Below are 55,287 nucleotides of genomic sequence, written 5' to 3'. Positions count from 1 at the left end.
GTGATGTGAAGGGCCATGAGTCCATCCTCTCGCGATCCGATCAGATCGCGAGAGGCTCCTGAATGATCGCGTAGCGCAAGAAGCCAGCGGGACGCACGCTGGGGGGAGGGGCATGAGCTGCTATCCGGTGTCGCTGGTGAACTGCTGCAATACTGACGACCATGGCGCAACCGACCACCAAAGCTATCGAACGCCCTCTCATCCCCGGGATGTCTCCACTGGAGGCGGCGAGCGATCTCCTGCTTTCGTTGGGAGAGGCGCGATCCTATGCGCAGAATCGACGCCGGAGTTGGTCCCGATGGTCGACAGGGGTGAGGCTTCTGATGTTCGCCGTTTCGGCCATGGCGACGATCACTTTGGGCTTGGCGGCTACGGATGCGTGGGGAAAGGTCGGCTTCGTCCTTTCTGCGTTGGTGACGTCGCTGACAGCCCTGGAGCCCTTCTTCAATTGGCGGAGCCGGTGGATCGACGCCGATGATGCGCTTGCCGGCTGGTACGACGTCGAAGAAGAGTTGCGCCGGATGGTGGCTACCTCAACCGAGTCCGGCCTGACGCACGCCGAGGTCGATCGACAGTACAAGCGCTACCGCAAGATCTGGAACGACTGGTCCGCGAGCTGGGTGTCTGCGCGTAAGTCCACCGATTAAGCCGGGTGTCGTGCCCTGAAGCCGTATTCTGCCCAACTGGCTGGTGTGTCCGCGCCAGCGAGGTTCATCGGCGTTGAGCGCCGACCAGCTCATGTTGTCGCTGCGCCGACGTGCTTCGGGTCAACCCCACATCGGGCACACACGGGAGTGACACCAGCGCACGGTCGTCGCCGAGTAGAGTCCGCTACGTGTTCGGGTGGATCCGGTACTAGAACAGCCCCATCCCGTCGACGCCTTCAGCCCAGACGCGGTAGCTGCTGTCCGCCATGCCTCCAGTTTGTCACCGGGAAGGCCAGGTGGTGGCGTCGTCGTCTGCGGCACTAGCCCACCACGCGCAGCCAGTCTCTAACTCGAACCTCCATCCGTTCGACGTCGGCTGCAGTTAGGCGACCAGTGTGTGCCAGTGCTCTCCTCGTGCGGTTCAGCTCCGCGAAGTAATACGTCACCCAGCCTTGATCGCCGAGGAGCGGTTCAAAGTAGACCCATTGGCTCCTGATGATGTCTCCGTACTGCGGGAAATCCACGTACGACAACAATGAGTCGCCTCGCGGGCCGTGCCAACGAGCTTTCTCGTCGTCTTCTTGTCGCTTCTCAGCGCTCCTGCGGATTGACGCATCGACTCCACTGTCCCACCAGCCGGTGCCGTGGGCTTCCTTCAAAGTAGATTCCACGAGTTCACGGATCGAGTTCTCGAGGCAGTAGAGAAGCTCATAAACATCGCCCATCGCGGCCGCTTGAGCTCGAGCTTGTGCTGAAAACCTCGAAATGGTGTCCTCCGCCTTGACCGGAGGGGAGCCCTCTTCCACAGCCAATGCGCGGTTGATTGCCATCGACCTAAACAAGAAGGCTTGCAGGCCAAGATCCGTCGCAGTCATAGCAGGTTCGCCTTGAGTGACTTGAAGATCGCGTCATAGACAGCGACGTCTGTTGAGAGGGGAAGATGCACGTGAACGTCATGCCGCAAGCTGAGTGATCCACCAAAGGCGGGCACCGCGCCTGGCACTGGGGCGTCGCCTTCGCTGGCAGCGTCTCGGGGAGCTATTTGATCATCTGCTAAGCCTGAGGCTGGCGGGTCGGCCTCGAAGTCCGCGAGGGTGGCCAATGCCTTGAAGGTTGATGCCATCTTCTGGGTAACCGATTCGCCTTTGTCTGAAAGGCGCCCGAACATGCCGGCAAGTTGCTGAGACGATTTGGAGTGAGCCTCGGTATCCACGGCATACAAATCGCTGTACCCACGACGGAGGGAGGCCGCCATGACCCGTTTTGATGATGATGGATCCTTATAGTGTCGGTAGGTTTCTGTTGGCCGTCCGCTCTCATCTAGAAAACCGATCGCCTTCATGACCGGAATAATTGGCCGATCAGAAGAGCTGGCAAAGCCGATCTGCTTGAGGAACTCATACGTAAAGGCTTGTGGCACTCCTGCCTTTTGGATTGCTTCGAAGACCTTTGCGGTGTTCTTCGTGCTCGTGAGGTAGGCAGTAGGCACAGTCATGGGCACGACTCTAGGGAGAGCGTGCCGCCCTCAGCAAGGGCGGTCCGGTATCGGGACACGCGGCGTGATCGCCTTCAATGCCTAACGGGCCGGATACTCACGTTTGGCAGCTGGTAACCGTAGTCGAGCGTGTCAGGCGGTGGCGGCGTCCTCCGACGACTCAGCCTCGGGTGCGATGCCGTAGAGCGCGGCCAGTGCCGCGGTGAACTCGTCGGCACGACCCGCCGCGGCGAGCTCGTGAGCGCGCACGGTCGGAGTGTGCAGCAGCACGCCGGAGAGGTGACGCAGGGCCTGTTCGACCTTGCCGTCCTCGTCGCCGCGCGCCCGGGCACGATCGATCTCGCGTTCGAGCAGCTCGAAGATGTGCGAGCGGAAGGCCACGACCGACGGGGTCACGCTCTGACGCGCGCCCACGACATGGAACGTCTCGGCGGCTTCGCGGACGACGCTGCGAGCGGCATCCGTCGCCTGCAGTTCTTCGAGCGGTGCGTGCAGGCGGATGGTCTCGAGGTCGAGCAGTGCGACGCCCTCGAGGGAGGCGACGGCGGGATCGACGTTGCGCGGCATGCCCAGATCGACCACGAGCTGGCTGTGCGCGCCCACGGGGCAGCCTGCTGCGGCGGGACCTGTCGGCAGCTGCAGGTGCTCGGGGCCGAGCACGGGCTCCGTGGCCGTGGTGCAGGTGATGAGCAGGCTCGAGTGTGCGGCGGTACGGGCGTACTCGTCGGCGGTGATCGGACGGATGCCGTGCTTCGCGGCGAAGACCTCGGCGCGGCCGGAGGGCGAGTACACCGAGATGTTCACGGCGCCGCGCTCGCGGAGCGTGGCGAGAGTGACCGCGGCGTAGGCGCCGGTGCCGACCAGAAGCACGCGCTCGGCGGACCAGTCGGCGATGCGGCTGTCGGCGAGTTCGAGCGCGAGGCGCACGAGCGAGCGGCCGGCACGACCGAGGGCGGTGACGTTCTTGACCTTGCGTTGTGCCTGGCTGGCGCGCTGGAAGAGGCGCTCGAGCTCGGGCGAGGTGGTGCCGTCCTTGCGGGCGGACTTGAGGGCGCGGCGCACCTGGCCGGCGATCTCGCCCTCGCCGGAGACGACGGATTCGAGGCCGGAGGCGACGGAGAAGAGGTGCTCGGCAACGCGTCGACCCGAGTGCACGGTGTAGGCGCCGTCGAGGTCGGCGGCGGAGATGCCGGTCGCGGACTCGACCGCCTCGATCACGGCCTCGACGCCGATGGCGCCGGCGGCGGTGACCGGTTCGTCCATTTCCACGTACGCCTCGAACCGGTTGCACGTCGCCAGGACGACCGCACCCTGCACGCACGGCGTCATGCCCACGATGGTGGGAGCGACGTCGTCGGGGGTGCGGCTCAGGCGTTCGAGCAATTCGAAGGAGGCGGTCTTGTGACTCGCCGTCACACACAGCAGCACAGATCGATTGTACCGGAGCGTCTGCGGGCGAGGGTCCGACCCGTCGAACTCGGCGGCTCCATAAGGCGCGGATGGGAGGATGGACGCATGGCCCTCTCCGACGCCCCGCTCCTGCGCGCCCTCGCCGGCGACCGTCCTGCCCACCCTCCGGTGTGGTTCATGCGACAGGCCGGCCGGTCGTTGCCCGAGTACCGCGAGCTGCGCGTCGGAACCAGGATGCTCGATGCCTGCCTCACCCCTGACCTCGCCGCCGAGATCACTCTGCAGCCGGTGCGTCGCCACGGGGTCGATGCGGCCGTGTTCTTCAGCGACATCGTGATCCCGCTGCGCCTCGCCGGCGTCGATGTCGAGATCGAGCCCGGTCGCGGCCCGGTGTTCGCGAACCCGGTGCGTACGGCAGCCGACGTCGAGCGCATCACCGCGATCGACCCGGACGACCTGGACGGCACGGCCATCGCCGAAGCGGTCCGTCTCGTCACGGCGGAATTGGGCGACACCCCGCTGATCGGGTTCGCGGGCGCGCCCTTCACGCTCGCGGCCTATCTCGTCGAGGGCGGTCCCTCCAAGGAGCACCTGCGGGCCAGGGCCATGATGCACTCCGACCCGGACTCGTGGAACCGGCTGGCTGGCTGGCTCGCCAAGGTCTCTCGCCGCTTCCTCGAGACGCAGCGCGACGCCGGAGCCTCGGTCGTCCAGCTCTTCGACAGCTGGGCAGGATCCCTCAGCACCGCCGACTACCGCGCCTTCGTCGCCCCGCATTCGCACGCGGCGCTTGCGGGCATCGGTCTGCCGACGATCCACTTCGGCGTCGGCACCGGCCCGTTCCTCGCCGACATGCGCCTCGACGGTGCGGCCGACGGGGTGGGAGTCGACTGGCGCCAGCCGCTCGACGAAGCGGCCGCGATCCTCGGGCCGGATGTCACGGTGCAGGGCAACATCGACCCGGCGCTCCTCGCAGCCCCGTGGCCGGTGCTCGAGGCCCACGTGCGCGACGTCGTGGAGCGCGGCCGTGCGGCGCGAGCCCACATCCTCAACCTCGGCCACGGCGTTCCTCCGGAGACCGATCCCGACCAGCTCACCCGTATCGTCGAGCTGGCGCACGCGATCTGACCTCAGGCCCTCCGTGCCGGCTGCAGGCGGTGCGTGATCCGCAGGTCGTCGAGGGTGAAGCGTCCCTGCGGAAGTGCTTCGCGGATGCGCGCATCGTCGAACGGGCGTGACGGCCGGATCCCGAGGGGCGCTTCCGGAGCGAACGGCGCGGGTTCGCTCACGCCTTCGGCGAGCATCCGCGCCTGGGCCTTCGCGACGAGCGGCACGACCATGGTCCACTCCGTCACCTGCGCCAGCGCGCGCACCATCCATGTCGGCACGGGGACGAAGGCGGGTCGGCGTCCGGCGACGCGGGCGATGCGGCGGATGGCCTCGCCGAGCGTGATCTCGTCGGCTCCCATGACGGCGATCGTCGGTTCCTCGATGCGGCCCTCGAGAGCGGCGACGAGCACATCGACCGCATCCTCGACCGGTACCGGCCGTGCCGTGCGCTCGCGATATCCGACGGTCCAGAAGAACGGCAGGGTCCGCACCGCCTTGGTCACGTGGTCGATCATGTGGTCGCCGGGGCCGTAGATCATGCCGGACTTGAGGATCGTGTGCGGGATGCCGGAGGCGCGCACGATCTCTTCCGCCTCCCACTTCGACTCGTGATAGCCGGACCCGCAGTCGGGGCGTGCCCGGAGGAAGCTGACGAGGACGATGCGCTGCACCCCCGCGCGGCGAGCGGCCTCCACGACGGCTCTCGTGCCGTCGACGTGCACGCGACGGAAGGTCTGCTCTCCGATCTCGCGGTTGATCCCGGCGCAGTGCGCGACGGCGTCGCACCCCTCGAACGCGGAGGCCAGCGCGTCGACGTCGGTGATGTCGACGCCGTTTCGACGGGAGACGACGACCGCATCGTCGAGACGTTCGGCGAGGTTCCTGCCGACGAAACCGGTACCGCCCGTGATGGCAACTCGCACGATGCCTCTCCTTCGCTCATTAGCTACGCGGCTAAACACTATCTAGCAAAGGTGCTATATTGCAACCATGGCAGACAGCGCGACCGACATCTTCGCAGCGCTGGCGCACCCTACGCGGCGCCAGATCCTGCAGGACCTGAAAGACGGTGAGCTCGCGGCCGGCGAGATCGCGTCGCGCTTCTCCGCGAGCGGCCCGACCATCTCCCGTCATCTGAGCGTGCTCCGCCAGGCCGGACTCATCAGCGAGCGCCGCGACGCCAATCGCATCCTCTACTCCCTCGTCGGCGAGCGCCTGGCTCTCTCGGTCGGCGACTTCCTCTCCACGGTGTGCCCTGAGCAGATCGTGCTGCGCGAGGTGCGCAAGCGCGGGCGCGGTGCGTCGGAGCCCGTCGAGGCGTGAACCGTCCGTCGCCGGGGCCCGACCGGCCCGGTGCGAGAATTGACGCATGAGCCCTGAGCCCTCCGCTGCCGAGCCGTCCGACCTCGCCGCCCGTGCGGCGGACAAGCATGTCGTCGTGGTCGGAGGCGGCATCGGGGGCCTCGTCGCTGCGCGGGAGTGCGCCAAGGTCGGGATGCGCGTCACCGTGCTCGAGGCCGCCGACGATCTGGGTGGCGCGATCCGTCGAGTCGATCTGGATGGCGTGATCGTCGATGCCGGCGCCGAGAGCTACGCGACCAGGGGTGGCCTCGTGCGAGCGCTCGTCGAGGAGCTGGGACTGGCCGACCGCATCGTGGTCCCGCAGGCCGGCGGCGCATGGCTCGCCGGCATTCCCGGAGTGGGCGCGGCACCTCTCCCGGCCGGCGGCATCCTCGGCATCCCCGCCAACCCTTTCCAGCCCGACGTCCGCCGCATCATCGGGTGGTCCGGCGTCTGGCGCGCCTATCTGGATCGCGTGCGGCCGCCACTCACGATCGGCCACCAGCTCAGCCTCGGCAAGCTCGTCGCCTCGCGCATGGGGGCGAAGGTGCGGGATCGCCTCGTCGCTCCCGTGACGACCGGTGTCTACTCCGCCTCTCCCGACGACGTCGACATCGATGTCGCGGCGCCCGGACTCAATGCCGCCCTGACCCGGGTCGGCTCCCTCTCGGGGGCTGTGCAGACGCTCCGTGACGAGGCTGCGGCGAAAGCCTCTCACGCCGCGTCGGGGGCGAAGTCGCCAGCAGCGAAGACCCCCTCTACGACACCGGGAGCCGCCGTGGAGGGACTCTCCGGAGGTATGAGCACCCTCGTCGACGCGCTCGCCGCCGACCTGGTGCGGCTCGACGCCGACGTGCGCACGGGCGTGCGCGTGCGCCGTGTGCGCAAGGTGGGGGCGGCCTGGACTGTCGACGTCGAGGTCGCGCCTACCCGTGAGGTTCCCTCGAGCGTCGACGACGCAGACCCGCTCGTGGTCGAGCTGCAGGCGGCCGTCGAGGATTCCGCGCCGCCCGTGATCGAGGAGCTCGCCGCCGACGCCGTCATCATCGCGACCCCCGAATCCGCAGCGCGGGAACTCCTCGCCTCGGTGGTGCCCGACCTTCTGAAGACAGAGGCCGCAGCCTCTCCCGAGATCGAGATCGTCACCCTCCTCCTCGAAGCGCCGGAACTCGCCACCCCGCCCCGCGGTACCGGCGTGCTCACCGTCCCGGGCAGCCACACCGCCAAGGCGCTCACCCACTCGACGGCGAAGTGGGGCTGGGTGCGCGAGGCCGCAGGTGCTCGGCAGATCGTCCGGGTGTCGTTCGGCGCGCAGGGCGAGCCGGCGGCCACCGCGGGCCTGAGCGACGACGCGGCCGCAGACCTCGCGCGGCGAGAAGCCGCCGCCCTGCTCGGCGTCGCCATCGGCCCTGCGGCCGTCGTCGCCTCGCATCGGGGACGCTTCGTGCAGTCGCAGCCGGCGTCGATCATCGGGTCCGGAGAAAGGCGCACAGCGGCGCGCGCAGCTGTCCAGGCGGTGCCCGGCGTGGCCGCGGTGGGGGCCTGGCTGGCGGGAACGGGGCTCGCTCAGGTGGTCCCGGATGCGCGGGACGAGGCCGACCGTCTGCGACGCGCCCTGTTGTGGGACTGATCGTCGGAGTGGGAGTGCCCTCCGTGTCAACCCTCTGACCCATAGATGCCGAAATCGGCATACGGGGTTACGCTGGGTACCTGGCCGCGGGGTGCGAAAGCCTGCGGCCGGTCCCAACCGGGCGAATCTGGCCGGACTACCGGAACAAGGTGAGGAGACCCCATGAAGGGGAAGATCGGACTCGTCGTCGGGCTCGGCGTGGGCTACGTCCTCGGCACCCGTGCCGGACGTGAGCGCTACGAGCAGATCAAGACGCAGTGGCTCAAGGTGTGGAACCTCGATCCCGTGCAGGAGCAGGTCACCAAGGTCAAGGGCTTCGTCGGCGACAAGGCCGCGGCCGTCCCCGGCGCTCTCTGGAGCGGGGTCGTGAAGGTCGCGAAGTCGGTCAGCGGCAACGGCACGCCCGGTCAGCGGCTCGACTCCGCCATCGCCACCGGACGCGAGGCGGCCGAAGACCTCGCCGAGGCGACGGAAGAGGCGGTCGAAGCCGCGAAGGCCACCGCGTCGTCGAATGCCTCGTCGAGCAAGACGTCGACCAAGACCGCAGCCAAGCCCGCCGCGAAGAAGCCCGCGGCCAAGAAGCCGGCTGCGAAGTCCGCCCCCAAGAAGTCCGGCGCCTGACATGCCCCGCGGATACCGCGATCGCGCCGACGACAGCCTGCTGACTCTCCTCGGAGACCTGCCGGAACTCGTCACGAATCTGGTCAAGGCCGAGATCGACGCCGCGAAGGCGTGGATCTCGCGCACCTCGAAGGACGCCGGCATCGGTTCCGTGTGGTTCCTCGTCGCGCTGTTCTTCCTGTTCTGGGCCGTGCCGGTGATCCTCGTGTTCGCGATCGCCGGGCTGTCCTCCTGGTGGCCCGTGTGGCTCTCCGCGATCGCGGTGTTCGGCATCCTGATCCTCGCCGTGCTGCTGTTCGCGCTGCTCGGGATCCTCAAGTTCCGCAAGGTGCTCGCGCGCCAGAACCCGGCGCAGGCCGTCGCCGAGGACATCCGACTCGTGAAGGAGGCCGGCGATGACGAATTCTGAGTCGCTGCCGCGCACCGCCGTTCCCGGCGGGATCGTCGACCCCGTCGCCTCGGCCCGCGCCGAGCTGAAGGCCGCCCTCGCGGCGATCGAGGTCAAGGGGAACATCCCACGCCGGGTCGAGAAGGCATCGACGCGTGCGGCGGCGAAGGCCCGCGTGTTCGCGGACCGCAACCCGATCGGGGCGATCGCCGCCGCGGTCGGCATCGCCGCGGCGGTGGGGGGCGCGGTCTGGGCGATCGCGCGCTTCCTCTCGCGCTGAGGTGCAGCATTCCAGGATGCCGTGAGCAGCCCTCGCGGGTGATTAGCGGCTCCTGCGCAAACGAGGCAGACTGGGGAGCATGATGTCCGAAGAGCGCGATGAGAACCCGTCCGGCTTCACCCTCTGGGCTGTCTGGCGACGAAACCCCGACGTCCCCGTGACGGAGACCGACTCGACCGAGCTCGAGACGATCGTCTCCTACATCGAGGACTCCGGCGTCACCGTCCGCGGCTTCTACGACGTCTCCGGCCTCAAGGCCGATGCCGACCTCATGGTGTGGCTGCACGGTGACACTGCCGAGGAGCTGCAGAAGGCGCTCCGCCGCCTTCGTCGCACCGAACTCCTGCGTGCGCTGCTCCCGGTGTGGAACGTGATGGGCGTGCACCGCGACGCCGAGTTCAACCGCTCGCACGTTCCGGGCTTCCTCCGCGGGGTCGACCCCAAGGAATGGCTGTGCCTGTACCCGTTCGTGCGCACGCCCGAGTGGTACCTCGCGCCGGAGGAGGAGCGTCGCAAGATGCTCGCCGACCACGGCCGCAAGGGTGCCGCCTTCAAGGGTGTGCTCGCGAACACCGTCGCGTCGTTCGCGCTCGGCGACTACGAGTGGCTGCTTCCGCTCGAGGCCGATGAGCTCACCGACCTCGTCGACATGATGCGCGACCTCCGCTACACCGACGCCCGCATGTATGTGAAGGAGGAGGTGCCCTTCTACACGGGGCGCAGGCTCCGGTTCGACGAGATCGCGGACGTCCTCCAGTAAGCCCATGAGCACCCCCATCCGTCTGGGTACCCGTCGCAGTGCGCTCGCGCAGGCGCAGTCGGGCCATGTCGCCACGGCCCTCGAGAAGCTCTCGGGGCGTCGGGTCGAACTCGTCCCGATCACCAGCGAGGGCGACACGAATCGTGCATCCCTCTCCGAGATCGGCGGCCAGGGCATCTTCGCCACGCGCCTTCGCGAGGCGCTGTTCGCGGGGGAGTGCGATTTCCTCGTGCACTCGCTGAAGGACCTGCCGACGGCGATCCCCGATGGCCTCGTGATCGCCGCGACGCCGAAGCGTGAGGATCCGCGCGATGTGGTCCTCACCCGCGACGGCACCGCACTGCACGAACTGCGCTCCGGCAGCACGGTCGGCACCGGTTCGCCGCGGCGTATCGCGCAGGTGCGTCGTCGGGCGCCGGGCGCCGAGGTGGTCGACATCCGCGGCAACGTCGACTCCCGTCTCGCCCGGGTCGCCTCCGGGGAGCTGGATGCGGTGATCCTCGCGGCGGCGGGCCTCTCGAGACTCGGAGCGAAGTCTCCGCTGCGACGGGAAGAGCTCGGTCTCGCCGAATGGCCGACCGCGCCCGGGCAGGGATCGCTCGCCGTCGAGACCCGTGCCGATGCACCGGAAGAGCTGCTCGCGGCCCTCGCCGGTCTCGACGACGCCGACACCCGTCTGGCCATCACCGTCGAGCGCGCGATCCTGCAGGGACTGGATGCCGGATGCCAGGCGCCGATGGCCGCGCACGCCGTGGTGGACGGCTCCTCGATCCGGGTCAGGACGGTCGTCTACGCCGCTGACGGAGGGCGCCGGATCGGCCTCGACGTCACCGAAGACCTGAACGGGGAGTATATTCGTCGGAACGGCAGTGGCAATGGAGCGGATGCTGCCGATGGTGCAGACCCGATGCACGCAGCGCGCGAGCTCGGGTTCACTGTTGCCCGTCGGCTGCTCGATCAAGGGGCGGCCGGCCTCGTATCCCGAGAGCAATCCTCATGACCACTTCCGAAATCAAGCAGGACCGACCGCTGGACGGCTGGCGAATCCTCGTGCCCCGTGGCGGACCGTGGGGCGACAGCGTCGCCGCGAGTCTGCGCGCGCTGGGCGCCGTGCCCGTCGTCGCGCCGCTCATCAACTTCGCGCCGACGACCGATCAGGCGACGCTCGACTCCGCGCTCGCGCAACTGGCCGCGGGGGAGTTCGACTGGCTGACCGTCACCAGCGCCACCACCGTCGACGTGCTCTTCGCGCACCGAGCCGTCGTGCCGCGTGCGACCAAGATCGCCGCCGTCGGTGAGACGACCGCCGCGGCTCTGCAGGCGGTCGGCTACGAGGTGACGCTGGTTCCCGAGCAGGACAACTCCGCCGAGGGGATGGCGCAGCAGCTCATCGCCCTCGAGAAGGAGCCGCGCCGTATCCTCGCCCTGCGCAGCGAGATCGCGAAGCCGGTGCTGAGCCGGTTGCTCTCCGAGGCTGGTCACGACGTGCACGGCGTCGTCGCCTATCGCACGGTGGGAGTGCCGGTGACGGAGCGCATCCGCCGCGACGTCGAGAACGGACGGATCAACGCGATCCTGATCACCAGTGGGTCGGTCGCCGAGCAGGTGCGCGAGCAGTTCCCGGAGATCCCGGACGAGACGCTGCTCGCCGCGATCGGACCGCGGACCGCGAAGGACGCGCAGCGTGCGGGCCTGCCCGTGTCGGTCGTCGCCGACCGCCAGACCGTCGACGCGCTCATCGATGCGGTCTCGCACTTCACTCTTCCGCACGCGGCCGACGAGTTCGCGCCGTGAGCTTTCCCGACGTTCGACTGAGGCGTCTGCGGCAGTCGCCGGCAGTGCGAGATCTCGTGCGTGAGACCTCGCTGCAGCCTCGACAGCTCGTGCTTCCGCTCTTCGTGCGCGAAGGCATCTCCGAGCCCGTGCAGATCGGCTCGATGCCCGGCGTCGCTCAGCACTCCCTGGATTCACTGCGCGCGGCGGCGGTCCAGGCGGCGGAGACCGGTGTCGGCGGAGTGATGCTGTTCGGCGTGCCCGCCGTCCGCGACGCCGTCGGGTCGGGAGCCGACGATCCGCACGGCATCCTGAACGTCGCGACCGAGGCGCTGGCCGCCGAGGTCGGCGACGCGCTCGTCGTGCAGACCGACCTGTGCCTGGACGAGTTCACCGATCACGGCCACTGCGGCGTTCTGGCCGCCGATGGCTCCGTCGACAACGACGCGACTCTCGAGCGGTACACCTCGATGGCGCTCGCACAGGCGCGCGCAGGTTCTCAGCTGCTGGGGCTCTCCGGGATGATGGACGGCCAGGTCGCGGTGATCCGCCGGGCGCTCGACGCCGAGGGGTTCACCGACACCCTCCTGCTCGCGTATGCCGCGAAGTACGCCAGCGCCTTCTACGGACCCTTCCGCGAGGCTGTCGACTCTCAGCTCACCGGCGATCGTCGCACGTACCAGCTCGACCCGGGCAACCGGCGCGAGGGTGTGCGCGAGGCCGTCGTCGATGAGGCCGAGGGGGCCGACATCGTCATGGTGAAGCCGGCGATGGCCTTCCTCGACGTGCTGCGCGAGGTGCGCGACACCGTGAGTATTCCAGTGTGGGCATATCAGGTCTCCGGCGAGTACGCCATGATCGAGGCCGCCGGTGCGAACGGGTGGATCGACCGTCGCGCGGCCATCCTCGAGTCCCTTCTCTCCATCCGCCGCGCCGGTGCGGATGCGGTGCTCACCTACTGGGCCACCGAAGCGGCCGGCTGGCTGCGCGACTGACTTCTGCGAGGAGCTCTCCTTCATGACCGACCGCAACGACGACCTGTTCTCCGCTGCCCGCGCGGTGATTCCCGGTGGGGTCAACTCTCCGGTGCGCGCCTACGGATCGGTCGGCGGCACGCCGCGGTTCCTCGCCTCGGCGAAGGGCGCGAGGGTCACCGATGCCGCCGGTCGCGAGTACGTCGATCTCGTCGCCTCGTGGGGTCCTGCGCTTCTCGGGCATGCGCACCCGGAGATCGTCGCCGCGGTGCAGGAAGCCGCGTCCCGTGGGCTCTCGTTCGGCGCTCCGACCGAGGGCGAGGTCGAACTCGCCGCGCTGATCGCCGACCGTGTGCGGTTCGGCGAGACCCGACCCATCGAGCGCGTGCGCCTGGTCTCCACGGGCACCGAGGCGACCATGACGGCCATCCGCCTCGCGCGCGGTGCCACCGGTCGCGACCTGCTCGTGAAGTTCGCCGGTCACTACCACGGCCACTCCGACGGCCTTCTCGCGGAAGCCGGTTCCGGCGTCGCGACGCTCGCGCTGCCGGGCTCCGCCGGGGTGCCGGCGCCGATCGCCGCCCAGACCCTCGTGATCGGCTACAACGACCCGGAGGCTCTGGCCGCCGTGTTCGCCGAGCACGGTCAGCGCATCGCCGCCGTCATCGTCGAGGCCTCGGCCGCGAACATGGGCGTCGTCGCTCCGCTGCCCGGATTCAACCGTCTGATCGCCGAGACCGCGCATGCTCATGGCGCACTGATGATCCTCGACGAGGTGCTCACCGGATTCCGGGTGCACCCGGCCGGATTCTGGGGGCTGCAGGCCGCCGCGGGCGAGGAATACCTGCCCGACATCTTCACGTTCGGCAAGGTCGTCGGCGGGGGCATGCCGCTGGCCGCGCTCGGTGGACGTGCCGAGGTCATGGACCTGCTGGCCCCGCTCGGGCCGGTCTACCAGGCGGGCACACTGTCCGGAAACCCGCTCTCGGTCGCTGCGGGTCTCGCGACGCTGCGGCTCGCGACCCCCGAGGTCTATGCGACCGTCGACGCCGCATCCGCTCGGGTGTCCACCGCGCTCGACGCCGCGCTCACGTCGGCCGGTGTCACGCACGCGGTGGCCACCGCCGGCAACCTGTTCAACGCTTCTTTCCGGGCCTCGGCGCCGCGCAACTATGCCGAAGCGCAGGCGCAGGAGTCGTTCCGCTACGCGCCGTTCTTCCACTCGCTGCGCGAGCAGGGCGTCGCTCTTCCGCCGAGCGTGTTTGAAGCCTGGTTCCTCACCGCCGCACACGGCGAGGAGGAACTGCAGCAGATCGAGGCCGCACTTCCCGTCGCTGCGACCGCTGCGGCTGCGGCGCGGCCGTAACGCGGGCACACGCGCACACGGGATTCACTCTTCGACGCCGACGCCAGCGGTGCTTCTCGGCGCCCGGATGCCGCGATGAATCGAGTATGGTACATATATTCGAATCTCGGGAGGAATGCGTGATGACTGGTGCTGATCGACAAGGGATCGTTGCGTTCCTGTGAGCAACTTCCAGACAACTGGCAGGGCCGCGCTGGCAGACTGGGGGACATGGTGACGTTGCTGCTGGACCAGACGCAACTGGAGGTCGTGCTCTCGCCGATCGAACGTGCCGCCACCTTCCACCGCGACAACCTCCGTATCGCGCGCGACACCATCACCAAGGTGCAGCTGACGGAAGACGCCTGGACCTGGCTCCGCGGAGTCCCGAACCCGGGGACGCACATTCCCGGTGTTCTCGCCGCAGGCAGCTGGAAGGCCGCGGGCAGCCTCGACTTCGTGCTGATCCGCCGGCGTCGCCCGAGCGTCGTGATCGATCTCGAAGGCGACCCGCAGTACCGCCGACTGATCCTCACCACCAGCCACGGGCTCGCGCTCACTCAGGCACTCCGGCTCGATGTGTCGACCGAACCGGCGAACGTCGAGGAGATCGTGGCCACGGCACCGGTCCCGGTCTCGAAGGGACGACGACGCCCCGTCATCCGCCCCCGGCCCGCCTGACGCCGACGTCGGGAGGCGGTGCCTCGCGATGCACGGCCTCCCTTCAACGCAGAACGCCCTCCAGACCCGCAGGTCCGGAGGGCGTTCTCGTCGGCGAGGCGCTCAGCCGTGGTGGTGATCCCCGTGTTGGTTCTCACCGTCGTGGTTCTCGCCGTCGTGGTTCTCACCGTCGTGGTTCTCGCCGTCGTGGTTCTCGCCGTCGTGGTTCTCACCGGTGTTCTCGTCAGAGTCATCGGGAGTCGTCTCGTCGCCTCCCGCGGAACCCTCGGCCAGGGGCACGGTGTCGATGACGCCCGTGGAGGCGACGCTCCAGTGTGCGTTCTCCGCGGGGGCCTCCGGCGTATCGACGTCCGCAACCTCGAAGTCCGCAGCCTCGCTGTCCGCAACCTCGCCGTCCGCAACCTCGCCGTCCGCAGCCTCGCTGTCCGACGCCTCGCCCTGGGCGGGCTCGTCCTCTGCGCCCAGGGGGTAGTCCTTGGGCTCGTCCTCGTAGTACGCGCGGGCGGCGGCCGCGAGCATGGAACTCACCGCTGCAGAGCGCGGGTCCTCCTCGTCATCGTCGGAAGAGCGGGTGTCCTCGGTGTCGGCGGATGAGGGGCCATCGCTGTGGGAGGACAGCGCGTCCGATTCCGTGGCGACCGATGCGTCGTCGAGATCCGCGAAGATCTCGACCCCGCTGTGGTCCTCGTCACCGGAGGTCAGGTCGGACGGCGTCGTGTCTGCGGTGTCCGCCGGCACGGCGGCGCCGAACAGGATCTCATCGAAGGATCGAGCCGGAGCCTGTTCGTCGGTGGACTGTTCGCCGAGGGCCGGGGAGTCGCCCACCTCGAACGGACTCGGGGCGACGCCGCCGGACTCATCGACCGGCGCTCCTTCGTCCGGTGCTTCGTCGACAGAAGCCTCTTCATCCGGAGCCTCTTCGGCGGGAGTCTCCTCCTCGGGCGTCGACTCACCGGTCGCGATCGCATCGGTGGAATCCACGTCGGCAGAGGACTCGTCCGCAGCGCTCTCCGCGCTCTCTGCCACGGAGGCCTCGGATGCGTCGGACACATCGGATGCGTCAGCGCCGACGGAGGCTCCCAGATTCGAGGCCACGGCCTCGCCTGCGGGAGCAGACGCAGCCTCGGCCGCCCAGGCGGCTGCTGCGGCCACCGGGATGGCGACCACGGAGTCGGCGGGTGCCGGAGATGCTTCTTTGGGAGCGGCCTCTGCGGGAGTCGACTCCTCGGGCGCAATCTCCGGGGTGTTCGGCGCGACGAGCGGGGTCGCCGTTGCGGGAGCGCTCGGCGCGAACCGGCCACCCCGCATCAGGTCGATGAAGACGTCTTCGAGAGTCGGCCCGCGCTGCACCAGGGTGCTCAGGGCGATGCCTGCGTCGGCCGCGACGGCTCCTACGGTCTCGGCGTCTCCGCCGCGCACGGTCAGACCCGAGCGCAGCACTTCGATGTCGAACCCGGCCGCAGCGAGCGCGGACGTCAGCCCGGCGCGATCCGCGGCGTCCACGATCACGGAGCCGCCCTTGGGGTCGGCGAGCGTCTCGATTCCGCTGGCCAGCACGAGCGTGCCCTTCGAGAGCACGAGCACGTTGTCGGCGACCTGTTCGACCTCGCTGAGGACGTGCGACGACACGAGGACCGTGCGTCCCTCGTCGGCGAGGCGACGCATCAGGAGTCGCATCCAGCGGATCCCCTCGGGGTCGAGTCCGTTGGCCGGCTCGTCGAAGACGAGGGCCCCGGGGTCGCCGAGGAGCGCGTTCGCGACGCTGAGCCGCTGACGCATGCCGAGCGAGAAGCCGCCGATGCGCGAGTCGCCCTCGCCCTCGAGGCCGACCAGGGAGAGCACTTCGCCGACGCGTGCCAGCGGGATGCCGTTCGCCTTGGCGGCGATGGTCAGCTGGCGCTCGGCGGTGCGACGGGGACGGTAGACGGTCTCTTCGAGTACCGCGCCGATCGTGCGCAGCGGCTGGCGGAGCTCGGCATACGTCGTGCCGCCGATCGTCGCCGTGCCGGATGTGGCGCGCACCTGGCCGAGCAGGATGCGCAACGTGGTGGTCTTGCCGGCTCCGTTCGGGCCGAGGAAGGCGGTGACGGCTCCGGGCTCGACGCGCGCGGAGAAGTCCGAGACGGCGGTCACCTCATTGAAGCGCTTCGTCACGTGCGTGAACTCGAGCACCTGTCCTTCAGGCATCCGTGACCTCTCGTCGCATTTGAACAGTTCCTCCCTATCCTGCCGGAAAACCCTGTCGGATCCCGCATTTCGCGCGGAATGACGCCCTTGCCGAAAGGGGTAGCCTGGCCAGCGTGACCGATTCTCACGCTGCATCCCGCGTCCTCGTCCGCACCGAAGGGGCGCTCGGGCGGCTCACGCTCAACCGCCCCGAGGCCATCAACGCCCTCGACGTCGGCATGATCAAGAGCCTCACCGCAGCGCTGAACGCCTGGCGCGACGACACCGACGTGCAGATCGTGCTGCTCGACGGAGCGGGGGATCGCGGCATGTGCGCCGGCGGCGACGTGCGGGCTCTGCACGGGCAGATCGTGGCGGGGCAGGCTGATCAGACCGCGGAGTTCTTCCGTGCCGAGTACGCGCTGAACGCGATGATCGCCGAATACCCCAAGCCGGTCGTGTCCTTCGCCGACGGCATCACGATGGGGGGAGGCATCGGCCTGGCCGGGCACGCGGCGATCCGCATCGTCACGGAGCGCTCGAAGCTCGCGATGCCGGAGACGCGCATCGGATTCACGCCCGACGTCGGCGGCACCTGGCTTCTCGGCCGTGCCCCCGGGCGCTTCGGCGAGTACTTCGGCCTCACCGGAGCGACGATGAGCGGCGCGGATGCCGTGTACCTCGGCTTCGCCGATCACTTCGTGCCGTCGGACCGCCTCGACGCCTTGAGCGAGGCTCTCGCCTTCCGCGCCGATCCGACGGGGCCCAGCGAGATCGTCCTGCTGTTCGACGAGACGCCGGAGCCCTCGCGGCTTCCGGCGTGGCGGGAGTGGATCGATGACGCCTTCTCCGCTCCGACCGTGATCGAGATCATCGATCGCCTGCAGGCCCAGGGCACGACGGAGGCCGCCGCGATCGCGGACCTTCTCGAGGGCCTCGCGCCGACCGGCCTCGCTGTCACGCTCGATGCGGTGCGCGAGGCGCGTGAACTTTCGGGGCTTCGTGCCGCACTCGAGGGCGAGTACCGCCGCGTGCTGTGGTTCGTGAACGAGCACCCCGACCTCGTCGAGGGCATCCGCGCGCAGATCGTCGACAAGGACCGGGATCCGAAGTGGGACCCGCCCACGCTGGCCGAGCTCGCCCCGGACGCCGGCGCCCCTGCACGCGCGTACGTCCCGCAGCCCGCCCTGTTCTGAGAAGGGGTTCGTCCGCGTCGGGCTTTCTCTGAGCGTCGCGCCTAGTCGGACTCGAGGTCGACGTCGGGGCTCGAGCGCGTCTTCCAGATCGCACGGAGCACGTCGATGACGTCGTCGGGATCCGCGTCGGTCGCGTCGGCTTCGTCGACCAGCTCGCGGATGCGCCGGAGCACCGATGCGGGGAGGATTCCCGCCGTCTCGGCGACCCGCGTGCCCGCGGCCGTGCGCGAGACCACCAGCCCCTCGCCTTCGAGCATCTTGTACGCGCGCGCGGCGGTTCCGGGGGCGACACCCAGGTCGCTGGCCGTCTGTCGGACCGTCGGCAGTCGCTCGCCCGCGCCGAGCTGGCCCGACACGATGAGGCCGCGGAGCTGCCGGTAGATGTCGAGTGCCGGATTCGTCTCGTCGGCCGGTGACAGTCGGGGCGTCGGGCTCACCATGCGGTCTCCCGTTCGGCCGATTTCTCGACGCCGGCAACAGATTCCAGGTCATACCTCGGCGGGCACAGCTGCGTGGTCGTGAGGAGCAGCAGCACGAACGCGGCGATCTCGAGCGCCGGCGCCATCCAGCCGCCGACGGCCGCGACTTCGCCGTATCGCCAGAAGGTCTCGTAGGAGTCGCTGCGCCCGTCGCCCTGGATGGTGAGTCCGTTGATCGAACCGGAGTCGGCGATGAACCGCCATGCGCCCGCCAGAGCGAGAAGCGCAGCCGATGTGGTGATCCGGGTGATCCCCGCCGCGATGTCGCGTCGTTCGCGCTGCTCGGCGACGATCGTCTCCGGCCGCAGGAACGGGCGGGCCGCATTGGAGTGCAGCGCGGCGATCACCACGCCGACGAGCGCGATGGTGCAGATCAGGACCGGAACGCCGTATGCCCAGCCATAGAACCAGGGACGAATCGGGTCGATCGTCTCGTTGGGCACGTCGATCTCGAGGAAAACGTACGGGCCGCCGTCGATGTTCGAGGAGGCGAGTCCGGCGAGCAGTGTCGTGACCGTGAGAGCGAGCAGCGCTGCGGCGGCGCCCACCGAACCGATGCGCGGACTGAAGCTCAGCCAGGTGCGGCGGGCGGAGAGGACGGGGCGCTCCGGCGGCGTGCTGCCTCTCGTCGCGATCAGGGCCAGCAGGACGGCCACACCGATGCCGGCCGTGAGCACCGGTGTCGCGTAGCGCCACCACGAGACGACGCCGTTGAGGTCGAGGGCGTACCCGGTGATCAGGTTCTCGGCGACGAAGATCACGATCACCGCGATCGCGGCGACTCCGAGGGTGCGGTGCTCCGGCGAGTAACGGGCGAAGACCACGCCGGATGCCGCCGGGGCGAGGCGCGCCCGGCTCTCGGTCCGTGCGCGCCATCGGGGTGTGACGGTGATGCCGACCGCGATGATCGCCGCGAGGATCAGAGACACCCAGGGCATCGAGAAGACAGCGCCGAGCACCTGCCCGGGGTCCAGCAGGAGCTGCCCGGATCGGATCGGGGATGCGATGGTCGCGTGCATGGGGAGTCCGTCCTCTTTGTGCCATATGTCTATCACAAGTTGTATCAGTGAGTAAACACAAAAGGTGAAGAAAGGAACGCTTCGCCGTTGTTCGCCCGTGTGCAGAAACCGCTGATCGGGAGGGGAAGCGGTTCGCTGTGAGCGAAGGTCCCCCATGAGGGGGATACGAATGTCCGCGGATCGTGGCACTCTGTCTTGTGGCCGATTGTCGGTCGGCATCCGTCTGCCGAGAAATCCGCCGCTCCATCCTTCCTAGAAAGTCCGCCTGTGCTGGGAAAAATCCTCCTCCGCTATCTCTCCCGATACCGATGGTTGCTGCTCGCGGTGCTGGTCTTCCAGCTCGCCAGCGTCGCAGCGACCCTCTACCTCCCGCGACTGAACGCCGACATCATCGACAAGGGCGTCGCCCGCGGTGACACCGGCTACATCTGGAGCACCGGTCTGTTCATGCTCGCGGTCTCGCTGGGGCAGATCATCGCCTCGGTCACCGCGACGTACTTCGCCGCGCGCGCAGCGATGGGCGCCGGCCGCGACATCCGCGCCGACGTCTTCGGCAAGGTCAGCGGCTTCTCCGAGCGTGAGGTCTCGCAGTTCGGCGCCGGCTCGCTCATCACCCGCAACACGAACGATGTGCAGCAGGTGCAGATGCTGGCGATGATGGGCGCGACCATGCTCGTCACGGCGCCGCTCCTCGCGATCGGCGGCATCATCTTCGCCGTGCAGACGAACGTCGGCCTCAGCTGGCTCATCGCCGTGTCTGTGCCGCTGCTGCTGATCCTGGCCGCCCTCGTGATCGGGCGCATGGTCCCGTTGTTCCGCAGCTACCAGGGCAAGCTCGACAACGTCAACCGCATCATGCGCGAACAGCTCACCGGCGTTCGCGTCGTGCGGGCATTCGTGCGCGAGCGCATCGAGGAGGACCGCTTCCGCGGCGCCAACACCGACATCATGGTCGTCGGCCGCAAGGTGGGCTCGCTCTTCGTGCTGCTGTTCCCGCTGTTCATGCTCATCCTGAACGTCACGGTCGTCTCGGTCATCTGGTTCGGCGGCATCGAGGTCAACAACGGCACGGTGCAGGTGGGCACACTGTTCGCCTTCATGCAGTACATCGGCCAGATCATGGGCGGCGTCATCATGGCGAGCTTCATGGCGATGATGATCCCGCGCGCCGCGGTGTCTGCCGAGCGCATCGGCGAGGTTCTCGACTCCGAGTCCACGCTGGTCCGCCCCGAGAACGGCGTCACCGAGTTCCCGGTCCCCGGATCCGTGGCGCTCGACGACGTCGAGTTCACCTACCCCGGCGCCGATTCCCCCGTGCTCACCGGCATCAGCTTCGCCGCGCAGCCGGGTGAGACCGTCGCGATCGTCGGATCCACCGGCTCGGGCAAGACGACCCTCGTGTCGCTCATCCCGCGCCTGTTCGACGTCTCGGGCGGTTCCGTGCACGTCGGCGGCACCGATGTGCGCGAGGCCGACGTCGAGTCGCTGTGGGACAGCATCGGCCTGGTGCCGCAGCGTCCGTTCCTCTTCACCGGCACCGTCGCGTCGAACCTGCGCTACGGCCGGGAAGAGGCCACCGACGAAGAGCTGTGGCACGCGCTCGACATCGCACAGGGTCGCGACTTCGTCGAGGAGATGCCCGATGGTCTCGACTCCCGCATCGCCCAGGGCGGCACGAACGTCTCGGGTGGTCAGCGTCAGCGACTCGCGATCGCCCGCGCGATCGTGCACCAGCCGCAGATCCTGGTCTTCGACGACTCGTTCTCGGCCCTCGACCTCACGACGGACGCGCGATTGCGGCAGGCGTTGTGGCGGGAGCTCCCGCACGTGACGAAGATCGTGGTCGCCCAGCGCATCTCCACCATCACGGACGCGGACCGCATCGTCGTCCTCGACGGCGGAACCATGGTCGGCGTCGGCACGCACGAGGAACTGCTCGAGACGAGCGACACCTACCGAGAGATCGTCGAGTCGCAGCTGGGGGTGGACGCATGAGCGCGCAGGACAACAACGAGAAGCGCACGGCCAGACGCGGCCGCGGCAAGGCGGCAGCGCCCGTCGCCGAGGTCGAGCTGAGCGCCGAGGAGAAGTACGAGGCCGAGCTCGCCGAGCAGGCACGTCAGAACTCCGGCGACTGGGACAGCGTCGCGCCGGGCAAGGCCGACAACTTCGGTCCGAGTTTCGCGCGCATGATCGGGCTGCTCAAGCCGTCGGCCATCTGGTTCGTCTTCGTGTCGATCCTGGGTGCGATCGGCGTGGTCCTGACGGTCGCGGCGCCCAAGGTGCTCGCCGAGGCCACCAACCTCGTCTACAAGGGCTTCATCTCCATCCAGCTCGGACAGCCGACCGACGGGTTCCCCGGCTTCCCGGCCGGGACCTCGCAGGACGTCGTCGTCGAGGCGCTGCGGGCCGGTGGGCAGGACGACTTCGCGAACCAGGTCGGCGCGCTGGGCGACTTCACGGTCGGCCAGGGCATCGACTTCGACGCACTGCGTCTCGTCATCGCCGCGGTGCTCGGCATCTACGTGGCCGCGGCCTTCCTCACCTGGATCCAGGGCTACGTCATCAACGTGATCATGGTCCGCACCATGTGGCGGCTGCGCGAGTCGGTCGAGGCGAAGATCAACCGCCTGCCCCTGGCGTACTTCGACAAGGTGCAGCGCGGCGAACTGATCTCACGCGTCACGAACGACATCGACAACATCACGCAGACGATGCAGCAGTCGCTCTCGGGAGCACTCACTTCGGTGCTCACCGTGATCGGCGTGCTCGTGATGATGTTCTCGATCTCGTGGCAGCTCGCGCTCGTCGCCCTCATCACGCTGCCGCTCATGGGCGTCATCTTCGGCATCATCGGACCGCGCTCGCAGAAGGCCTTCGGCACCCAGTGGCGCAAGGTCGGTCGCCTGAACGCCCGCGTCGAGGAGGCGTTCTCCGGCCACGCGCTCGTGAAGGTCTTCGGCCGGGAGAAGGATGCGCTGGACAAGTTCCAGGTCGAGAACGAAGAGCTGTTCCAGGCGAGCTTCAAGGCACAGTTCCTCTCCGGCATCATCATGCCGGCGATGATGTTCGTCGGAAACCTCAGCTACGTGGGCATCGCGGTGCTCGGCGGTCTGATGGTCGCGAACGGTCAGCTCCGTCTCGGCGACGTGCAGGCGTTCATCCAGTACTCGCAGCAGTTCACGCAGCCCCTGTCCGAACTGGGTGGCATGGCCGCGGTCGTGCAGTCCGGCACGGCCTCCGCCGAGCGGGTCTTCGAACTGCTCGACGCCGAGGAGCAGGAGGCGGACGACGCCGATGCCCCCGAGCTGGTGGAGGGCAAGGGCGTCATCGAGTTCGAGAACGTCGCGTTCTCGTACACACCCGAGCGTCCGCTCATCCGCGACCTGTCATTCCGGGTGGAGCCGGGGCAGACCGTCGCCATCGTCGGTCCGACCGGTGCGGGAAAGACGACCTTGGTCAACCTGATCATGCGCTTCTACGAGCTCAGCGGCGGGCGCATCATGCTCGACGGCCAGGACATCGCCGAGGTGACCCGCGACGAACTGCGGTCGCGCACCGGCATGGTGCTCCAGGACCCGTGGCTGTTCGCCGGCAGCATCCGCGAGAACATCCGCTACGGTCGCTCCACCGCGACCGACGACGAGGTTCTCGCCGCCGCCAAGGCGACCTATGTCGATCGCTTCGTGCACGCCCTCCCCGAGGGCTACGACACGGTGCTCGACGAGGATGCCGCGAACGTGTCGGCAGGCGAGCGTCAGCTCATCACCATCGCGCGGGCATTCGTCGCGCAGCCGTCGATCCTCATCCTCGATGAGGCCACGTCGGCCGTCGACACCCGCACCGAACTGCTGCTGCAGCACGCGATGGCCGCGCTTCGTGAAGGACGCACGTCGTTCGTGATCGCGCACCGACTGTCGACCATCCGCGACGCCGACCTCATCCTGGTGATGGAGCACGGTGACATCGTGGAGAAGGGTACGCACGACGAGCTCATCGCCGCGCAGGGCGCCTACTGGCGTCTGTACCAGTCGCAGTTCGAGCAGGCGGCGACCGACATCGACGCCGAAGACGCCCTCACCGGCACGACGCCCGTCGTCGTCTCGGGCGATGCGAGCGATGCCGAAGGTACAGGAGAGGAGGCTGCGGCCGCCGTTGCCGGAGCCTCGATCGGTGCTCAGCTGCCCACTGCCGAGACGGCGGCAGCCCAGGCCCTGCTGGAAGACGGGGCCGACGGTTCGAGCCACCGTTCCTGAGCGTTCCCGCCCTCCGGCATCCCCACGACGACGCCCCACTCCGCTCACGCGGGGTGGGGCGTCGTCGTACGCGGATCGCGTCGTCGCGGGCGCCGGCACGGCGCGCGTGACGAGGTGTCAGGAGCGGTCGGCCCTGATTCCGAGCAGCTCGAGCGGGTGGGTCAGACGCCACCACGGGCTCGGCCCCTCCACATCCTCGGCCAGCACCAGAGGCGTGGTGACGGTGTTGAGCGGACCGGTCGTCGTCAGCGTGCCCACGGCGTCGTCCTGTTCACGGTCTTCGCCGAGATCGAAGGCCGTCGCCGCGGTGGCGGTCGCCCCGTTCCACAGCACCACATCGGCATCGGTCTCGGTGATGACGTCGACCTCCTCCCCCCAGGGGGTCGTGACCTGACCGACCACGGTGTCCTTCGCGACGGCGGGCGGCTGCGCCTCCAGCGCCGCTTCCGCCTCCGCGAACAGGGAGCGGGTGAGAGCGAGTCGCTCATCGTTGCCGGCCTGGTTCAGCGCCGCGGCGAAGAGGTGCACGGTCGTGTCGCCGATGACGACGTCCTTCGCGGTGAGCAGGTTCCAGCCGACGAGTGTGCCGGTCTTGACGCCGACGACACCGGGATCGTCGAGCATCCCGTTCGTGTTGACGACGGTGCCGGCGCCCGGGAGGTCCACCGATTTGGTGCCGACGATCTCGGCGAACACCGGGTTCTGCATGGCACGCTCGCCGAGGGCGACCAGCGCCTCGGGGGTGGCCACATTGCGCTCGTCGAAGCCGGACGGCGTCACCACGGTGATGCCGGTGAGGCCTCGTTCGCGCAGCCACACCTCGGCGGCCCGGGCGAATTCGCGATCGGACCCCCAGATCTCGCTCGCGAGCCGGTCGATGTAGTTGTTCGCCGATCCCATCAGCGTGCCCTGCAGGAGTTGATATTCGGTCAGCACCCCGCCGATCGGCACATCGAGTGCGGACTGGTCGCTGCGCCGGTAGTCCCAGTACTTCACGCTGTCGGCCCGGGTGAACGAGAACTCGGGCCCCTGTTCGCCCACCGCCAGCGGCATACGGTCGAGCACCATCAGGCTGCTCACGACCTTGGTGATGCTCGCGATGCTCACCGCATCGGGGATCGAGGCCGCAGTGGTCATGCCGGAGATGCCGACGGCGCCCGCGCCCTCGGTGGGCCAGGTGACGGTGGCTGCGGCAGCGGGCGTCGTCGCGAACTCGACGGACTGCACTGTCGGAGGTACCTCGTGCAGCGGCCAGAGCAGCGTCGTGCCGGCATACGCGGCGACGAGGCCCACGAGCGTGGCCAGCGGAACGAGGATGCCGGGACGGGCGATGGCCGGGCGCAGGCGTGCCCCGCGGAGCAGGCCGTTCGTCCGCTCGGCTTCCGACGTCTCGTCGAGAGTCGCGGTGGCGGTGTGGTCGGCCACCGTCGCGGGGTCCACCCAGGTCAGAGCGGTGGCGGTGGTGGTCTCGTCCGCCCACTGGGGGGTGGTCGCGTCGAGCGCGGCGAGGGGATCGTCGGCGTCTCCCGCGGCAGTCTCACGCGGAACGAATGGCGGTTTCGTCAGAGCGGGCGTGGCCGGCTCCGGGGCGACCACCGATTCCGGTGCAAGCGCGCGCGTCGACGTCTGCTCGGCCGTGAGCACCGAACCGCCCGACGCGGCATCGACGGAGCCGGAGGGGGCGGTGGTCGCGGGGCCGTCGTCACGGACGACGCCCGTCGCCTCGTCGGCGGGATCTGTTGCGGTCACTCGTTCACGGTACCCAATCCCGGGCGGGTTCCGCGGCGCACAGCCCTGTCGCCACGCGGGTGTCGCCAGCGGGTAGGATCTTCAGCACAACCACGGGAGTCCGGCGAGCCGGGCTGAGAGGGAGCGAATCGCGCTTCGACCGTCGAACCTGATCTGGGTCATGCCAGCGCAGGGAGGAGTTCAGATGAGTACGCCTACGTCCACATCCGCACAGCAGGCATCCGCCGATGCGAACGGGCTGCACCGCCCATCGATCTGGCGCTGGCGCGTCGTCGACATCGTCGTCGCCGCTGTCCTCGGCGTCGCGATCGGTCTCGTGTTCTGGGGATGGAACACCATCGGATACGCGTGGTTCGGCGCGGCCGACGCCGTGACACCGGGCCTCGGTGGCATCGCCGTCGGCATCTGGCTGCTCGGCGGTGTCGTCGGCGGTCTCGTGATCCGCAAGCCGGGGGCCGCGCTCGTGGTCGAACTGGTCGCCGCGATCGTGTCGATGCTGATCGGCAACGTGTGGGGTGTCTCGACCGTGTTGTCGGGCATCGTGCAGGGCCTCGGCGCAGAGATCATCTTCGCCCTGTTCTTCTACCGTCGTTTCGGGATCGCAGTCACCGCGCTCGCCGGCGTCGGAGCCGCCGTGGCCGCCTGGGTGTTCGAGCTGTTCTACGGCAGCTCGCCGAACATCCTGAAGTCGGTCGAGTTCAACACGATCTATCTGATCAGCGTGGTCGTCTCCGGGGCGATCTTGGCCGGCGTGGTCGGTTGGCTGCTCGTGCGTGCCCTCGCCGTCACCGGCGCCCTCAACCGCTTCGCCGTCGGGCGAGAGCACGTGCGCGAGGTCTGAGCGTGACCCTCGCCTCCCCGGCCCGCGTGCAGGCTGCGGGCTGGGGCTGGCGGTACGCCGGTCGAAAGCGTCCCGCCGTCGCGGACGTCTCCTTCACGATCGAACCGGGGGAGCGGGTGCTCCTGCTCGGCGCCTCGGGTGCAGGGAAGTCGACGCTGCTCGCCGGTCTCGCCGGGGTCCTCGGCGATGACGACGAGGGGGAACGGACGGGTTCGTTGCGCATCGACGGTGCGGCCCCCGAGTCACGGCACGGTCAGGTCGGACTCGTCCTGCAGGACCCGGACGCCGGCATCGTGCTGTCGAAGGTCGGCGACGACGTCGCGTTCGGCTGCGAGAACCTGGGCGTCGCGGCATCCGAGATCCCGGGTCGCGTCGCCGAGGCGCTCGACGCCGTCGGCCTCGATGTTCCGCGGCGACGCCCCACGAAGGCGCTCTCCGGCGGGCAGAAGCAGCGGCTGGTGCTGGCCGGTGTGCTCGCGATGCGACCGGGTCTGCTGCTGCTCGACGAGCCCACCGCGAACCTCGACCCGGACGGGGTGCGGGAGGTGCGGGCGAGTGTCGAGCGCGCCGTCGAGGCGACCGGCGCGACGCTCGTGGTCGTCGAGCACCGCACCCCGATCTGGGTCGATCTGATGACGCGCGTGATCGTGCTGGCGGCCGACGGAGGACTCCTCGCCGACGGTGCGCCTGAGCAGGTGTTCGCGGCCCACGGCGACGTGCTCGCCGATGCGGGGGTGTGGGTGCCCGACCGCGGCATCGACCTTCCGATGCTCGAACAGGTTCCTGCCTCCGATGCCCTCACGACCTCCGCGCTCTCGATCGCGAGAGAGGCGGGCGTCGTCGTGCAGTCGGGGCTCGACCTGCGCGTGCCGCGTGCGAACGCGACCGTGATCACCGGGCCGAACGGCGCGGGCAAGTCGACGCTCGCACTCACCCTCGCCGGCCTCATCCCGGAGCAGGCCGGCGAAGTGCGTTCGGCACGCGAGCTGGAGGGGCGCAAGGGACCCCGCCCGATCCGCTGGTCCTCGCGTGAGCTGCTCACCCGCATCGGCATGGTCTTCCAGGAGCCGGAGCATCAGTTCCTCACGCAGACGCTGCGCGACGAGCTCGCCGTCGGCCCGCGAGCCCTCGGGTGGGACCGCGCGAAGACGGACGGCGTCGTCGAGGAACTGCTCGAGCGCCTCGGACTCGCGTCTCTCGCGCTCGCCAACCCGTTCACGCTCTCCGGCGGGCAGAAGCGTCGACTGTCCGTCGCGACCGTGCTCGCGGGAGCACCCGAGGTGATCGTGCTCGACGAGCCGACCTTCGGGCAGGACCGGCGTGGATGGATCTCGCTCGTCGCGCTCCTGCAGGAGGAGATCGCGCGTGGTCGGTCGATCGTCGCGGTCACGCACGACGACGCCGTGATCCGACACCTGGGCGGGCATCGCATCGAACTGGGACGCGAAGGGGAGGCGACATCGTGACGGCGGTCGAGACCGTACGGACGGTATGGCTCGACGGTGTGAACCCGGTGACGAAGCTGGTGCTCGCCGTGCTGCTGTCGGTGCCGCTGTTCGCGTCGATCGACGTCACGAGCGCGCTGGCCGCGATCGTCCTGCAGCTGCTCTGCCTGCCCTTGACCGGACTGCGGCTGTCGACGGTGCTGAAGCGCCTGCTGCCGATCGCGATCTTCGCACCGATCGCCGGCGTGAGCATGCTGCTCTACGCCGAACCCGCAGGGCGGATCTACTGGACCTTCGGATTCGCCACGATCAGCGAGGATTCCATCACGCTCGCGATCGCGGTGAGCCTGCGCGTGATCGCGCTCGGACTGCCGACGATCCTGCTCTTCGGCGGCACCGACCCCACAGAGCTCGCCGATGCGCTGGCCCAGGTCGCGAAGCTCCCGAGTCGCTTCGTGCTCGGCATCCTCGCCGGCACCCGGATGCTGGGCCTGTTCCTCGACGACTGGCGCACCATGAGCCTGGCCCGTCGTGCACGGGGCGTGGGGGATCGGGGTGTGCTGCGACGATTCTTCTCGATGGCCTTCGTGCTGCTCGTGTTCGCGGTGCGGCGCGGGTCCACGCTGGCACTCGCGATGGAGGCGCGCGGCTTCGGCTCCGGCATCCCCCGCACCTGGTCGCGACCGTCCCGGTTGCACCCGCGCGATGCGGTGGCGCTGATCGGCGGCATCGCGATCATGGCCCTCGCCCTTGCCGCCGCCGTCCTCGTCGGGACCTTCCGGTTCGTGTGGAGCTAGGGTCGGCTAGCTCCAACTCGGCTGGAAGTAGTGCTCCCGGTGCAGAGCACAGCGCTCGTTGAACGGGGCGGTGCAGCGAGGGCAGCCCGTCACCGCGAAGTACTCGGTGATCGTGAGCTCGTGTCCGCATGCGCCGCAGAGGATCGCCGCGGTGTCGTGCTGCTCGGGCGCCCACTGCTGCGCCGGATGCCCCGCGGACTCCTCGTGACAGCGATGGCACGGGTAGTGATCGCCGCAGCAGGCGAAGCGGATCGCGATGATGTCTGTCGGGCCCCGGTAGTGCACGCACCGGGTCATGTCGTCGACGACCGGGCCGAACACCGGCGGTCGACCGGCGGGCGGGGGCGCCACGCTCATGTCTCGTTCCAGAGCCGCCGGTAGTAGTCGAGGCGCTCGCGGTCGGGCTCGACCCCGTAGGCCTCGATGAGCGTGTCCTCCCAGCCGGATCCGAAGTTCCACATCGTGCTCATCGACGCCACGGCGATGTCGGCCCAGCGGTCGGCGACTCCGAGAGCTGCGAGATCGACGAACGCGGCGGGACGGCCGGCGGCGTCGAGAAGCGTGTTCGGCATGCAGGCATCGCCGTGGCACACCACCAGTCGGTCGATCGGCGGCGTCTGGAGCAGCTCGTCGGGCACGATCGTTCCGCGGTCGGCGGCGTTGGCGATCCGCCACTGCGTGCTCCACTCCCAGGGGCATTCGGCCACGGGCAGGGCGTCGTGCAGCGCCCGCAGGCCCGCGCCGACCGCACGCACCGCGGTCTCGGGCTGGTCGGCCCAGCGCGGGTCGACGGCACTGCTCGCGTCGAGCGCGACGGTGACGAGCCACTCGTGTGTCTCGTCCTGCCCCTGTTCGAGCACCTCGGGCACCGCGATCCAAGTGCGCGCCCACCGCATGCGCTCGGCTTCGTCGCGCATGTTCGCCTCATCGTCGAGGGGCCCCCACTTGATGTACCGGCCGTCGTCGGTGCGGAAGGTCAGCCCGCCGATCCCGTTGAGCCAGACCGGCACGAGCGCCGCACCGCGGGCGAGCTCGCGCACCCGCGTCGGCACGTCGAGGGAGGCGGAGGGGATGCTCATCCGTCCATCCTGCCCGACGGCGACGGGTGACAGCGACGGGTGCGGTTCATCGGCTCTCGTCGCGCAGGCCTTCGAGGTAGGCGTTGTAGGCGTCGAGCTCGGTCGTGCCGTGCGCATCGGCGTAGCGGTCATCGGCGGCGGCGCGGGCCGTGTCGTCACGGAACCACCGATGCATCACGTACACGAGCATCAGCAGCGTCGGCGCCTCGCCGTAGGACCAGGCCAGACCGCCCGCCAGACGCTGGTCCTCGAGCGGATCCATCCCGAGGGCGAGGGTCGGGGCGACGAAGTGGTCGACGAGCATCGTCGTCGCCATCATCAGGAAGACCCCGAAGAACGCGTGCAGGGCGGCCTCGGCGAAGACGTCGAGTGCCCGCCCGCCGTGCCCGAGACGCACGGGGAGGGGATCGGAGCTCAGCACCGGGATCGCGAACAGGATGCCCACGATGAGGAACCCGACCTCCAGGGCGATGTGACCGCCGGGAGCAGCGAGGACGCGATCGGCGAGACCGGCCAGATACAGACCGTAGAACGCGATCAGGTACACCGGCACGGCGATCCACGGGCTCAGGATCCATCGGGCGACGCGGCTGCGGAGTCCGCCGTGCGCGGCACGCAGCGCGGCGGCACCCAGCCCGTGGTGGGGCGTGGCACGCAGGAGCAGGGTGCCCGGTGATCCGAGCACCAGCAGGGGCGGGATCGCGATCATCAGCGTGAGCTGCTGGAACATGAACACCGACATCAGCGCGTAGCCGTATGCCTCGACCCCGAGACCGGTGACGGCCGCGAGCGCGAGGCAGCCCAGGAGGAACACGACCGTGCGCCAGACGGGCCACCGGCGGTGCTGCCGCCAGAGGCGGATCGCGCCGACGAGGTACGCCATGGCCAGCACGGCGGCGACCAGGGGCAGGAGGGGGAACGGGCCCGGTGCGGGCAGCACGAGGTCGGCGAAGGTCGGCGGCGCGTCCGGCATCCAGTTGTTCATCCGTTCGCGCCCTCTCGTTCGTCGTCCGGCCGGTCGCCGAGCGCCGCGTTCCGTGTCTGCGCACGGTGACGGACCCCGGCCCCGATGACGAGGACGACGCCTCCGATCGCGAGCGCGACGTCGGCGAGGTTCCCGATGAACCAGTTCCCGTACGCGAGGAAGTCGGTGACATGGCCGATGCCGAACCCGGGGGGAGCGAGCAGACGGTCCAGCACGTTCCCGATGGCACCCCCGAGGATGAAACCCAACCCCCAGGCCCGCCACGTCGTGCGTGCGCGGACCGCGGCGACGAACAGGGCGGCGACGGCGCCCACGCCGACCACGGTCAGCACCCAGGTCGCCCCGGAGCCCAGCGACAGCACCGCCCCGGGGTTGTAGGCGAGCTGCAGGCCGAGCGCATCACCCAGAACGGGTATCCGTTCCGTCTGGCTGAGCCCGGCGATCGCGGCCGCTTTGGTGCTCTGGTCGATCAGGACGACGAGGCCGGCTATCACGAAGGCGACGGCGTACTTCGGGACGCTCTCACGCTTCATCGGACGGTCCCGTCTCCGCTGCTCGATCGCGTCTCCGCCGCGCGCGCCCCGCCAAGACCACCCCGGTCGCTCCGAGGGCGAGGAGGAAGCCGATCCCGACGAGGAAGACGGTCCCCAGGAATCCGAGGTCGTCGCGCTGCACCCTCCGCTCGCCGTTCTGCTGCTCGTGCGTCGTGCTGCTGGTCGGTGTCGGTGTGGGTGTGGGTATCGGTGTGGGGGTGGGTGTGGGTGTGGGGGTCTGAGTCGTCGCGGGCGTATCCGCCTCTGAGCGGCCGACCATGCTGTGGGGCACGTGTGCGGCCGCCGACTCCCCGCCGACGAGCAGGATCAGGACGCTGAGCACCGCTCCCATGACGGTCGTGCCCATCGCGCGCCGCATCGTCCAGCCGATCGGGTTCGTCTGCGGACTCGGTCGTTGGGGAGCGCGCCGATCGGCGTCGTCCACGGGGCTTTTCATGGGTCTCCTTCGAGGGGTGAGAGCAGATTGTTCGAGAGGGCGGAGCCTCGGATGGTGCCGCGCACGCAACGCACGGCTTCAGGAGTCGGGGTCGCACGGAGTCGACGCGAGATGTCGACGCGAGACGTCGACACAGGAGGTCGACAGGGACATCGAGGGGATGCCGCGGGGGAGGCCGGTTGCGAGCGATGGATGCGGTCGCGCGGGTGGCCGGCGGATCAGGTTCGGGAGAGGCCGAGCTGGAGGAGGGAGAGCGTCGTCGCGCGTGGGCGCGGAGGAGATGCAGACGATCGACGCAGAGCCTCGGATCCGGCTCGGAGTCGCGTGACCAGTGCCCGGCGGTGCGCTGCGCGTGTTCGCAGGAGCATCACGGCGAGCCCGCACAGCACGCCCAGAGCGCAGAGCGCAGCTCCGACGAGAGCGCTCGTCCCGCTGTCGGGTGCGGCGGTGAGGACCTGCTCCTGGGCGGCTGCGGCCGCATGGTCGAACGCGTCGACGACTGCGGCGGTGAGGGAGGGGGCAGCGCCGTTCTCGTCCTGCGCCCCGTGGGTGGTCACGGCGAAGGCGAAGAGCAGCAGGAGCGCCAGGCTCGCCGTGGTAATGAGCCGCATTATCACCGGCGGGGCGACGGTGCCCGCGGATCGGAGGATCCCGGGCGAGCGGCGCATTCTCCGGATCCTACCCGCATCGGTTATCGGGTTCCTTCGCGCGCGAGGCGGTGTCGTAGGCTCGCTCTCGACGCCGTACCTCGGCTCGTGGTGAAACCAAGAACCACGTAGGCTGGGACTGCGTTCCATCAATGCATGTCGCACGACGACGTTCGAAGGAGAACATCAGATGCAGATCAGCGGACAGGGTGCACTCGTCACCGGCGGAGCCTCGGGTCTCGGACTCGCCACGGCGCGCCGGCTCGTCGCCGCGGGAGCGCACGTCACGATCATCGACCTCGCTTCGTCGAAGGGTGCCGAGATCGCGGACGAACTCGGTGGGCTGTTCGTCGCGGCCGACGTCACGAACGCGGATGAGGTGCAGGCGGCCGTCGCAGCCGCGCAGTCCGCCGCTCCGCTGCGGGTGGTCGTGAACTGCGCCGGCATCGCGCCGCCCGCCAAGGTGCTCGACCGCGAAGGCAACCCGGCTGTGCTCGCCGACTTCGAGCGCGTGATCCGCATCAACCTCGTCGGCACGTTCAACGTCATCTCGCAGGCATCCGCCGTGATCGCGAAGAACGAGCTGCACGACGAGGAGCGCGGCGTCATCGTGAACACCGCGAGCGTCGCCGCGTTCGACGGTCAGATCGGCCAACCCGCCTACTCCGCATCCAAGGGCGGCGTGCACGCCATGACCCTCCCGGTGGCGCGCGAGCTCGCCCGCTACGGCATCAGGGTGTGCACGATCGCTCCGGGCATCATGGAGACCCCGATGCTGATGGGTCTTCCGCAGGCGGCCCAGGACTCGCTCGGCCAGCAGGTGCCTTTCCCTTCGCGCCTCGGACGCCCCGACGAGTACGCCGCTCTCGTGCAGCAGATCGTCGAGAACGGCTACCTCAACGGCGAGACCATCCGTCTCGACGGCGCCATCCGCATGGCGCCGCGCTGACCCGCGGCACCCCTCAGAATCCGCGATCGAGAACACAGGAGAACCCATGTCCCTTGCAGGCAAGACCATCTTGATGTCGGGCGGCAGCCGCGGCATCGGCCTCGCGATCGCGCTGAGGGCGGCTGCCGACGGAGCGAACATCGCGATGCTCGCGAAGACCGACACCCCGCATCCGAAGCTCGAAGGCACGATCCACACCGCGGCCGAGCAGATCCGCGCGGCCGGCGGCCAGGCTCTGCCGATCGTCGGCGACGTGCGCGACGACGACGACATCACCGAAGCGGTCATGAAGACGCAGGGCGAGTTCGGCGGCATCGACATCGTGATCAACAACGCCAGCGTCATCGACCTCTCGCGCTCGCTCGACCTGAACGCCAAGAAGTACGACCTGATGCAGGACGTCAACGTACGCGGCACGTTCATGCTCTCGCGCGCCGCCGTGCCGATCCTGAAGGATGCCGAGAACCCGCACATCCTCTCACTGTCGCCGCCCCTCAACCCGACCCCGAAGTGGTTGGGCGCGCACACCGGATACACGCTCGCGAAGTTCGGCATGACCATGGCGACCCTCGGCCTCGCCGCCGAGTTCGCACGCGACGGGATCGCCGCCAACACCCTGTGGCCGCGCACCACGATCGCGACGGCGGCCGTGCAGAACCTCCTCGGTGGTGACAAGGTCATGGCTGCGAGTCGCACGCCCGACATCTATGCGGACGCCGCGTATGCCGTGCTGCTCAAGCCCGCGGCGTCGTACACCGGTCAGACGCTCATCGTCGAGGACGTGCTCGAAGCCGACGGTGTGACCGACTTCTCCGGCTATGCCGCGATCCCCGGCACTCCCGACAGCGCGCTCTTCCCCGACATCTTCCTCGACTGAGGTTCCCGCGGCCCCGGAGACAGAGGCCGGAACGGGCGGCCGAAACAGAGACCGTCCGTCCGTAGCGCCGCGTGTCGGGGCGAGCCGCGCCGCGCGGAACCCCGCTCGTCTCCGTTCTCGCAGGGCCGAAGGGGGCACCACCGGGGTCAGAGCGGGAGCAGATAGATGGGGTCAGATCAGCAGGTAGACCGCACCGACGATCGTGAGTGCGATCACGATGCGGTCGAACACACGCTGATTCATGCGACGGGCGACCCGCAACCCGAGGAGCGCGCCGACCACCACGAGCGGCGCGAGCACGGCATCCATCAGCAGTACCGGTGGCTCGAACAGCCCGAGGCCCGCGAGGAACGGCACCTTGATCACATTGATGATGGCGAAGAACCACGCGGAGGTGCCGAGGAACACCTGCACCGGGGTGCGGGTGGCCAGGAAGTACATCGACATGACGGGCCCGCCGGCGTTCGCGACCATGGTCGTGAAGCCGCCGAGCGTGCCGTAGGCGCCTGCGAGCAGGATGCCGCTGGAGGGCGGTGACGCGGTATCCGCTCTGCTCTGCCGCCACCGGCGCCACAGCGTCACGGCGATCATGAGCAGCAGGATCACTCCGATCGCACGGCGCACCACACCATCGCCGGCGAGCGCGAGGAACGCGAATCCGACCAGCAGTCCCGCGATGACCGCGGGGGCGAGCCGCAGCAGCGTGGGCCAGTGCGCGTGCCGGCGGTAGGCGAACAGGGCGAACAGGTCGCCGACCATCAGGAGCAGCAGGGTCGCCGCGGTCGAGGTGCGGGCGGGCAGGACGGCCGCGAACAGCGCGATCGCCAGGATGCTCCCGCCCGGCAGTGCGGTCTTCGAGATGCCGATGACCGCCGCCGCCACCGCGAGCGCCGCCCAGGCCCACGGGTCGAGGGCGATCACCGTTCGAGCTCGGCGACGATCGCGTCGTAGCCCCTGGCCTTCGCGAGGTCGACCGGGAGCACGCCGTCGCCGTCCGGGATGCCGCTGTCGGCCCCGCCGTCGAGGAGGGCACGAACCACGTCGACGTAGGTCGAGGATCCGTCGCCGAGCACGATCGCCTCGTGCAGCGCCGTCCAGTTCAGGTTGTTGATGTGGTTCGGGTCGACGCCGGCCTCGAGCAGGATCTCGATCGTCGCGAGCAGTCCGCGCTCGGACGCCGGGATCAGGGCCGTGCCGCCGAAGCGGTTGGTGCTCGCGAGGTCGGCGCCGTTGTCGAGGGTCAGACGGAGGATCTCGTCATGTCCGCGCGCGCCCGCGTAGAGGTAGGCGGAGTCCTGGATGTCGTCTTTGGCGTTCACGTCCGCCCCCGCCTCGATCAGGGCCCGGGCCGCGTCGACGTGGTTCGCCTTGGTCGCCGCCACCAGGGCTGTCATCCCGCCGGATCCGCGCGCCTCGATGTCCGCGCCCTCGTCGATCGCCGTCTGCACGGCGATCGCGTCTCCGTCCTCAGCGGCGGCGAGCAGATCGCGAGTGGCTTCGGTCATGGCAGCCTCCTGGGTCGACGGGGAAGGATGCGGCGCTGCTGTGCAGGCCGTCACGGTCAGCAGGGCAACTGTGACGGCGCCGACGGCCAACATCCTTCGCGCACGCATGCATCCGGTATACCAAAAGATGCCGGACATCGGGTGATCAACCTCGCGCGGTGATCAGTCCCGTGTGGCGGTCAGCTCCGCGCGGCGGTGAGTGCCGTGGCGAATCGCGCGGCGCGCTGCTCGATGTCGGCCCAGTCGCCGTTCGCGATCGAGGTTCCGTTCGCCAGGTCTCCGCCCGCACCGACCGCGACCGCGCCGGCGGCGAACCAGGCGGCCAGGTTGTCGGGGTTCACGCCGCCGGTGGGCATGAGCGGGGCGTCGGGGAACGGTCCCCGCAGGGCGCCGAGGTAGGACGGGCCGCCGAGCGACGCCGGGAAGATCTTCACGACGTCGACGCCGAGCTCGAGCGCGCCCATGACCTCGGTCGGCGTCATCGCGCCGGTCATCACGACGCGGCCCGTGTCGAGCATGCTGCGCGTGAGGTGCGGCAGTGTGCCGGGGCTGACCAGGAACTCGGCTCCGGCGTCCGCTGCGTGCTCGGCCTGTGCAGCGGTGGTCACAGTGCCCGCGCCGACGTAGGCGGCGTCGCCGTGGCGGGCGATGAGTTCGCGGATGACCGCCGGAGCGTCCGGAGTGGAGAAGGTCACCTCGATGCCGGTGACACCGCCGCGGATGATCGCCTCCGAGGCCTCGATGGCCAGTTCAGGGGAGGGGGCGCGGAGGACGGCGAGGATGCCGGTCGTGCGGGCGCGGTCGAGACGGTCGGACATGGGGCTCCTTCATCGGGCGGGCACGTCCATTCTCCCGGGCGCAGCCTGTAATGACAAGTTGGTCAGGACGCGTGGGTGTGCGGCCAGGCCTCAATCAGGTCCTTCAATTCCTTGAGTCCGAGTCCCGTGTGCTCGCGGAGCGCCTTGATCGCGGCGATGGCGGAACCCCCAGCGACCATCCGGTCGATCTCGGAGGCCACCGAAGCCGGCAGCGACGCACGCACGGACGAAGGGGTCGCGACCATCGGGGTGATCGACGAGCGCGTGGCCGTGGCGTTCGACACGGCGGCGAGGTGCGGCGCCGTGGTGCTGACCGACCAGTGGTCGATGCGGTCCTTCGCTTCCTTGAGGCCGACGCCCGAGTGGTCGCGGTACAGCTTGATGGCGTGGATCTTCTGCCCGGCCCCGACGAGCCGGTCGATCTCGGCGATCACGCTCGGCGTCAAACCGGAGACGGCCGTCGACGCCGACGAAGCGGGAGCCGTGCGCGCGGTCGTCGGCGACGGGGTGAACACCTGCGGCTCTGGCAGCTTGGGGCGCATGCCGCGGACCGCGACGGCGAGGATCGCCACGACGACGATCAGGCCGACGACGATCGCGATGATCCACAGCACGGCATCCATGGGCTCAGTCTAGAGAGGTCACCGCCCGCGCCCCAGGGCCTTCCCATCCGCCACCGCGTACCCTGGAGGGTATGACCGAGACTCCCCGCACGCGCGAGACGCGCCCCGCAGCATCCGCGTCCGCCCCGCAGGGACGCCCCGCCCAGGGCAAGGTGCGCGAGACCAGGAAGCCACAGGTGCGCCCTGCCACCGAGGGATGGACCCAGCAGAAGGACGCCGAGGGGCGTCCACTGCTGCAGTTCGCGAGCCCCAAGCGCGGCAAGCCGCCGGTGCACCTGGCCGACCTCACGCCGGCCGAGCGCGTCGAGAAGGTGAAAGAGCTCGGCCTGCCCGGCTTCCGTGCCAAGCAGCTGTCGACGCACTACTTCCGTCACTACACGTCGGACCCCGAGCAGATGACCGACCTCCCGGCCGACACCCGCGAGCAGCTCGTCGCCGGGATGCTCCCGCCGCTGCTCACCGAGGTCCGCCGCCTCGAGACCGACCGCGGCGACACGATCAAGTTCCTGTGGCGCCTGCACGACGGCGCCCTGGTCGAGTCGGTTCTCATGCGCTACCCCGGCCGCATCACGCTGTGCGTGTCGAGCCAGGCCGGCTGCGGCATGAACTGCCCGTTCTGCGCGACCGGCCAGGCGGGCCTGACCCGCAACATGTCGACCGCCGAGATCATCGAACAGATCGTGCGCGCCAACCGGCTCATCGCCGAGGGCGGTCTGGGCGGCAAGAAGTCCGACGACCACAGCATGGAGCGCGTCTCGAACATCGTCTTCATGGGGATGGGCGAGCCGCTCGCCAACTACAAGCGCGTGATGGATGCGGTGCGCTCGATGGTCGCTCCGCAGCCGGACGGGCTCGGGATGAGCGCCCGCGGCATCACGGTCTCGACGGTGGGCCTGGTGCCCGCGATCAAGAAGCTCGCCGACGAGAACATCCCGGTGACCTTCGCGCTGTCGCTGCACGCCCCCGACGACCACCTGCGTGACGAGCTCATCCCGGTGAATTCGCGCTGGAAGGTCGACGAGGCCCTCGACGCCGCCTACGACTATTACGCCAAGACCGGTCGCCGCGTCTCGATCGAGTACGCGCTGATCAAGGACATGAACGATCACGCCTGGCGTGCCGATCTGCTGGCGGAGAAGCTCAACCAGCGTGGACGCGGCTGGGTGCATGTGAACCCGATCCCGCTGAATCCCACGCCGGGCTCGATCTGGACGGCGTCGGAGAAAGACGTCACGAACGAGTTCGTGCGCAGGCTCAACGACGCCGGCATCCCGACGACTCTCCGCGACACCCGCGGCAAGGAGATCGACGGCGCCTGCGGTCAGCTCGTCGCCACGACCGAGGATGAGGCCGCCTCCGCCGCGATGGCCTGAGGCCGGCCGGCACGGCGGGCGTCGACGGCGCCGAGGTGCTCGGCGCGGTCGAGCCACCGGGAGATCGTGGTCTCGCTCGCATCCTTCACGCCGAGCATGCGATGGGTGCGCACCGAGCGGATCCCGCAGAAGCGCATCGTGCCTCGGGCGACGTGGGTCTGGGCGGGCAGCCCCGTGAAGGGTGTGAAGTACCAGGGCGTGTCCGCGAGCAGCAGCAGCCTGCCCCTTCGCGCGGGCAGCAGTCCCTCGACGAGCCCGAGCTTCGTGTAGCGGTACTCCTGCTGCGGCAGCAGGGCGCGGTCGAAGAAGCCCTTGAGCAGCGCGGGCACCGACCCCCACCACAGCGGCGTCGCGATGACGATCGTGTCGGCGTCCTGCAGCGCGCGCTTCGCCTCGACGAGGTCGGGCTCGAGCGTCATGCGCTCGCGGTAGCCGAAGCGCAGGTTCGGATCGAAGTCGAGGTCGCGGAGGGCGAGCACACGGGCGTCGCCGTGCCCTGCGGCGTAGCGCTGGGCGAGAGCGGCGGTCAGGGAGCGGGCGTCGGGGTGGCCGTCGATCACGAGAGCGGGCATTTCCGGTTCCTATCTGGACAGTGTCAAGCTGGTGGACACTGTCAAGATAGGAGAGGATGTTGCTCATGTCAAGTTCCAAGGACGGGTACCACCACGGCGATCTCGCCCGTGCTCTGGAAGACGCCGCCATGCAGCTGCTGGAGCGGATGCCCGCGGCGGAGATCAGCCTGCGCGAGGTCGCCAGGGCCGCGAACGTCAGCCACAACGCCCCGTACCATCACTTCTCCGACCGCCTGGGACTGCTCAAGGCGATCGCCGAGCGCAGCATGGCCGATCTCCTGGGCCAGGTGAGCACCGCTGCCGAGAAGGCCTCGACCCCGCGGGCCGCGCTCGCCGACGGGGGCTCGGCGTACATCCGCTTCGCCGTCGAGCACCCGCACGCGTTCGACGCCGTCTACGACCCGACGGTCTGCGTGCCCGGATCCCCGACTCCCACCATGGCGCCGTTGATCGACGGGCTCGAGGCGGTGCTCGCCGAGGGGGCGGCGGCAGTCGGCCTTGATCGACCGACGGATGTCGTCGCGCTGTGGGGACTGATCCACGGGCTCGGCACGCTCGCTGCGGCAGGCCACTTCACGCTCGAGGACGGACTGTCGGCCTACGCCGCGGCCCTCGATCGGCTGCTTCCCGCGGAGTGATCCGTCATGGTTGCGTCGTCCAACCTGTGAGTCGCTCAAAGCACTCTTCCACGCGATGCACAGGCGAGGTTTCGTAGATTGTTCGAATGCCCTATTCCGCCCATCGACCGGGTCGCTACGACTCGCAGGGTCGGATCATCCTCGACGGCGAACCCGACGCCGTCACGGATGACCTCGACTTCCTGCGTGAGTTCGAGCCCACCGGCACCGACCACGCCACCCGTGAGGTGCCCGAGTCCGTGCCCGCAGAGACGACCCCGATTGCCGACGCGATCGCCGCGGACGATTCCGCCGCCGAAGAATCCGCTCCGGTGAAGCCGCCGCGGGAGCCGCGCATCCGCCGTCCCCGCGCGAAGCGCGCACCGCGCACTCCCGGTTCGCGCGCGCGAACCCTCGCGATCCTCGGCGGTGCGGAGGGCGAGATCCTCGACCGTGTTCCCGGCGAGACCCCGCGCTTCGTGCAGATGTTCTTCGTGCTCGCCGGCACCGCGCTCGTCTCGGCGATCTCGATGCTCTTCGCACTCACCACCGGGGTGCAGGCGGCCGTCTGGTTGGCCGTGCCCCTGGCGCTCGTCTGGGCGCTCATCATCTTCAACCTCGACCGATTCCTCACATCGACCATGAGCTCGACCAGGAACGTCTGGCGACTCATCGGGCTTGCGATCCCGCGCGTGATCATGGCCGCGATCATCGGCTTCGTCGTGGCCGAGCCACTCGTGCTGCAGATCTTCCACAACGACATCGCCCGCGAGGTCGCCTCCACCAACATCACCCAGTCGCAGTCCGACCAGGAGGCGCTTGAGAACGGCCCGGAGAAGATCGCGCTCGACGCGGCATCCGCCAAGGTCGCCGAACTCGAGAACCAGGCGGCGACCGGCATCGTCGCCGGCACCGACTCCTCGTCGGCGACCGAGTCCGCGGCTCAGGCCACGGTCGACGACGTGACCGCGAAGATGACCGCCCAGCAGGCCGTGATCGACCAGGCGCGCGTGCTGTACCAGTGCGAGCTCACGGGTGAGGGTGCCGGCACCGTTCCCGGCTGCACCGGCGTCAACGGCCAGGGCGCCAGTTCGGACGCCGCCAAGGCGCAGCTCGCCGAGGCTCAGCAGACCTACGACGCCCTCGCCGCCCAGCTGCGCACCGCCAACGAGGAGCTCGCCGCGGCCGGCACTGCGGCGAAGGAGAACACCTCGTCGTCCGAGGCGCAGAACCGCGAGCAGGCGAAGTCGCAGCTGCCGACAGCTCGCGACTCCTACGATCAGGCGCTCGCCGCGTACAACGCACGCGCCGATGCGGTCGCGCAGGGCAACGCCGGAGCGGTCGGCCTGCTCAGTCAGATCAGCGGATTGAACCGGCTGAGCGAGAAGGAGCCCTCGATCCTGTGGGCGCACATCCTCATCGCCGCGCTGTTCTTCATGATCGAGCTGCTGCCGGTGCTGGTGAAGGTGCTCACGAGCTACGGTGATCCGAGCCTCTACGAGAAGGCCGCCGCGATCCGCAAGCAGGTCGCCCTCGACAAGGTGACGGCCGAGGGCTTCCGAGACCGTGCGCAGATCGTGACGGATCAGTCCCAGGGGATACAGGCGGAGGCCGGCTCCGGTGAGCCGCAGACGCGTGCGGAACGCCGAGAGGCGGCCGAGGCGCAGGAGCGGGAACGGGCGGAGAAGCGCGCGCAGGCGCAGACGCTCGAGGAGCAGGAGCAGCTCGTTCGTCCGACGATCGGCTGAACCGGGCATCGCGGTGCGGCGAGGCTGCGCGAGGCTCCGGTCAGGCGGGTTGGGGAATCCGCTCCGGTATCCGTGACGCCTGCTGCGGGGAGAGCTCGCCGACCCGGATGCTTCCCCGCACCGGTTCGTCGCGGACGGCGGCGGCGATCGAGCGGATCAACGCCACGGTCGACGGGGTGCGTGCCCAGCGCGCCCCGGTCATCAGCGCCTCGATGCGGGCGAGCGGATGCTGAAGCATGACATCGTGCTGGCGGACATCATCGCTGAGCCACTCCAGGAGCTGCGCGATGGTCCAATCGGGATTGATCGGTCCAGTCTCTGAAGGACGGCTGGCGAGATGCGTGTTCATTGGTCCAGAATCGGTTCTCATGAGCGTGAAGGACAGGGCCAATAGCGGGCCAATGGATCAGGTATCGGCCATTCCTGCGGTACGAGCGGCATCTCTCGTCCACGCAGGTGACGTGTCCTCGGAGGCGCTCTCGGCACGCCTCGGCCGCTGGACACAGGGAGACGGCACTCTCGCCGCCCGGCTCGCGCGAGGCATCGAGGGTCTGATCGCAAGTGGAGAGCTGCGCCCGGGGGACCGGCTGCCCGCGGAGCGCGCACTGGCAGCGGCAGGATCCGTCTCGCGCGGCACGGTCGTCGCTGCGTACGGCGACCTCGCGGACCGCGGTCTCGTCGACCGGCGGCAGGGGAGCGGCACCCGCATCGCCGGGACAGCCGCAACCGCCGTGCCTGCCTCACGACCAGGACGCGGAGAGGCCCTCTTCTCGGCGCTGCCGAACGCGATCGATCTCCTGCGCACCGTGCCGCAGATCTCCGACCTCGGGGTGCAGCTCATTCGCGATCACAAGCCGCGGCTCGACCTCGCTCTGCTGCCGGAGACCGACCCTGCGGGCCTGCCTGCGCTGCGCACCCTCATCGCCGACATGTACGCCGCCGAGGGAACACCGACCACACCGGAGCAGATCCTCGTCACGCACGGCGCGCAGCAGGCCATCAGTCTCGTCGTCAACGCGCTCGTGGGCCCAGGCGACATCGTGCTCGCCGAGGAGATCACCTGGCCGGGCGTCACTGATTCGGTCGGCCTGCGCGGCGGTTCGGTGTACGGCGTCCCGATGGGCGACGACGGTCTCGACGTCGACGCGCTGGAGCAGGCCCTCGCTCGTCTGCGTCCGGTACTCGTCGCCCTCAACCCGCATCACCAGAACCCGACCGGGTCGCGCCTGCCTGCAGCTGCTCGGCATCGGGTGGCCGCGCTCGCCGCGCAGTACGGCGTTCCGGTCATCGAGGATCGCGTGCTCGCCGGTATCTCCTTCGACGGGGTGGTGCCGCCCACGCTCGCCGCCGAGCGCGCCGACGCGCCCGTCATCGTGGTCGAGTCGGTGTCGAAGTGGGTGTGGGCGGGCCTGCGGATCGGCTGGTTGCGGGCGGACCCCGTGCTCGTACGACGGCTGCGTGGCGCGCGTCAGCTCGCCGACCAGTCCACCAGCGTGCCGGGTCAGCTGCTCGCTCTCGATCTGATCGCCCGCGCCGACGACCTGCGCCGCGCGAACAGCCGCATCCATCAGGAGCGGCTCCGGCTGCTGCAGCGACTGATGGCAGAGCACCTGCCCGACTGGACGGTCGAGCCGCCCCGTGGCGGGCTGTCGCTATGGGTGCGGGTGCCCGTGGGGTCGGCAGCAGCGCTCGCCCGAACGGCGGCCGCACACGGTGTCTCGATCGCCGGAAGTGCGGCGTTCGCCGTTTCCGCGTCGCCGGACGATCACATCCGCATCCCCTTCACCGCACCCGACGACGTGCTCGCCGAGGGCATCCGCCGCCTCGGAGCGGCCTGGCGCGAGTATCGGGAGACTCTCGGGATGTCTTCCTAGGCTGACCCGCATGACTCGGATGCAGCGTCGGACCATGCGGATGCAGACGCTGTGGATCTCGATCGCCGGTGTGCTCGCCGTCACGATCTATGCTGCGCTCGCCGCGGTGCAGATCTTGGAGTGGACGCCTCTCGCGGCCGCTCCCGGGCTCACTCTCGACCAGATCCGAGCTGAGCTGAGCGGAGCGGGTGAGTCGCTCAACGCGCCGACGACCTTCATGATTCTCGGGGTGGGAGTCGTGCTCGCCCTCGCCCTCGGTGTGGTCGCGATGACGTCGAGGGCCGCTCCCATGATCGCGGCTGCCGGCTTCCTGAGTCTGCTCATGCTCGGAGCCCCGGGCTTCTTCCTCGCCTCGTTCGCCCCGGGCATGGCGCTGGCCGATACCTTCATGATCTCGGCGGGCGTCTCCCTCCCCGGAGTGCGAGCGTTCTACATCATCAGCGCCTTCGCGGCAGCCCTGCTGATGCTCGGCGGGGTGGTCGCCGTGCTCCGGGCACGCGCCGCTCCTGCGTCGGCCTGACCTCTTCCTCGCGTCCGGCCCCGCTGACGGTGTCAGCCAGTAGCGTTGATCCATGGTCAACTATCGCTATCTCGGCAACAGCGGTCTCAAGGTCTCGGAGATCACCTACGGCAACTGGGTCACCCACGCCTCGCAGGTCGGCGACGACGCCGCCGTCAAGACCGTCCACGCCGCCCTCGACGCCGGAATCACCACCTTCGACACCGCCGACACGTACGCCAACACGGCGGCGGAGGTCGTGCTCGGCAAGGCCCTGGAGGGGCAGCGCCGCGAAGGCCTGGAGATCTTCACGAAGGTCTACTTCCCGACCGGTCCGAAGGGGCCGAACGACACCGGCCTGAGCCGCAAGCACATCTTCGAATCGATCAACGGTTCGCTCGCGCGCCTCGGCACCGACTACGTCGATCTGTACCAGGCACACCGCTTCGACTACGAGACCCCGCTGGAGGAGACGTTCCAGGCCTTCGCCGACGTCGTCCGCCAGGGCAAGGCGCTCTACATCGGCGTCTCGGAGTGGACCGCCGAGCAGCTGCGCGAAGGGCACGCCCTCGCGAAGCAGCTCGGCATCCAGCTCATCTCGAACCAGCCCCAGTACTCGATGCTGTGGCGTGTGATCGAGGGCAAGGTCGTCCCGGCGTCCGAAGAGCTCGGCATCTCGCAGATCGTCTGGTCGCCGATGGCGCAGGGTGTGCTCAGTGGCAAGTACCTGCCGGGTCAGCCGGTGCCGGAGGGCTCGCGCGCCACCGACCCGCACAGCGGCGCCGACTTCATCAAGAGCTTCCTGCAGGACGACATCCTCACCGCCGTCCAGCGCCTGAAGCCGATCGCCGAGCAGGCCGGCCTGTCGATGCCGCAGCTCGCGATCGCGTGGGTGCTGCAGAACCCGAACGTGGCGGCCGCACTGGTCGGCGCGTCCCGTCCGGAGCAGCTCGCCGAGACCGTCAAGGCCTCGGGCGTCAAGCTCGACGCCGACACGATGGTGGCGATCGACGCGGCCCTCGGCGACACGGTCAACCGCGACGCCGAGAACACCTACTCGGTGTCACCGAAGTCGCGCCTGGTCTGAGTGCCCTGATCTGACGCCGAGACCCATCGGTAACGTCGAGACCCACCCCCGCTGACGTACGCGCGGGTGGGTCTCGACGTTGGGCGTGGGTCTCGGCGACGGTCATTCCTTGACGGCGCCGGCGGTCAGGCCCTGCACGATCCAGCGACTCGCGAGGGCGAACATCGCCATGGTCGGCAGGATGGTCAGGACCGCGGCGGCACTCATGGAACCCCAGTCGATGTTGAAGGTGGAGATGAAGCCGTTCAGCGCCGATGGCACGGTGCGGTTCGCGTCGGTGTTCATGAGCACGACCGACAGGAACAGCTCGTTCCAGCAGTTGACGAAGTTGAAGATGAACGCCGCGATGATGCCGGGGGTCATCACCGGGACGAGCACCCGGAACAGAGCGCCGAGGCGTGAGCATCCGTCGATCATCGCCGCCTCTTCGAGCGCGTCCGGCACGTTCTCGAAGAAGCCGCGGAGCATGACGGTCGAGAACGGGATGCAGATCGCGATGTAGACGAGGATCAGGCCGGGTTTGGTGTCGACCAGTCCCAGGTCGGTCATCATCGAATACAGCGGGCCGAGCGCGATGAACGCCGGAATCATCTGCGTGAGCAGGAACGCGATCAGGATCGTCCCCTTGCCGCGGAACTCGAACCGGGCCAGCACGTAGGCGCTCAACAGGGCGATGAGGGTGGCCACGGCACCGCCGACGACCGCGACCAGGGCGGAGTTGCCGAGGAAGACGCCGAACGAGCTCTTCTGGAAGAGGCTGATGTAGTTCTCGAGCGACGGCTCGCTCGGCCAGTACTCGATCGGGAACCGGTTGATCGTCCCCGGCGACTTGATCGACGTCAGCGCGATCCAGTACAGCGGGAACAGCGTGATCACGAGCCAGAGGCCGAGGCCCACGACGCGGATGACACCGCCGACCGTGACACGCGGCTTCGGTCGCGGGGCGGATGCCGGATCGGAGACGGTGATGCGCCGGGTCTCGGTGATCGAGGAACCTGTCCGCGAGGCGTCTGTCATGGTCATCGCTGCACTCTCCGCATCGCCATCAGGTAGAACGCGCAGAACACGAACAGGACCGCCATCACGATGAGGCCGATCGCGCTCGCGAAGCCGTAGTTGCCCTGCTGGGTGTAGTTGATCATCCAGGTCGTGATGATGTGCGTCTGGTTGGCGGGTCCGCCGTTGGTCATCGCGTAGATGATGTCGGGGAAGTTGAAGATCCAGATCACCCGCAGCAGGATCGTCAGCAGCAGCGTCATCGAGATGTACGGGATGATGATCGAGAACAGCTGCCGGAACTTGCCCGCGCCGTCGAGGCTCGCCGCCTCCAGCATCTCGTCGGGCACCGACTGCAGCGCCGCGAGGATCATGATCGCGAAGAACGTCACGCCGTACCAGACGTTGGCGACGATCACCGCGAACATCGCGAGCTTCGGATCAGCCAACCAGGGGAGCGGGGCGTCGATCAGCCCCGCCTTCATGAGCAGGTCGTTGACCACGCCGAACTCCGCGTTGAACATCCAGCGGAACAGCATGCCGATCAGGAAGCCCGACACCGCCCACGGGAAGAACACGAGCGCCTGGTAGAGGCCGCGGAAGCGGAACCTCTTGCGCAGGGCCAGGGCGATCAGGAATCCGATCACGAGCTGCGGCACGAGCGAGCCGACGACCCAGAGCAAAGAGTTCCACGCCACGGTCGGGAAGGCAGGATCCCGGAACACCGCGAGGAAGTTGTCGAAGCCGACGAACGGCGTCGAGGTGAGGTCCCACAGGTTCCAGTCGTGGAAGGCCATGCGCGCGCCCTGCAGCATCGGCCAGTAGGTGAACCAGCAGACGAAGACGATCGCCGGCGCGAGGAAGGCCAGCAGCGTCCACGCCTGACGGCCGCGGAACGGGCGTCGGCGGGATGCCGGGGAGGCCCCGGCGGCGGTCTGCTGCGAAGCAGTGCCGACGGAGCCTCCCTTCTGAGCGGTGCGGGCCACAGGTCAGCCCTTTTCCGCGGCGTACTTCTCGGTCCAGAACGCATCCCACGAGGCCAGCAGGTCGCTGGTCGACATGTTGCCCAGCAGCACGTTCTGCACGTCCTGGTCGGACTTCTGGATCCACTCGGTCCACCAGCTGACCCCGCGCGGCTGGCGCACGTTGACGTAGGTCTCCGGGTCTTCGGTCATGGTGACGTAGCTGGTCCACGGGCCGGACGAGTAGAACTCGTCGTCGGCGGCGGACGTGATGATCGGCACCAGGCTGTTGGCCTGTGCGAACTCGGTGGCGGGCTCGGCGGACGACAGGAACTCGACGAGCTTGACGGCCGCCTCCTTGTTCTCGCTGTTCTCGGCGACGCCCCAGCCCGCGACGGCGAGTGGCTGCGCGGCCTTGTCCGAGGGGCCGACGAGCAGGGGAGCGGTGTCCCACTGGTCCTCGGTCAGCGAGGAGTCCTGCACGGTCGCGATGACCTCGGGGTCCTGCAGCAGGAACGCCGTGGTGCCGTTCGTGAAGCCGGCGACCATCTCGGGGTAGCCCCACGAGACCGCGGAGGGCGGGGAGGCTTCCTTGAACAGGTCGAAGTAGTCGTCGACGGCGTCCTGTGCCTCGGGCGCGGCGAAGATCGTCGAACCGTCCTCCATCAGGAACGCGTCGTCGACGTCGAGTCCGTCGATCGTGTACGCCTCGATCGCCGCGACCACGTTGCTGTTGGCGTTCTGACCGCCGCGGAAGGCGTAGCCGTAGATGTTGTTCGACGGGTCCTGGATCGTGCTCGCCTGCTCCAGAAGGTCCTTCCAGCTGTGCGGCGGACCGTCGAAGCCTGCGTCCTTCACCAGGTCGGTGCGGTAGAACAGCGACAGCCCGTAGAAACCGTAGGGCACGAAGTAGCTCTTGCCGTCGGCGGCGACCGAAGCGGACTGGGCGTTGTCGGTCAGCGCGTCCCAGCCGTCCCACTTCTCGAGGTCGGGGCCCAGGTCGTAGAGCCAGCCGTTGTTCGCGAACGGCCCGACCGTGATGTCACGCACCTCCAGCACGTCGACGCCCTTGCCGGACTGCAGCATCTGCTGGATCTTCGCGTCGGCCTGCTCGGTGGGAGGCGAGACGAGGTTGACCGTGATCTTCGGGTTCGCCTTCTCGAAGTCGTCGAGCAGCCCGCGCAGGAGCTCGGTGCGGGCGGGGTTGGTCAGGCTCTCGACCATCTGCAGGGTGACGGTGCCGTCGGTGGACGGGCCGGAGCTTGCGGAACAGCCGGTGAGAGCGAGGACGGCGACGGTGCCGAATCCCGCTGCGGTCGTCAAGATCTTGTTCTTCACGATGTGCCTCTCGGTGGGGTGGGGGTGGGTGTTGCGGTCGGGTGGGTGTTGCGGTCAGGGGACGATGAGGGAGTCGGCGGGACGGATGCCGGCCCGGCTCAGGATCTGCGGCACGCAGCGCTCGACGAAGGTCTCGTAGTCGGCGGCCTCGTTGTAGAGGTGGGCCGAGAGCCGGAAGTAGCCGACCCCGCGGAAGCTCGTGAACGCCGTCTCGACGCCGACCTCGTCGAGCAGGTCCATCCGCAGGCCGTCGGCCTCTTCGCGGGTCGCGCCGAGCCCGAGCGGAAGACGCACCAGTCGCATCGACGGCACCGGAGAGGGGAGTGGCGTGAGCGGATCCTCGTCACCGTACGGGCGCAGGGCTTCGGCGATCAGCTCGGCGCCGGCGTCGGCGATCTCCGCCATGGCCGTGCGTGCCGAGGCCCAGCCGAACTCGCTCTCGATGAAGTCGATCGCGGTCGGGGTGGCCAGGTACGTGGTGGCGTCGATCGTTCCCTGCGTGTCGAAACGGGAGGGGTACGCCTCCCGCGCGGCCCACGAGTCGATGAGCGGCCAGAGCTCGTCGCGGTCGGCGGCGGAGGTCACCAGCAGGGCGGAGCCGCGCGGGGCGCACGGCCATTTGTGCATGTTCCCGAACCACCAGTCGCCACCCGCGACGGTGGCCGCATCCGGGATGAGGCCGGGGGCGTGGGCGCCGTCGACGAGCGTGCGCACGCCGCGCTCGGCTGCCGCATCGGCGATGCGTCGGGTGGGCAGCACGCGGGCGGTCGGGGAGGTGATCTGGTCGACCACGATCAGACGTGTGCGGGGGGTGAGCTCATCGGCGAAGAGCTGAACGATCTCGTCGTCGGAGGAGAGCAGCGGCAGGGCGACGGTGCGCACGCGCGCCCCGAACCGGCGGGCGAGGCGCTCGGCTCCCATGGTGATGGCGCCGTAGCCCTGGTCGGTCACCAGGATCTCGTCGCCGGCTTCGAGCTGCAGTGCGTTGTAGACGACGGTCGCGGCGGCCGAGGCGTTGGGCACGAAGGCGCTGTCCTCGGCGCGCGCGCCCACGAACGGGGCGGTGCGCTCGCGGGCCGCCTGCACGCGCTCGGCGATGCGCGGGAACCACTCGACGGGGCTGAGGTCCGCGCGGCGGCGCAGGGCGTCCTGGTGCTCGACGACGACGGACGGGACCGCGCCGAAGGATCCGTGATTGAGGTGGATCACCGCCGGGTCGAGGGGCCAGGCGTCGCGCGCTCGCATGCCGGAGTTCAGCGTGAGCGGTGCGGGGAACAGCGGTGTGGGCATCAGTCCTCATCGATGAGTCGGGCGAGTTGTTGCACAACTTTGCCACATGCCGTAGAAAACTGCCATGAAAAGGTGAAGATGAAACATAGTTGTCATACGAGTTTCCTGCGAAGGGGAGTTCCGACAGACTTCACGAGGGGTGGGGGAGTGTCAGAGAGGATGACGATGAGCGCACTCGACACGGCGTTGCACGGGCTGCGGGCGCTGATCGCCGACGGTGCGCTGCGGCCCGGAGACCGACTGCCGAGCGAAGGCGAGCTCTGCGAACGTCTCGGCGTCTCCCGCGGGTCTCTCCGCGAAGCGATCCGGATGCTGGCCGCCCTCGGGGTGCTCGACACCCGTCACGGCTCGGGCAGCTACGTCAGCGAGCTGCGCGCGGCCGACCTGATCGGCAGCCTGTCGCTCACGGTCGGGCTGCTGCCGATGGCGGGAGTGCTCGAACTGACCGAACTCCGCCGCGTGCTCGAACCGCATGCGGCCGCGCTCGCCGCCGCCCGCATCGACGACGAGACTGTGGAGGCCCTGGACCGCGTGCTCGACGAGATCGAGGCGACCACCGACTTCGAGGCGCAGTCGCGGCTCGACCACGAGTTCCACATGGCGATCTCCGGCGTCGCGGGGCACGAAGCGCTGACCAGCCTGATCGACGTGCTGCGATCGCGGTCGCGGGCGTATCGCATCTCCGACCCCGAGGATGCGGCCGAGCTCAAGGTGCATTCCGATGCCGGGCACCGCGCGATCCTGCGCGGCCTGGCGGCGGCGGACCCGGTCGCCGCGAGTGCCGCGGCCTCCGCCCACGTCGCGTACACCGAGTACTGGGTGCGGCGGTACTCGGGGCTCGAGGACTGACGCGCGTCCTGCGGGCCGGTCAGCCGAGGGTGATATCGACCTGGATCTCGGCGGCGATGCGCTCGAGGTCGGCACGCAGGGCGTCGAGGTCGACGGAAGCGGGGACCTTCGCGGTCACCGACGCTTCGAACAGACGCCCTCCGGCCATCGCGGCATCTCGAGTCTCGGTGGCGAGCTCCTCGATGCTCAGGGCGTGCGCACTCAGCACGCCGGAGACCTCGCGCACGATGCCGGGGCGGTCGTTGCCGAGCACCTGGATCTCGAGCAGCTGATCGTCGTCGGCAACCGCATCCGGAGTGCCGGTGAGCACGGCGAGCGTGAGGAGTCCCTGACCCTGCAGGCCGCGCAGTGCGGACGACAGCTCGGCCTCCCGGTCATCCGCGACCGAGACCTCGATCACGCCGGCGAACGTGCCGGCGAGCTCGGCCAGTGAGCTGTTCTCCCAGTTGCCGCCGTGCGCATCCACGACATCGGCGACGGCGGCCACGAGGCCAGGACGGTCTGCACCCGCGACGGTGAGGATCAGAGTAGTCATGCGGCCAGCGTACGGGGAAGTATTGGCAGAGTTGGCGATTGCTTCTGTCTGCCCGTTCGATACTGTCGACGCATGTTCGATGTGCATTCAGAGCATCCCCAGATCCTTAGGGTACGGAAGATCGCAAGGAGACTCTCGTGCCCGTCGGCGGCGGGCTGCACCGCGCGGCTCGGTGCGTACGCCTTCACGACCAACCTTTGCTGCCCTCCAGAGGACTGAGACCATGGTGGGAAGGGGCGGTGGGGCTGCGACGGCGTATGGGATTGGGTACCAGCACCTTGCCGTACTGGAAGAGGTCATCGGTCTCTTGGAGCAGGGCGAGCGTGACTGGACCTTGTCCCTCGAGAGTGCGGACGACGACATCGTCGACTACGCGTTTCGCAAGGAGGGCAGGTTCGTTCGGGTCGTTCAAGCGAAGTCGAGCGTCTCGGGCTCTGCAGGTCGCCGAGTAACCGTCGCCGAAGCGCTTCGGGTGTTCGAACGAATGGTCCAAGGAGAGCCCTCCACCACATTCACTTTTCGCACTAACCGCCCGGTCGCATCAGCATTGCTGCAACTCGGGGCTGCACTGGACGCTGCCCGTCAGCAGCTTCTGGGTGGGACGGACGTCATGCGAGAGATACAGGGTGCTCTCGAGGCTGCGGGCGCCGTTCTCAACGTCGAAAGCACGAGCGAGGTTCTCGGGCGCATCGCGCGATGCGAAGTCGTGGTCGATGCCTGGCAACTCCCCGATGCGTTCGAGTTTCTCGCCGCTCGTATTCGTGCGCTCCGCCACTCCTTCGGTTGGGGAACCGGCCGGGAGTCGTCCGAGATCCTCGTCTACAGCGTGGCGATGAGGCTGCTCGAGCGTTCTGCGACCACCCCAGGTTGTGAGATTCCCGCCGAACAGATCGAGCGGATGCTCTATCCCGCCGATCATGTCGTGGCGCAGGCTAGAGGCGCGTATGACTGGGGTGTTGTGGCTGGACCCATCCCCAACATCGAAGCAATACCCCGTGTCGAAGCTCGCGCTTTCCTGGACGAGGCTCTGCGAGGAATGCCTACGAGGCAGCCGCGACGAGCGGTTCTGACAGGCTTCTCGGGGGCGGGAAAATCGACTATCGCTGCCTCCTTCGCTAGAGATCGCGCTGCGTCATACGACCACATCCTGTGGATCGATGCTCACGATCTGAGCACGATTCGACAGTCGGTCCGGCGAATCCTCGGCGAGTCAGAGCAGGCCGAGGGGATCGGCGACGAGAGAACGGACGGCGCTGAGCTCGCGGCATCCTTCCGAGACCTCTTCGCTGCCAGTTCGGACACTTGGCTGCTGGTGTTCGACAATGCGGCCTCGGCGAAGGAAATTCAGCCGTGGCGTCCTCTGGTCGGACACGTGGATATCGTCGCGACGTCGACCAACGCCGTTGCGTGGTCCGGGTGGCGGGCGCATGGGGTACCACATCTCGCTCGTACCGATTCCATTGCCTTGTTAGAGATGCGAATGGGGGTTTCGGCGCCGAGCGCCGATTGGCGGAGGAAGGCGAGTCAGCTTTCGGCGGATCTGGATGATTGGCCCCTCACCCTCGATCTAGCTTGCGCGTACCTGAGCGCCTCCGGGCGGGGGATCGAGTTCGCCCCTCAGTACGTGAGTCTCTTGATGAGCAAGATCATCGATGAAGAGGTGCTGATGCCGGAGGGATACAAGACTCACAGCACGCTCCTCCGCGCCGTTGTGGTTGCCCTCGAGGGTCTGGAGTCGAGAGCGAAGTCATCGCCCGGTCCGGGAAGCCGGCGGCACGGCGTGGCGAGCGCGACCATGGAAACGATGGCCTATCTCCCAGGGCGAAGCGCCCATGCGAACCTCGCAGTGACCGCAGCTGTCGATCTGCTGGACGAGGAGCTTCAGGACGATCCAGACGCCGTGGTGGACGCGGTCGCCTTCGCTTTGGCCGAGTTCTCGCTTGCCTCTCGGAGGATGGATGCACAATCGCGATCTCTGCAGAGCACCTTCCGAGTCAACGAAGTCGTGCTCCATGTGGTCCGTGCGCGGCACTCGGTGCGCAGACGCGCTGAGGTGCTCCGCAGCGTCATCGAGTCTGCATACGGGCACGTCACTCGCGCGATCGACGAGCGGGCTCGGGCGGATGCAGAACTTGTCGCGCCTTCAGCGACATCTGCGCTGAGATGGCTCCTGGAATCGGGCTATGCGTCGATGTATGGCACGCTCCTCGCGGGAAATCTGGCGGTGCTGTGGAGCGCGCTGAATCAGCCCGAGATTAGCCTCGAGTACTTCGAGCTCGAGCTTCACGTGTTGAACACGCTGGGTCAGCACGCGCCCGTACTGCGAGCGAAGATTCACGCTGCCATTGCGTCTAACTTGGCGACGCTGGAACGACCGACTCCGGAGATTCTCGACGCCGTATCGAAATGCGTGCTGATGCTCGATCAGTGGCCCGTCGATGACGCCGAGTCGGATCGCACAGCGGTCTTGTATCAGCTCGAGACCGTGCTCAATCTCCTCAGGCGAAATCCGCGGGAGGATCCTTCGCACAGGACACTGATCGACGTCGCCTACAGCGCCTTAGAACGGCAGCTCTCCCGCGCCGGCCACCCTGCGTTCGAGGACATCAGGGCCGCGCGCGAGCTTCTCGATCTTGCTGAGCGGGACGGCGACGCGCTCGTGCGTATCGAGAGAGTCATCGCGGACTCGACGGCGCCCGACTTTCTCAGGCGTGCTGCGTTGGCGCTGCGTGTGGAAACCCTCGTCTATCTCGGACGCTTCGAAGCTGCGACGCGTGCGGTGGAAGAAACGAGGAGCGCTGCTGACGGCGCCTTCGGGATCGAGGAAGTCGCCGACGTCCTGATTAATGCCTGGTTGGCGGTACTGACACATCGGTTTCTCAGAGACGTGCCGTTTCACCATGACCTAGTCGGCAGCCTGTATCAGGCCTTTGCCGACATCGAGCTATCGCAGAGGCAGAGCCAGTCTCGCCTGGACGTCTGTCGCTTGGCTACCGCAGTTCATGAGGGCGACATCGACGACGAGATGTTGGCCGCGCTCGAAGGACTGAGTGGGAATCGTGTTTCCGGCGGCCGTGGTGTGCGATCCGACCGCCCACTATGGACACTCATCGAGGCTTGCGGCAGGTTGGTGGCCCTGCGCCGTAGGCATCGGAATGCTCGCGTCGTTCCGGGGCAAGGGTGGGCGCTCGTGCGGCTGCCCTTCCAACTTCGTGCGTTGCGCGTGTTCATCAGCAAAGAACAGGCGCAACAGTTCCGGGGAGCCTCGAAAAGGCTGGAAGGATCGTGGCTGCTCGAGGACGATGCTGTTCTTCTTCGCGTCGACTGCGAGCCTGCCGTGCTCGTAGTCTTTCCGCGCTTGGAATCGGGGTGGCTTGGCATCGACGAGGCGGTCGTCAAAAAATCGCCGGCTCCCGCAACCCGGCGACTTGAGCAAATACTCCACTCACCTCAGCATGCCGAGACAGTTCGCTTCGTCCTCGTCGCACCGGAGTCTGATGAGGATTCCCCCGTGATTGTGACGGTGAGCAGACCCGTGCAGTAGGGCTCTGCGGCCAGCGTAGCCCGCAGCCCTCAGTCCCCCCAGACCCCGGACTCCAGGAACGTATCGAGGCGCGCGCGGTGCGGGGCGAGGTCCCAGCCTTGGGCGGCGACCCACTCGTCGGAGTAGTAGGTGCCGGCGTAGCGGACGCCGCTGTCGCAGATCAGGGTCACGACACTGCCGGTCTCGCCCGCGGCCCGCATCCGGGCGATGAGCTGGAACGCACCGTAGAGGTTGGTGCCGGTCGAGCCGCCGGCCCAGTGCAGGGTGCGCTCGCGCAGCAGGCGGATCGCGGCGATCGACCCGGCATCCGGCACCTGGATCATCTCGTCGATCACGGTCGGCACGAACGAGGCCTCGACCCGGGGGCGGCCGATGCCCTCGATGCGGCTCGGGCGCCCGGCCGGCGGATCCACGGTCCCTGCCCAGCCGTCGTAGAAGGCCGAGCCTTCGGGGTCGACGACCGCGACCTTCGTGTCATGTCGGCGATACTTCACGTACCGGCCGAACGTGGCACTCGTGCCGCCGGTTCCGGCGCCCGTGACGATCCAGGTGGGGATCGGATGCCGCTCCTGAGCGAGCTGGCTGAACACGCTCTCGGCGATGTTGTTGTTGCCGCGCCAGTCGGTCGCGCGCTCGGCGAACGTGAACTGGTCGAGGTAGTGGCCGGTGCAGTCGGAGGCCAGACGTTGGGCCTCGGGCGACATGTCCTCCGCACGGTCGACGAAGTGGCACGTGCCGCCGTAGAACTCGATGAGGTCGATCTTCTCCTGCACGGTCGAACGGGGCACGACCGTGATGAACGGCAACCCGAGCATGCGGGCGAAGTACGCCTCGGACACGGCGGTCGATCCGCTCGACGACTCGACGAGCGTGGTGTCTTCGCGGATGCGTCCGTTGACCAGGCCGTAGAGGATCAGCGAACGCGCGAGGCGGTGCTTGAGGGAGCCCGTCGGGTGCACGGACTCGTCCTTGAGGTACAGGTCGATGCCCCACTCGGGCGGCAGCGGGAAGAGGTGCAGGTGCGTGTCGGCGCTGCGGTTGGCATCGGCTTCCAGCAGGGCGATCGCGGTGCTGGTCCAGTCGCTCATGCCCTCGACACTACCTGCCACTCGGCCGGGCGCCCTGGT

General features: G+C 68.7%; 56 protein-coding genes and 1 riboswitch (1 of these 57 running past the window's edge). Of the genes, 29 read left to right on the top strand and 27 right to left on the bottom strand.

Annotation, left to right across the window (positions count from 1 at the left end; genetic code table 11):
• Window positions 1-17 carry the beginning of an HhH-GPD-type base excision DNA repair protein gene (locus DW307_RS04390; protein WP_136024109.1) on the bottom strand. Its footprint begins 556 nt before the window's first position, so 17 of the gene's 573 nt are visible here — the first part of the coding sequence; its start codon is at window positions 15-17; its stop codon lies beyond the left edge, outside the window.
• Window positions 18-161: 144 nt separating this feature from the next.
• Here DW307_RS04390 and DW307_RS04385 point away from each other — a divergent pair, with 144 nt between their 5' ends.
• Complete coding sequence (locus tag DW307_RS04385; RefSeq protein WP_136024107.1) at window positions 162-647, top strand: SLATT domain-containing protein; 486 nt, start codon at window positions 162-164, stop codon at window positions 645-647.
• Between the two features lie 320 nt (window positions 648-967).
• Here DW307_RS04385 and DW307_RS04380 read toward each other — a convergent pair whose 3' ends face one another.
• The 3 genes from DW307_RS04380 to DW307_RS04370 all read right to left on the bottom strand — a co-directional run bounded on the left by DW307_RS04380 (window position 968) and on the right by DW307_RS04370 (window position 3,570).
• Window positions 968-1,522, bottom strand: coding sequence for a Swt1 family HEPN domain-containing protein (locus DW307_RS04380; RefSeq protein WP_136024105.1), 555 nt, complete (start codon window positions 1,520-1,522; stop codon window positions 968-970).
• A complete protein-coding gene (locus tag DW307_RS04375) occupies window positions 1,519-2,142 on the bottom strand; it encodes a DUF5343 domain-containing protein (RefSeq protein WP_136024103.1) in 624 nt (207 codons plus the stop codon). The genes DW307_RS04380 and DW307_RS04375 overlap by 4 nt, the downstream gene beginning before the upstream one ends.
• A gap of 132 nt (window positions 2,143-2,274) precedes the next feature.
• Window positions 2,275-3,570, bottom strand: coding sequence for a glutamyl-tRNA reductase (locus tag DW307_RS04370; RefSeq protein ID WP_029258544.1), 1,296 nt, complete (start codon window positions 3,568-3,570; stop codon window positions 2,275-2,277).
• An 87-nt stretch (window positions 3,571-3,657) separates the two neighbouring features.
• Here DW307_RS04370 and hemE point away from each other — a divergent pair, with 87 nt between their 5' ends.
• Window positions 3,658-4,680: a uroporphyrinogen decarboxylase gene (gene hemE / locus DW307_RS04365; protein ID WP_029258543.1), complete on the top strand. Its 1,023-nt coding sequence runs from the start codon at window positions 3,658-3,660 to the stop codon at window positions 4,678-4,680.
• Window positions 4,681-4,682: 2 nt separating this feature from the next.
• Here the strand turns inward: hemE and DW307_RS04360 are convergent, their stop codons facing one another.
• Window positions 4,683-5,585 (bottom strand): NAD(P)H-binding protein, encoded by a 903-nt coding sequence (locus tag DW307_RS04360; protein WP_136024100.1) that lies wholly within the window; start codon window positions 5,583-5,585, stop codon window positions 4,683-4,685.
• 67 nt (window positions 5,586-5,652) lie between these two features.
• Here DW307_RS04360 and DW307_RS04355 point away from each other — a divergent pair, with 67 nt between their 5' ends.
• The 11 genes from DW307_RS04355 (at window position 5,653) to DW307_RS04305 (ending at window position 14,455) form a co-directional block, all read left to right on the top strand.
• A complete protein-coding gene (locus tag DW307_RS04355; protein ID WP_021198263.1) occupies window positions 5,653-5,985 on the top strand; it encodes a metalloregulator ArsR/SmtB family transcription factor in 333 nt (110 codons plus the stop codon).
• A 46-nt stretch (window positions 5,986-6,031) separates the two neighbouring features.
• Window positions 6,032-7,633, top strand: a complete 1,602-nt coding sequence (locus DW307_RS04350; RefSeq protein WP_136024098.1) for a protoporphyrinogen/coproporphyrinogen oxidase — start codon at window positions 6,032-6,034, stop codon at window positions 7,631-7,633.
• 162 nt (window positions 7,634-7,795) lie between these two features.
• A complete protein-coding gene (locus DW307_RS04345; RefSeq protein ID WP_136024097.1) occupies window positions 7,796-8,254 on the top strand; it encodes a hypothetical protein in 459 nt (152 codons plus the stop codon).
• Window position 8,255: 1 nt separating this feature from the next.
• Complete coding sequence (locus tag DW307_RS04340) at window positions 8,256-8,663, top strand: phage holin family protein (protein ID WP_021198266.1); 408 nt, start codon at window positions 8,256-8,258, stop codon at window positions 8,661-8,663.
• Window positions 8,650-8,922: a hypothetical protein gene (locus DW307_RS04335; protein ID WP_021198267.1), complete on the top strand. Its 273-nt coding sequence runs from the start codon at window positions 8,650-8,652 to the stop codon at window positions 8,920-8,922. Before DW307_RS04340 ends, DW307_RS04335 begins: the two co-directional genes overlap by 14 nt.
• A gap of 79 nt (window positions 8,923-9,001) precedes the next feature.
• Window positions 9,002-9,682, top strand: coding sequence for a hydrogen peroxide-dependent heme synthase (gene hemQ / locus DW307_RS04330; protein WP_021198268.1), 681 nt, complete (start codon window positions 9,002-9,004; stop codon window positions 9,680-9,682).
• A gap of 4 nt (window positions 9,683-9,686) precedes the next feature.
• On the top strand, window positions 9,687-10,682 hold the full coding sequence (gene hemC, locus DW307_RS04325) for a hydroxymethylbilane synthase (protein ID WP_021198269.1): 996 nt from the start codon (window positions 9,687-9,689) through the stop codon (window positions 10,680-10,682).
• Window positions 10,679-11,476 carry a uroporphyrinogen-III synthase gene (locus tag DW307_RS04320; protein ID WP_021198270.1) on the top strand — a complete coding sequence of 266 codons (798 nt, stop codon included), beginning with the start codon at window positions 10,679-10,681 and terminating at the stop codon, window positions 11,474-11,476. The genes hemC and DW307_RS04320 overlap by 4 nt, the downstream gene beginning before the upstream one ends.
• Entirely contained in the window at window positions 11,473-12,450 is a 978-nt protein-coding gene (hemB, locus tag DW307_RS04315) for a porphobilinogen synthase (RefSeq protein WP_136024095.1), read from the top strand. Before DW307_RS04320 ends, hemB begins: the two co-directional genes overlap by 4 nt.
• A 22-nt stretch (window positions 12,451-12,472) precedes the next feature.
• Window positions 12,473-13,795 carry a glutamate-1-semialdehyde 2,1-aminomutase gene (gene hemL / locus DW307_RS04310; protein ID WP_136024094.1) on the top strand — a complete coding sequence of 441 codons (1,323 nt, stop codon included), beginning with the start codon at window positions 12,473-12,475 and terminating at the stop codon, window positions 13,793-13,795.
• Between the two features lie 210 nt (window positions 13,796-14,005).
• The gene (locus DW307_RS04305) at window positions 14,006-14,455 is read left to right on the top strand and encodes a hypothetical protein (RefSeq protein WP_021198274.1); all 450 of its coding nucleotides are present in this window, start codon (window positions 14,006-14,008) and stop codon (window positions 14,453-14,455) included.
• 102 nt (window positions 14,456-14,557) lie between these two features.
• Here DW307_RS04305 and DW307_RS18200 read toward each other — a convergent pair whose 3' ends face one another.
• The gene (locus DW307_RS18200; protein WP_205810374.1) at window positions 14,558-16,642 is read right to left on the bottom strand and encodes an ATP-binding cassette domain-containing protein; all 2,085 of its coding nucleotides are present in this window, start codon (window positions 16,640-16,642) and stop codon (window positions 14,558-14,560) included.
• A gap of 113 nt (window positions 16,643-16,755) precedes the next feature.
• On the opposite strand from DW307_RS18200, the gene DW307_RS04295 reads away from it, so the two are divergent.
• On the top strand, window positions 16,756-17,817 hold the full coding sequence (locus DW307_RS04295) for an enoyl-CoA hydratase/isomerase family protein (RefSeq protein WP_136024091.1): 1,062 nt from the start codon (window positions 16,756-16,758) through the stop codon (window positions 17,815-17,817).
• A gap of 41 nt (window positions 17,818-17,858) precedes the next feature.
• Here the strand turns inward: DW307_RS04295 and DW307_RS04290 are convergent, their stop codons facing one another.
• The gene (locus DW307_RS04290; protein WP_051668157.1) at window positions 17,859-18,257 is read right to left on the bottom strand and encodes a GntR family transcriptional regulator; all 399 of its coding nucleotides are present in this window, start codon (window positions 18,255-18,257) and stop codon (window positions 17,859-17,861) included.
• Window positions 18,251-19,315, bottom strand: coding sequence for a hypothetical protein (locus DW307_RS04285; RefSeq protein WP_029267854.1), 1,065 nt, complete (start codon window positions 19,313-19,315; stop codon window positions 18,251-18,253). The genes DW307_RS04290 and DW307_RS04285 overlap by 7 nt, the downstream gene beginning before the upstream one ends.
• Window positions 19,316-19,582: 267 nt before the next feature.
• On the opposite strand from DW307_RS04285, the gene DW307_RS04280 reads away from it, so the two are divergent.
• Together DW307_RS04280 and DW307_RS04275 are read left to right on the top strand one after the other, a co-directional pair.
• The gene (locus DW307_RS04280) at window positions 19,583-21,310 is read left to right on the top strand and encodes an ABC transporter ATP-binding protein (protein WP_029258535.1); all 1,728 of its coding nucleotides are present in this window, start codon (window positions 19,583-19,585) and stop codon (window positions 21,308-21,310) included.
• The gene (locus DW307_RS04275; RefSeq protein ID WP_136024089.1) at window positions 21,307-23,571 is read left to right on the top strand and encodes an ABC transporter ATP-binding protein; all 2,265 of its coding nucleotides are present in this window, start codon (window positions 21,307-21,309) and stop codon (window positions 23,569-23,571) included. Before DW307_RS04280 ends, DW307_RS04275 begins: the two co-directional genes overlap by 4 nt.
• A 117-nt stretch (window positions 23,572-23,688) precedes the next feature.
• On the opposite strand, the gene DW307_RS04270 is transcribed toward DW307_RS04275, so the two are convergent.
• The gene (locus DW307_RS04270; protein WP_021198279.1) at window positions 23,689-25,320 is read right to left on the bottom strand and encodes a D-alanyl-D-alanine carboxypeptidase family protein; all 1,632 of its coding nucleotides are present in this window, start codon (window positions 25,318-25,320) and stop codon (window positions 23,689-23,691) included.
• A gap of 82 nt (window positions 25,321-25,402) precedes the next feature.
• Window positions 25,403-25,512: riboswitch (TPP riboswitch) on the top strand.
• On the opposite strand from DW307_RS04270, the gene DW307_RS04265 reads away from it, so the two are divergent.
• The 3 genes from DW307_RS04265 to DW307_RS04255 all read left to right on the top strand — a co-directional run bounded on the left by DW307_RS04265 (window position 25,505) and on the right by DW307_RS04255 (window position 28,403).
• The gene (locus DW307_RS04265; protein ID WP_205810363.1) at window positions 25,505-26,161 is read left to right on the top strand and encodes an ECF transporter S component; all 657 of its coding nucleotides are present in this window, start codon (window positions 25,505-25,507) and stop codon (window positions 26,159-26,161) included. It overlaps the preceding riboswitch by 8 nt.
• Entirely contained in the window at window positions 26,158-27,627 is a 1,470-nt protein-coding gene (locus tag DW307_RS04260; RefSeq protein ID WP_446723826.1) for an ABC transporter ATP-binding protein, read from the top strand. Before DW307_RS04265 ends, DW307_RS04260 begins: the two co-directional genes overlap by 4 nt.
• Window positions 27,624-28,403 (top strand): energy-coupling factor transporter transmembrane component T family protein, encoded by a 780-nt coding sequence (locus DW307_RS04255; protein WP_136024085.1) that lies wholly within the window; start codon window positions 27,624-27,626, stop codon window positions 28,401-28,403. The genes DW307_RS04260 and DW307_RS04255 overlap by 4 nt, the downstream gene beginning before the upstream one ends.
• Window positions 28,404-28,409: 6 nt before the next feature.
• On the opposite strand, the gene DW307_RS04250 is transcribed toward DW307_RS04255, so the two are convergent.
• The 6 genes from DW307_RS04250 to DW307_RS04225 form a co-directional block, all read right to left on the bottom strand.
• On the bottom strand, window positions 28,410-28,760 hold the full coding sequence (locus DW307_RS04250) for a CHY zinc finger protein (protein WP_136024083.1): 351 nt from the start codon (window positions 28,758-28,760) through the stop codon (window positions 28,410-28,412).
• The gene (locus tag DW307_RS04245; protein ID WP_136024081.1) at window positions 28,757-29,482 is read right to left on the bottom strand and encodes an aminoglycoside 3'-phosphotransferase; all 726 of its coding nucleotides are present in this window, start codon (window positions 29,480-29,482) and stop codon (window positions 28,757-28,759) included. The genes DW307_RS04250 and DW307_RS04245 overlap by 4 nt, the downstream gene beginning before the upstream one ends.
• 46 nt (window positions 29,483-29,528) lie before the next feature.
• Complete coding sequence (locus DW307_RS04240; RefSeq protein ID WP_240750484.1) at window positions 29,529-30,467, bottom strand: cytochrome c oxidase assembly protein; 939 nt, start codon at window positions 30,465-30,467, stop codon at window positions 29,529-29,531.
• Window positions 30,464-31,000, bottom strand: a complete 537-nt coding sequence (locus DW307_RS04235) for a signal peptidase II (protein ID WP_036331674.1) — start codon at window positions 30,998-31,000, stop codon at window positions 30,464-30,466. The genes DW307_RS04240 and DW307_RS04235 overlap by 4 nt, the downstream gene beginning before the upstream one ends.
• On the bottom strand, window positions 30,990-31,457 hold the full coding sequence (locus DW307_RS04230) for a hypothetical protein (protein ID WP_136024080.1): 468 nt from the start codon (window positions 31,455-31,457) through the stop codon (window positions 30,990-30,992). The genes DW307_RS04235 and DW307_RS04230 overlap by 11 nt, the downstream gene beginning before the upstream one ends.
• A 218-nt stretch (window positions 31,458-31,675) precedes the next feature.
• A complete protein-coding gene (locus tag DW307_RS04225; protein WP_136024078.1) occupies window positions 31,676-32,125 on the bottom strand; it encodes a hypothetical protein in 450 nt (149 codons plus the stop codon).
• A 169-nt stretch (window positions 32,126-32,294) separates the two neighbouring features.
• Here DW307_RS04225 and DW307_RS04220 point away from each other — a divergent pair, with 169 nt between their 5' ends.
• Both DW307_RS04220 and DW307_RS04215 read left to right on the top strand, forming a co-directional pair.
• Window positions 32,295-33,053: an SDR family NAD(P)-dependent oxidoreductase gene (locus DW307_RS04220; RefSeq protein ID WP_021198289.1), complete on the top strand. Its 759-nt coding sequence runs from the start codon at window positions 32,295-32,297 to the stop codon at window positions 33,051-33,053.
• A 46-nt stretch (window positions 33,054-33,099) separates the two neighbouring features.
• Window positions 33,100-33,930 (top strand): SDR family oxidoreductase, encoded by an 831-nt coding sequence (locus DW307_RS04215; protein WP_021198290.1) that lies wholly within the window; start codon window positions 33,100-33,102, stop codon window positions 33,928-33,930.
• A 171-nt stretch (window positions 33,931-34,101) separates the two neighbouring features.
• Here the strand turns inward: DW307_RS04215 and DW307_RS04210 are convergent, their stop codons facing one another.
• The 4 genes from DW307_RS04210 to DW307_RS18390 all read right to left on the bottom strand — a co-directional run bounded on the left by DW307_RS04210 (window position 34,102) and on the right by DW307_RS18390 (window position 36,876).
• Complete coding sequence (locus DW307_RS04210) at window positions 34,102-34,851, bottom strand: sulfite exporter TauE/SafE family protein (protein WP_136024077.1); 750 nt, start codon at window positions 34,849-34,851, stop codon at window positions 34,102-34,104.
• A complete protein-coding gene (locus DW307_RS04205) occupies window positions 34,848-35,435 on the bottom strand; it encodes an ankyrin repeat domain-containing protein (RefSeq protein ID WP_240750482.1) in 588 nt (195 codons plus the stop codon). The genes DW307_RS04210 and DW307_RS04205 overlap by 4 nt, the downstream gene beginning before the upstream one ends.
• A gap of 179 nt (window positions 35,436-35,614) precedes the next feature.
• The gene (locus tag DW307_RS04200; protein ID WP_029267830.1) at window positions 35,615-36,253 is read right to left on the bottom strand and encodes a bifunctional 4-hydroxy-2-oxoglutarate aldolase/2-dehydro-3-deoxy-phosphogluconate aldolase; all 639 of its coding nucleotides are present in this window, start codon (window positions 36,251-36,253) and stop codon (window positions 35,615-35,617) included.
• A gap of 62 nt (window positions 36,254-36,315) precedes the next feature.
• Window positions 36,316-36,876, bottom strand: a complete 561-nt coding sequence (locus DW307_RS18390) for a ribosomal protein L7/L12 (protein WP_446723825.1) — start codon at window positions 36,874-36,876, stop codon at window positions 36,316-36,318.
• A 71-nt stretch (window positions 36,877-36,947) separates the two neighbouring features.
• On the opposite strand from DW307_RS18390, the gene rlmN reads away from it, so the two are divergent.
• Window positions 36,948-38,249: a 23S rRNA (adenine(2503)-C(2))-methyltransferase RlmN gene (gene rlmN, locus DW307_RS04190; RefSeq protein WP_029267826.1), complete on the top strand. Its 1,302-nt coding sequence runs from the start codon at window positions 36,948-36,950 to the stop codon at window positions 38,247-38,249.
• Here the strand turns inward: rlmN and DW307_RS04185 are convergent.
• Window positions 38,198-38,821, bottom strand: coding sequence for an NAD(P)H-dependent oxidoreductase (locus tag DW307_RS04185; protein WP_136024075.1), 624 nt, complete (start codon window positions 38,819-38,821; stop codon window positions 38,198-38,200). The two genes, rlmN and DW307_RS04185, sit on opposite strands and share 52 nt — an antisense overlap.
• Window positions 38,822-38,886: 65 nt before the next feature.
• Between DW307_RS04185 and DW307_RS04180 the strand changes: the two genes are divergently transcribed.
• Together DW307_RS04180 and DW307_RS04175 are read left to right on the top strand one after the other, a co-directional pair.
• Window positions 38,887-39,459, top strand: coding sequence for a TetR/AcrR family transcriptional regulator (locus tag DW307_RS04180; protein WP_029267822.1), 573 nt, complete (start codon window positions 38,887-38,889; stop codon window positions 39,457-39,459).
• Between the two features lie 86 nt (window positions 39,460-39,545).
• Complete coding sequence (locus DW307_RS04175; RefSeq protein ID WP_136024073.1) at window positions 39,546-41,186, top strand: DUF4407 domain-containing protein; 1,641 nt, start codon at window positions 39,546-39,548, stop codon at window positions 41,184-41,186.
• A gap of 40 nt (window positions 41,187-41,226) precedes the next feature.
• On the opposite strand, the gene DW307_RS04170 is transcribed toward DW307_RS04175, so the two are convergent.
• Complete coding sequence (locus DW307_RS04170) at window positions 41,227-41,535, bottom strand: hypothetical protein (RefSeq protein ID WP_136024071.1); 309 nt, start codon at window positions 41,533-41,535, stop codon at window positions 41,227-41,229.
• A 112-nt stretch (window positions 41,536-41,647) separates the two neighbouring features.
• On the opposite strand from DW307_RS04170, the gene DW307_RS04165 reads away from it, so the two are divergent.
• Genes DW307_RS04165 through DW307_RS04155 form a run of 3 tightly spaced genes read left to right on the top strand, consistent with a single transcriptional unit; the run spans window position 41,648 to window position 44,646 of the window.
• Window positions 41,648-43,060, top strand: coding sequence for an aminotransferase-like domain-containing protein (locus DW307_RS04165; RefSeq protein WP_240750480.1), 1,413 nt, complete (start codon window positions 41,648-41,650; stop codon window positions 43,058-43,060).
• Between the two features lie 10 nt (window positions 43,061-43,070).
• Window positions 43,071-43,580: a hypothetical protein gene (locus tag DW307_RS04160; protein ID WP_136024067.1), complete on the top strand. Its 510-nt coding sequence runs from the start codon at window positions 43,071-43,073 to the stop codon at window positions 43,578-43,580.
• A 52-nt stretch (window positions 43,581-43,632) separates the two neighbouring features.
• Window positions 43,633-44,646, top strand: coding sequence for an aldo/keto reductase family protein (locus DW307_RS04155; RefSeq protein ID WP_136024066.1), 1,014 nt, complete (start codon window positions 43,633-43,635; stop codon window positions 44,644-44,646).
• Window positions 44,647-44,748: 102 nt separating this feature from the next.
• Here DW307_RS04155 and DW307_RS04150 read toward each other — a convergent pair whose 3' ends face one another.
• Genes DW307_RS04150 through DW307_RS04135 form a run of 4 tightly spaced genes read right to left on the bottom strand, consistent with a single transcriptional unit; the run spans window position 44,749 to window position 49,232 of the window.
• On the bottom strand, window positions 44,749-45,669 hold the full coding sequence (locus DW307_RS04150) for a carbohydrate ABC transporter permease (protein WP_205810359.1): 921 nt from the start codon (window positions 45,667-45,669) through the stop codon (window positions 44,749-44,751).
• A complete protein-coding gene (locus tag DW307_RS04145; RefSeq protein ID WP_136024064.1) occupies window positions 45,666-46,628 on the bottom strand; it encodes a carbohydrate ABC transporter permease in 963 nt (320 codons plus the stop codon). The genes DW307_RS04150 and DW307_RS04145 overlap by 4 nt, the downstream gene beginning before the upstream one ends.
• 3 nt (window positions 46,629-46,631) lie before the next feature.
• Window positions 46,632-47,942 (bottom strand): ABC transporter substrate-binding protein, encoded by a 1,311-nt coding sequence (locus DW307_RS04140; protein WP_136024062.1) that lies wholly within the window; start codon window positions 47,940-47,942, stop codon window positions 46,632-46,634.
• Between the two features lie 54 nt (window positions 47,943-47,996).
• A complete protein-coding gene (locus DW307_RS04135) occupies window positions 47,997-49,232 on the bottom strand; it encodes an aminotransferase class V-fold PLP-dependent enzyme (protein ID WP_136024060.1) in 1,236 nt (411 codons plus the stop codon).
• 165 nt (window positions 49,233-49,397) lie between these two features.
• Between DW307_RS04135 and DW307_RS04130 the strand changes: the two genes are divergently transcribed.
• Window positions 49,398-50,081, top strand: a complete 684-nt coding sequence (locus DW307_RS04130) for a FadR/GntR family transcriptional regulator (RefSeq protein WP_136024059.1) — start codon at window positions 49,398-49,400, stop codon at window positions 50,079-50,081.
• 19 nt (window positions 50,082-50,100) lie between these two features.
• Here DW307_RS04130 and DW307_RS04125 read toward each other — a convergent pair whose 3' ends face one another.
• Window positions 50,101-50,616, bottom strand: a complete 516-nt coding sequence (locus DW307_RS04125) for a glycine cleavage system protein R (protein ID WP_136024057.1) — start codon at window positions 50,614-50,616, stop codon at window positions 50,101-50,103.
• Window positions 50,617-50,839: 223 nt separating this feature from the next.
• Here DW307_RS04125 and DW307_RS04120 point away from each other — a divergent pair, with 223 nt between their 5' ends.
• Window positions 50,840-54,160, top strand: a complete 3,321-nt coding sequence (locus tag DW307_RS04120; protein WP_136024055.1) for a hypothetical protein — start codon at window positions 50,840-50,842, stop codon at window positions 54,158-54,160.
• A gap of 29 nt (window positions 54,161-54,189) precedes the next feature.
• On the opposite strand, the gene DW307_RS04115 is transcribed toward DW307_RS04120, so the two are convergent.
• Window positions 54,190-55,248: a PLP-dependent cysteine synthase family protein gene (locus tag DW307_RS04115; protein ID WP_029267803.1), complete on the bottom strand. Its 1,059-nt coding sequence runs from the start codon at window positions 55,246-55,248 to the stop codon at window positions 54,190-54,192.
• Between the last annotated feature and the right edge of the window lie 39 nt (window positions 55,249-55,287).

Origin of the sequence: Microbacterium sp. K27, assembly GCF_004794435.1 — a bacterium.
Lineage (GTDB): Bacteria > Actinomycetota > Actinomycetes > Actinomycetales > Microbacteriaceae > Microbacterium > Microbacterium maritypicum_A.
This window is presented reverse-complemented; position numbering and strand designations above follow the sequence as displayed.

Bases quoted from the DNA above. Each gene is read 5' to 3' on its own strand.
- DW307_RS04220 (WP_021198289.1), top strand. From the start codon at position 32,295: ATGCAGATCAGCGGACAGGGTGCACTCGTCACCGGCGGAGCCTCGGGT.
- DW307_RS04355 (WP_021198263.1), top strand. From the start codon at position 5,653: ATGGCAGACAGCGCGACCGACATCTTCGCAGCGCTGGCGCACCCTACG.
- DW307_RS04335 (WP_021198267.1), top strand. From the start codon at position 8,650: ATGACGAATTCTGAGTCGCTGCCGCGCACCGCCGTTCCCGGCGGGATC.
- DW307_RS04130 (WP_136024059.1), top strand. From the start codon at position 49,398: ATGAGCGCACTCGACACGGCGTTGCACGGGCTGCGGGCGCTGATCGCC.
- DW307_RS04340 (WP_021198266.1), top strand. From the start codon at position 8,256: ATGCCCCGCGGATACCGCGATCGCGCCGACGACAGCCTGCTGACTCTC.
- DW307_RS04375 (WP_136024103.1), bottom strand. From the start codon at position 2,142: ATGACTGTGCCTACTGCCTACCTCACGAGCACGAAGAACACCGCAAAG.
- DW307_RS04285 (WP_029267854.1), bottom strand. From the start codon at position 19,315: ATGCACGCGACCATCGCATCCCCGATCCGATCCGGGCAGCTCCTGCTG.
- hemQ (WP_021198268.1), top strand. From the start codon at position 9,002: ATGATGTCCGAAGAGCGCGATGAGAACCCGTCCGGCTTCACCCTCTGG.
- DW307_RS04275 (WP_136024089.1), top strand. From the start codon at position 21,307: ATGAGCGCGCAGGACAACAACGAGAAGCGCACGGCCAGACGCGGCCGC.
- DW307_RS04380 (WP_136024105.1), bottom strand. From the start codon at position 1,522: ATGACTGCGACGGATCTTGGCCTGCAAGCCTTCTTGTTTAGGTCGATG.
- DW307_RS04240 (WP_240750484.1), bottom strand. From the start codon at position 30,467: ATGAACAACTGGATGCCGGACGCGCCGCCGACCTTCGCCGACCTCGTG.
- DW307_RS04170 (WP_136024071.1), bottom strand. From the start codon at position 41,535: ATGAACACGCATCTCGCCAGCCGTCCTTCAGAGACTGGACCGATCAAT.
- DW307_RS04205 (WP_240750482.1), bottom strand. From the start codon at position 35,435: ATGACCGAAGCCACTCGCGATCTGCTCGCCGCCGCTGAGGACGGAGAC.
- DW307_RS18390 (WP_446723825.1), bottom strand. From the start codon at position 36,876: ATGGATGCCGTGCTGTGGATCATCGCGATCGTCGTCGGCCTGATCGTC.
- DW307_RS04120 (WP_136024055.1), top strand. From the start codon at position 50,840: ATGGTGGGAAGGGGCGGTGGGGCTGCGACGGCGTATGGGATTGGGTAC.
- DW307_RS04245 (WP_136024081.1), bottom strand. From the start codon at position 29,482: ATGAGCATCCCCTCCGCCTCCCTCGACGTGCCGACGCGGGTGCGCGAG.
- DW307_RS04155 (WP_136024066.1), top strand. From the start codon at position 43,633: ATGGTCAACTATCGCTATCTCGGCAACAGCGGTCTCAAGGTCTCGGAG.
- DW307_RS04215 (WP_021198290.1), top strand. From the start codon at position 33,100: ATGTCCCTTGCAGGCAAGACCATCTTGATGTCGGGCGGCAGCCGCGGC.
- DW307_RS04225 (WP_136024078.1), bottom strand. From the start codon at position 32,125: ATGCGCCGCTCGCCCGGGATCCTCCGATCCGCGGGCACCGTCGCCCCG.
- DW307_RS04175 (WP_136024073.1), top strand. From the start codon at position 39,546: ATGCCCTATTCCGCCCATCGACCGGGTCGCTACGACTCGCAGGGTCGG.
- hemC (WP_021198269.1), top strand. From the start codon at position 9,687: ATGAGCACCCCCATCCGTCTGGGTACCCGTCGCAGTGCGCTCGCGCAG.
- DW307_RS04235 (WP_036331674.1), bottom strand. From the start codon at position 31,000: ATGAAGCGTGAGAGCGTCCCGAAGTACGCCGTCGCCTTCGTGATAGCC.
- DW307_RS04150 (WP_205810359.1), bottom strand. From the start codon at position 45,669: ATGACCATGACAGACGCCTCGCGGACAGGTTCCTCGATCACCGAGACC.
- DW307_RS04180 (WP_029267822.1), top strand. From the start codon at position 38,887: ATGTCAAGTTCCAAGGACGGGTACCACCACGGCGATCTCGCCCGTGCT.
- DW307_RS04200 (WP_029267830.1), bottom strand. From the start codon at position 36,253: ATGTCCGACCGTCTCGACCGCGCCCGCACGACCGGCATCCTCGCCGTC.
- hemE (WP_029258543.1), top strand. From the start codon at position 3,658: ATGGCCCTCTCCGACGCCCCGCTCCTGCGCGCCCTCGCCGGCGACCGT.
- DW307_RS04185 (WP_136024075.1), bottom strand. From the start codon at position 38,821: ATGCCCGCTCTCGTGATCGACGGCCACCCCGACGCCCGCTCCCTGACC.
- DW307_RS04115 (WP_029267803.1), bottom strand. From the start codon at position 55,248: ATGAGCGACTGGACCAGCACCGCGATCGCCCTGCTGGAAGCCGATGCC.
- DW307_RS04160 (WP_136024067.1), top strand. From the start codon at position 43,071: ATGACTCGGATGCAGCGTCGGACCATGCGGATGCAGACGCTGTGGATC.
- hemL (WP_136024094.1), top strand. From the start codon at position 12,473: ATGACCGACCGCAACGACGACCTGTTCTCCGCTGCCCGCGCGGTGATT.
- DW307_RS04350 (WP_136024098.1), top strand. From the start codon at position 6,032: ATGAGCCCTGAGCCCTCCGCTGCCGAGCCGTCCGACCTCGCCGCCCGT.
- DW307_RS04135 (WP_136024060.1), bottom strand. From the start codon at position 49,232: ATGCCCACACCGCTGTTCCCCGCACCGCTCACGCTGAACTCCGGCATG.
- DW307_RS04385 (WP_136024107.1), top strand. From the start codon at position 162: ATGGCGCAACCGACCACCAAAGCTATCGAACGCCCTCTCATCCCCGGG.
- DW307_RS04125 (WP_136024057.1), bottom strand. From the start codon at position 50,616: ATGACTACTCTGATCCTCACCGTCGCGGGTGCAGACCGTCCTGGCCTC.
- DW307_RS04290 (WP_051668157.1), bottom strand. From the start codon at position 18,257: ATGGTGAGCCCGACGCCCCGACTGTCACCGGCCGACGAGACGAATCCG.
- DW307_RS04320 (WP_021198270.1), top strand. From the start codon at position 10,679: ATGACCACTTCCGAAATCAAGCAGGACCGACCGCTGGACGGCTGGCGA.
- DW307_RS04265 (WP_205810363.1), top strand. From the start codon at position 25,505: ATGAGTACGCCTACGTCCACATCCGCACAGCAGGCATCCGCCGATGCG.
- DW307_RS04250 (WP_136024083.1), bottom strand. From the start codon at position 28,760: ATGAGCGTGGCGCCCCCGCCCGCCGGTCGACCGCCGGTGTTCGGCCCG.
- DW307_RS04305 (WP_021198274.1), top strand. From the start codon at position 14,006: ATGGTGACGTTGCTGCTGGACCAGACGCAACTGGAGGTCGTGCTCTCG.
- DW307_RS18200 (WP_205810374.1), bottom strand. From the start codon at position 16,642: ATGCCTGAAGGACAGGTGCTCGAGTTCACGCACGTGACGAAGCGCTTC.
- DW307_RS04230 (WP_136024080.1), bottom strand. From the start codon at position 31,457: ATGAAAAGCCCCGTGGACGACGCCGATCGGCGCGCTCCCCAACGACCG.
- DW307_RS04345 (WP_136024097.1), top strand. From the start codon at position 7,796: ATGAAGGGGAAGATCGGACTCGTCGTCGGGCTCGGCGTGGGCTACGTC.
- rlmN (WP_029267826.1), top strand. From the start codon at position 36,948: ATGACCGAGACTCCCCGCACGCGCGAGACGCGCCCCGCAGCATCCGCG.